Here is a 57671-nt window from a genome sequence, read left to right as displayed (position 1 = left end):
GGCCCATCTGGGTATAAACGGCGGAGGCGACTTCCCTCAACGTCATCGACAGGTTCGAGTTTCGGCTGCTGATAATGCCGTCGTGGATATCCAAGTCCTCAGCTTTTTGCTCCATCAGATAGGCTGCTGCGCGCAGCACCTTTCCTTTGACAACGCGAGCGGCAAGCGTTGCGGCGCCACCGCCGAGCACGGCCGAGCGGCTGGCATAGGTGCCGCTGGCCATTGGAACAAGAGCGCTGTCGCCGTGTTTGACTTCAATGTCCTCCAGTTTGCAGCCGAGTTCGTCCACGATGACCTGCGCCAGCGTCGTTTCCAGCCCTTGACCGTGAGAAGCAATGCCGAAGGCGGCGGTGATGGCGCCGGTCGCGTCGATCTCGATTTTCGATGTTTCGGTACCGGTATTGATCGGCATGCCAGGGGCAACAGAAATACGTGATCCGATGCCGGTGAGCTCCGCATAGCTCGCGAGCCCGATGCCGACCCAGCGGCCGGCCTTTCTTGCCTCGTCACGCTCGCAAACGAGCACTGGATAATCGACTTGCTTGCAGGCGCCTTCGAGGCACTCCTGAAAGGCCGACTTGTCCCAGATAATGCCGGAGGCCGTGCGGTAGGGAAATTCGTCATCCCTCACAAGATTCTTTCGGCGAAACTCGACCGGGTCCATGCCAAGCTTACGCGCCGCCATCTCGATCAGGCGCTCCATTGCGAAGGTGGACGAGGGCCGCCCGACACCGCGATAGGGGCCGGTGGGCGGTTTCGGGGTGAGTACGCCGCGAATGCGGCCGCGGTAATGTTCCATCCGGTAGGGGCCGGGCATGAAACTGACGACCTGCACTGTCTCGAGCGCTGCCGTCCATGGATAGATCGAATACGCGCCCACATCGCCGATCACATCGGCACGGAGACCGATCAGCGTACCGTCCTTCGTAACCGCCAGTTCCGCCTCGATCAGTTCATCGAAGGCCTGACTGGTGGCGGAAAGATCCTCAAGACGGTCGCTGATGTACTTGACGGGTCGCTTCAGCTTCCGCGCGAGTGCGCAGACGAGAATTTCCTCACCATAAAGCGATCCCTTGCCACCAAAGCTACCGCCCACATCCGGCGCGACGACGCGCATCCGGGTTCCAGGAAGGTCCAGGCAGCCAGAGAGCACGTCTCGGATGACGCCCGGTATGTTGGAGGAGGTGTAGAGCGTCAGAGATTGCTTACGGTTTTCCCATTCGGCGAGATACGATCGGTTTTCCATGGCGACCGCGGTCTTGCGGGTCATTCGGAACCGGCCTCTGACGGTCACTGCCGCGTCCTTGAAAGCCTCATCAACATCGCCGCGCTTGAATTCGCGGCGGATAATCGTATTCGTTCCAGCCTCATCATGCAGGAGCGGCGCGTCGTCTTTGACAGCGTCGACCTGACGGATGGCGAAAGGCAGGGGCTGATAGTCAATGGTGATGTGTTCCAGCGCGTCCTCAGCGGCATAGCGGCTTTCGGCCACGACGGCGACGACCGGCTCGCCGACATAGCGGACCTTGTCCCGTGCCAGCGGCCAGATCGGCGTGGCATAATAGCCCGGCATCCGCGAAGTCGGAATGGCAGGCTTTATTTCTCCCTCGAGATCGCTGGCATCATAGATCGCGACAACGCCGGGCACCGAGAATGCGTCGCCGATATCAATGTTGAGGATTTTCGCATGAGGCTGGTCGGAGCGGCGCAACGCGACATGGAGCATACCGGCAAGCGCCATGTCGTCGACATATTGCCCAACCCCGGTCAGAAAACGAGGATCCTCCGTGCGCTTGACGCGCTTGCCGACTAGTTTAGGGCGAAGCTCGACAGAATAGTCAGAAAGGGTCATTCATAGAACTCCAGGCCTTTTTTCAGGCCCTGCCACTGCAGGTCGTCGTGGCCTGAGATGATCGTGTCGCCGCTGTCGCGCAAGGCCTTGAGCCGCGCGAGCGAGGCCGCCGCCAGATCCATGTTCCAAGTGTTCTTCGGTGCGATGCCGGTGTCGATATTGGCCTGGAGGGGGGCGGCATCGGAAGCCAGAACGAAGTTGCCGTCCTTCTCCAGTTCGACGCGCGCCACGCTCATGCCCGGAGTATGGCCGGGCATTGGCATCACGACGATACGGCCATCGCCGAACACGTCATGGTCCTCAAAGAAAGTCTGGAAGCCCTGCGGCTGTTCCCATTCCGTTCGAAGATAGCCAAGATTTTCTGCACCTTCGGCCTTGGCTGCCGCGGCCTCAGCCTCATGGCAAAGGATGGTTGCTTTTCGAAAGTAGGAATTGCATCCGCAGTGGTCGGGATGAAGATGCGAACAGATCACGAGGTCGATGTCGTCGGGTTGGAGGCCAATGGTTTGGAGCTGCTGGACGACCGTCTGCTCCGGTTCGAAGATCGGTACCATGACCTTGCTTAGCCCGGCCCAACGCGCCTGCGGATCGATCGCAGCTTCTGGATTGCAGCCGCTATCGAAGAGCACATTCCCCCGGATATGGCGCATCAGCGCGGCATGAACGGGCAGTTCAATGGTTTCTTCTTTCGCGGCGCCGGAAACATAGATCGAGCGGCGCATCCGCAGCCGGCCGCCTTCGAGAAAATGCATCTTCATTTGAGAGGTCCTCTTTCATGTGCGAGTTCGCGGACGGCATTGACGATGTGCTCATAGCCCGTGCAGCGACAGATGTTTCCGGAGAGCGCTTCCCGGATCTCCTCGTCGCTTTCCAGCGGGTGGTGGCGCAAAAGATCGGTAATCGCCATGATGAAGCCCGGCGTGCAGAAGCCGCACTGCAGGCCGTGATGCTGACGAAATGCTTCCTGAATGCGCCCGAGCCGGTCAATGCTTCCCTGGCCCTCGATGGTCTCGATTGCCATGCCCTCTGCCTGCACGGCGAGCGTAAGGCAAGAGCGCGCGCTACGCCCGTCGAGGAGCACGGTGCATGCGCCGCATACACCGTGCTCGCAGCCGACATGGGTTCCTGTGAGGCCCAACTCGTGGCGCAGGAAGTCGCTGAGAAGCATTCGGGGTTCAACTGTGCGCGTGTATGAAAGGCCATTAACGCTAAAGGTGATCTGCTTTTCAGCCATGACGTGGTATCTCCCCATTGGCTCGTGCCCATGCTGCACGCAGCCCACGCTTGGCCAATACGCCAGACAGATGCTTGCGATAATCTGCGGATGCGTGGATATCGGAGTTGGGGGTCAGGATGTTTGCCAATCTCTCTACCACCTCATTGAGAACGGGTTCGGAAAGGTCGGTGCCCTCGACAATCTCTTCTATTTCGGGCAGGCGAAGCGGGGTTTCACCCACCCCCATCATGCCGATACGAACGCCGCGTACGTTACCATTTTCGAGGCGAAACGTTGTTGCGAAGCTGGCGAGCGCAAAGTCGCCATGGCGGCGGGCAAACTCTTCAAAGGCCCAGCCGGAATCCTCTGGCATGACGTCGATCTCCACCGCGGTGACCAGTTCATCCTCTTCAAGGGCATTCATCAATGACCCCGTAAAGAAATCCGCGGCGGGGATGCGGCGCTCTCCACGCACTGAAAAGGCGATGATCGTGCCGTCGAGGAAGCGGGTCATCAGCGGCATTTCGGCTGCGGGGTCCGCATGCGCGACGCTGCCGCAGAACGTGCCACGGTTGCGCACCGTCATGTGTGCGACGTGATGCATAGCGTCGTGAATGATCGGCAAGTGTCGAGCGACAAGCGCATCGGTGGCCGTCATGCGATGACGAACGGTCGCCCCGATCTTCAGCCGGCTGCCGTCGAACTCTATCTTATCCAATCCCGCGATGCGGTTGATATCAATAAGTATGGAGGGCTTCACCAGTCGGAAATTGATCATCGGCATCAGGCTCTGCCCACCGGCGATGATTTTGCCGTCACCAGCCGATGCGGCGAGTGTCGCTGCCGCTTCCTCGACCGTTACCGGTGCGCTGTAATCGAACTGTGCGGGCTTCACGGTTTCGCCCACGCCGCCGGCATAGCCGCCGCTCTGTCTAAAGGTCGAGCCATAAGTGTTCCTCCGGCATCATCTTCCCATAATGATGCTTATCGCAAATATGACTTGCATTATTAGACTTAAGAGGAGAATGTCAAGCACGCAGATCGCGCCGTGTGGAGCGTTTTCGTTCTGATGTTGAGGAGGATTATCCATGGAAATGTCTGGCCAACAGTTGATCCCGGCCACCAAGGAGGAGGTCTGGGCCGCGCTCAACGACCCTGATGTGCTAAAGGTCTGTATTCCTGGCTGCCAGGAGCTGACGAAATCATCGGATACGGAAATGACAGCCGTCGCGGTCATGAAGGTCGGGCCGGTCAAGGCGCGGTTCCAGGGGGCGGTAACACTGTCGGATCTGGATCCTCCGAATGGCTACAAGATTACTGGTGAAGGGCAAGGTGGCGTGGCTGGTTTTGCCAAGGGGATTGCCGTCGTCAAACTTTCTGCAAAAGACGGGGGGACAGCACTCGACTACACCGTAGACGCGCAGATTGGTGGAAAGCTTTCGCAGCTTGGAGGTCGATTGATTGATGTGACCGCGAAACAAATGGCTGGTCAGTTCTTCAAGCGATTTGCCGAGGAAATTCACGTGCGGCAGAATCCGCAGGAGGCCGTGGCAGCGTCGCCGCTAGGTGCCGGCCCCTCTCCCGCGCAGACCAAAGCCGGTCCGCCGCATCTGGATGCCCCTGCCATGGCCGTTCCCCGGCCTTCCGCCCAGGTCGCAGTGACAGCTCGCTCCAACGTCTCTCTCCCGGTGCTTGCGCTCGTGGTCTTTGCGTCAGTGCTTGTGGCTCTTTGGATCGTCTATGCCGGGCTATTGCCGAGCCTTTCGTCCGCAGCCGATATGCCCTCTCATGTCTCGCCCGATCTTGCCAGCATCGTCCAACTGGTCATGGCGGCAGCTATCGGTTACCTGTTCGGACGAATATCGAAATAAACTTTTCCCCATCCACATCAAAAAGGCCGAAGCGAACGCTTCGGCCTTTTATTTTCGCTTGCACAGAAAGACTTTTATTCGCTCCTGCCTCGCTCGAGGAGAAGCTTCAGTTCGCCGAACACGCCCCGTCTGAACATCATCACACAGACCACAAAGAACAGGCCGATGATGAAGGTGATGGGCAACCCACTGGTCGACAGGAAATGCTCGAGCCCGACAACAATGGTGGCGCCGACAATCGGTCCGATGAGCGTTCCCATGCCCCCAAGAAGGGTCATAAGAATGACTTCCCCGGACATATGCCATGTTACGTCGACCAGTGAGGCGAGTTGGAAGGAAATCGCCTTCAGTGACCCGGCAAAACCCGACAGAGCTGCTGAGAGTGTAAATGCGATCAGCTTGTAACGTTCGGGTTTCAGGCCGAGCGAGACAACACGCGTTTCGTTTTCGCGAATAGCGGACAGCATATGTCCAAAAGGCGAATTGACTGCGCGCCAGATGATGACGAGGCCAATGATCGTGCCTCCGAGCACGGTATAGTACATTGCTGTGATGTTCCTAAGATCGATCATGCCGAGCAGGTAACCGCGGGGCACGGCCTGAATACCGTCTTCGCCGCCTGTGAATGGCATCTGGACCGCCATGAAATAGACCATCTGGGCAAGTGCCAGCGTGATCATGGCGAAGTAGATGCCGTGACGGCGTATGGCGAGCGCTCCAAAGGCAAGCCCAAGCAAGGCTGCAAACAGTGTTCCCGCCAACACCGACAGTTCGAACGGCCATTGCCATACTTTTGCAGCCTGAGCCGCGATGTAGGCTCCGCCGCCGAAGAAGGCGGCGTGTCCGAAGGACAGCAGACCCGCATAGCCGAGCACAAGGTTGAAGGCTGCAGCGAACAACACGAAGCAGAGGATTTTAATTAGGAAGAGTGGATAGACCGCCAACGGCGCAATCAGCATGATACCCAAAACGGTGAGCATTAGGATGCGGCCGATCATCTGACCGCGACCAAAGGTGGTGGTCGCGTTGGAAAGGGTTGCGCTTTTCATGTCATGCCTCCCGTCTGAACAGGCCGGCTGGCCGAATGAGAATCACGAGCACCATCATGACGAAAACCGCGATCGATGAGGCTGGCGGATAGAATGTCTTGGTGAGGCCTTCGATGATGCCGAGACCAAGCGCAGTGACGATCGCACCGCCAATCGATCCCATGCCGCCGATCACAACGACCGCGAAGACCGTGATGATGATACTGGAGCCCATGCCTGGGCTCACCTGATAGAGAGGTGCTGCGAGCGCGCCGGCAAAGCCCGCGAGACCCACGCAGAAGGCATAGGTCAGTGTCAGAATGAGTGGCACATTGATACCGAAAGCCTGGACCAGCGACGGGTTTTCGGTGGCGGCCCGCAGATAGGCACCGAGCTTGGTCCGTTCGATCGCGATCCACGTGAGCAGGCAGATAGTGAGCGAGATAGCGATCACCCATGCGCGGTACATGGGCAAAAACATGAAACCGAGATTGATGCCGCCAGTCAGTGAGGCTGGAACCGGATAAGGTTTTCCGGCCGCGCCGAAGAGGTGTCGGAACAGCCCTTCCAGCATCAGTGCAATGCCAAATGTGAGGAGCAGACTGTAGAGATGGTCCATACGATAAAGCCGCCTCAGAAACAGCTTTTCAACCACGATCCCGGCGAATCCGACCAATATGGGAGCCGCGATGAGTGTTCCCCAATACCCAAGGCCAAGTCTCGAGAGCAAGTACCAGGCAACGAAACCGCCCAGCATGTAAAAGGCGCCATGCGCGAAATTAATGACGTTAAGCATGCCGAAGATGATCGCCAGCCCCAGGCTGAGCAGAGCGTAAAATGAGCCGTTGATCAGTCCGAGCAGCAATTGGCCGAGGAGAACGGGTATAGGCACCCCGAAAATATCTGTCATCTGATTTTGACCTGTTGAAGAGTGCGCATGGCAATCAAACCCCCAGATACCGGTTCAGCCGGTCCATGCTGGCGTCGAGCGCACCATTGGAGATTTCGTCGATAACCTTTCCCTGGTCGAGGACGAAGTGCCGGTCGGCGACGGTGGCTGCAAAACTCAGGTTCTGTTCGACGAGAATGATGGTCATACCGCGATCCTTGAGGATGCGCAGCGCCGCTCCGATCTCCTCGACGATGACGGGGGCAATGCCTTCGGTCGGCTCATCAAGCAGAATGAAATCGGCGCCGGTGCGCAGGATGCGTCCGATCGCCAGCATCTGCTGTTCGCCGCCGGAGAGCCGCGTGCCGGGCGTGGTGTCGCGGCCTCTGAGATTTGGGAAGAGGCCGTAGATTTCCTCCGCACTCATCCCGCCCGATTGCCAGGCTGGCGGAAACATCAGGTTTTCGATGACGTTCAGCCTCGAAAAAATGCCGCGCTCCTCTGGAACGTAGCCGATGCCGAGCCGGGCGACCTTATGCGCGGGTGTTCGCAACAGATCGACGCCTTTGTAGGTGCTGCTGCCGGCCCGCTTGCTAACGACGCCCATCAGGCTGCGCAGGGTAGTGGTCTTGCCGGCGCCGTTGCGACCGATCAGGGTGACGACCTCACCCTTCCTGACGTTGAATTCCACTCCGTGAAGGACGTGGCTTTCGCCATACCAGGCCTGAAGATTGCTGACGTTTAAAACGGTTTCAGCCATGGGCTCCTCCCATATAGGCCTTGCGAACCTCACTGTTCGTGGAGACGTCAGAATAGCTACCCTCTGCAATCACCTCCCCGCGGCGCAGCACCGTGATTGTGTCAGAAAGGTCCGCAACGACGCCAAGATTGTGCTCGACCATCAACACCGTGCGACCCGTGCCGACGCGGCGGATCAGCGCCGCCGTCCTGCCAATGTCTTCCGTGCCCATGCCGGCCATTGGCTCGTCGAGCAGCAGCACGTCCGGCTCAAGCGCCAGCGTCGTCGCCAGTTCCAGCGCACGCTTGCGTCCGTACGACAGCTCGCTGGCTTTTGTTCGGGCCTTTTCGGCGAGGCCGACGCTTTCAAGGAGCGCCATGGTCTCTGCGTCAAAGCGTTTCAGACACCGGTTGGACTTCCAGAAGGAGAAGGTTTCTCGCTCACGGGCCTGCAGCGCCACGCGTACGTTTTCAAGGGCGCTGAGGTGCGGAAATACCGACGAGATCTGAAAGGACCGGACGAGGCCAAGCCGAGCGATATCGGCAGGCGCCATCTGTGTAATGTCTCGGCCCTTGAAAAATATCTGGCCGGAACTTGGCGAAAGAAATTTGGTCAGAAGATTGAACAGCGTGCTCTTGCCGGCACCGTTTGGGCCGATCAGCGCGTGGATAGTCCCCCGCCGAATCTCGATGTCGACATTGTTGACGGCGATGAAGCCGCTGAACGAGCGCGTCAAACCACGCGCCTCGATTATGGGTGCGTTCTCCGGCACGAGTCCTCCCTACCGGCTTGATTTTCTCCTCCCGTGGCGACGGTTCGGAACCAGGCCACCACCTCGTCCAACGGAAGAGGCAGTTTCAGAAAAACACACAAAGTCTAATAATGCAAGCTTGCATGACGAGAGAAACTCTGCTTATCTTATCTGGTTATCGCAACAATGAACACCATAAAGTCGGTTCATAGTCCGACATAAGTATGATAACGCAAGTTTGATATAGGCGCTCAAGGAGGAGCTTCGGTGCCGCATCTGGGAGGATGGATTGATGAAGCATCTAGGAATTTTGCTGTCTTGCACGGCGGCTTTCGCCGCTATGGGTATAGGTGCCCAAGCACAGGATTCGGGGCCGATCCGGATCGGCGTCCTGACCGACATCAGCGGCCAGTTCTCGCATGAGGCGGGCGAGGGGGCGATTGCTGCGGTGAAAATGGCCGTTGAAGATTTCGGTGGCAAAGTACTCGATCGTCCGCTGGAAGTGGTCGTAGCCGATCACCAGAACAAACCTGAGGTCGCCGTCTCCACCGCCCGGGAATGGTACGATTCGCAAGGGGTGACGATGATCAACAACCTCATCAATTCTGGTATCGCCCTGGCTGTCACGCAGGTCGCGAAGGACGAGGACAAGATCGCAATCATCAACGGCTCCGGTACATCACGTTTGACGAACGACGGCTGTACGCCAAACAGCATCCATTACTCGTACGATACCTACGCACTGGCTAATGGCACCGCCAACGAACTGATCCGTGAAGGCAAGAAGAACTGGTACTTCCTGACTGCCGACTATGCCTTCGGGCATGCTCTGGAAGCGGATGCGAGCCAGCTAGTCAAGGCGAATGGGGGCACTGTTTCCGGCGCCGTTCGCTATCCAATAGAGACCTCCGATCACAGCGCCTTTATGCTGCAGGCGCAAGCTTCGCCCGCCGATGTTGTTGCGATGGCAGGGTCCGGAACGACCTTTGTCAACGCGGTTAAGTCGGCCGCCGAGTTCGGTCTCGCGTCCTCCGGGAAGACTGTTGCCGGGCTACTTGTCTGGGATACAGACGTCCATTCGCTCGGCCTTGAAACTGCGCAGGGTATGATCCTGACCAACGCCTTTTACTGGGATCGCGACGAAGAAACCCGTTCCTTCGCCAAGAAGTTTGAGGCGCGTGTCGGCCGTCCGCCACATATGGGCGATGCGGGCGATTACTCCTCGACCATGCATTACCTTCAAGCCGTGAAGGCCGCCGGAACCACCGACACGAAGCAGGTAATGGCGAAGATGAAGGAAACACCGGTCAATGACTTCTTCGCCAAGGACGGCAAGATCCGCGAGGACGGCCGCATGGTGCATGACATGTATGTCTACCAGGTGAAGACGCCGGCGGAATCGAAGAGCGAATGGGACCTTCTGAAGCTTGTCACCACCATTCCAGGCGACCAGGCTTTCCGTCCCCTCTCCGAAAGCCAGTGCCCTCTGGTTAAGAAGTGATCCAAACAAGTGCCCGGCTCTCCTGCGCCGGGCATACCTCAAGCACTGAACGCGGTTGCGATTGGCAGGAAGAGATGAGCAGGCATGACTGAGATTCAGGTCGAAAACACTGATGGCGTCGCCATCGTTACACTGAACAGACCCAACCAACGCAATGCCGTGACCTATGCGATGTGGTGCGAGCTTGCCGAAAGGTTTCGCCAGTTCGACTCGGATCCGGATGTCCGCGCCATTCTGCTGACCGGGGCCGACGCAGACTTCTCCGCCGGCGCCGATATCAGCGAGTTCGATGCGGTAAGGGACGACGCGGAGGAAAGCGCACGGTACGAGGTCGCGGTCGACGCTGCGGGCAATGCCATCTATGACGTTTCAAAGCCTACGATCGCGGTGTTGCGCGGATATTGCCTTGGTGGCGCAGCACATTTGGCCATGTCCTGCGATTTCCGCATCGCCGAAGAAAGCGCCGTGTTCGGCATCCCCGCCGCCAGGCTGTCGATTGTGTATGGCGTCTCCGCAACACGCAAGCTGTTCTCGCTCGTCGGTGTCACCGAGGCGAAACGCATTCTCTATTCGGCTAACCGCTTTACCGCCAGCCAGGCGCTAGGCAACGGCTTCATCGACGCACTGGTGGATGATGCGACGGCGGCAGCCTTGGAGCGCGCTAACGCGATGGTCACGAATGCGCCGCTGACGATCCAGGGCGCGAAGTTCATCCTCAACGGCTGTGCCCGGGGTGATCTCGACCGGACCGAAGCTGAAAGGCTCATCGATCACGCAAGTTCCAGCGACGACTACGCCGAGGGCCGCAAGGCCTTCGCCGAAAAACGATCGCCACGATTTAAGGGCCGCTGACGGTCAGGTTTCAACAAGCCCATCAATCCGCTGCGAAGGCAGCATCTCATCCCAAGGAGACATTCAATGGAAACCAATCTCAAGGGCAAGGTAGCGCTCGTCACGGGCGGTGGCCGCGATGTCGGCGGCGATATCGCGAAAGCACTTGCGACCGAAGGCGCTATCATCGCAGTGAACTACGCCCGGTCAAAAGATGAGGCCGAAGCGGTGGTGAAGTTGATCGAGGATAGCGGCGGTAAGGCGAAGGCGTATCAGGCGGACATCAGCGATAATGCACAGGTCAAGGCGATGGTCGCGGCGATCAAGTCGGACTTCGGAACGATTGATATCCTCGTCAATAATGCCGGTTACGTCAAATATCAGCGTTTCGTCGAGTCGACGCCGGACGAATGGAAAAAGCAGATTGACGTGTGCCTCTATGGCGCGATCAATTGCTGCCATGAGGTGGCGCCGATGATGATCGCCCAGAACTCCGGCAGGATCATCAATCTCGTCGGCGACAGCTCCCGCATCGGCGAAGCCAACCTTGCCCTGGCCGCGGCAGCGCGTGGGGGTACTATATCGCTTGGCAAGTCGCTTGCCCGCGAATTCGGTCGCAACAACATCACCGTCAACACTGTTTCGCTCGGCCTGATCGAGACCTCACATTCCGATCCTGACTTTCTCGAGAAGAACCGCGAGAAGATCATCAAGGCCTATCCATTGCGCCGGATCGGCAAGCCTGACGACGTGGCACCGATGGTGACTTTCCTTGCCTCTGCCGCCTCCTCTTGGGTGACCGGTCAGGTCATCAGTGTGAACGGCGGGTTTGCGATGGTCTAACCGGAGGAAGGGGAGGAACTGAAATGATACATTTCGAGCTCATTGCATCCGTCGGAGAGATTCTTCGGCGGAACGCTCGCCTGTACCCGGAGAAACTGGCATTCGAGGACAAGACGAGATCCGTCTCTTATGCCGAACTTGACCGTGAGACGGAAGGTCTGGCGGCACGACTGATCGCTCTTGGTCTACAGAAGGGTCAGGCGGTCGCAATCTATCTGCCGAACTCCGTCAATTGGGTCGTGGCATGCCTCGCCGCGGTCAGAGCTGGTGGCGTGGCGGTCCCGATCAGTATTGAATCGACGGTAGATGAAACAAGCTACCGCATCACAGATTCCGATTGCGTTGCCGTTATTACCCTACCGGACAAACACGCGGTGACCGAATCCTTGCTGCGGCGCCTGGATCGGACCACCGTCCTCGTCACAGCGAACGAGAATGCTGTCTTCGATCTGGCGGAGGCTGTCGACTTCGAAGACGATCAGGACGTCGACCGCGCCGCCTATATTGTCTACACCTCCGGAACGACAGGCCTGCCGAAGGGCGTGCTCCTCTCGACCCGGTCGATGCTGTGGGTCACGAGTGCATGCTGGGCTCCGATCGCGGGGATGAACAGGAACGATGTCGTCCTCAACACGCTACCGCTCTACCATTCCTATGCCCTGAATATCGCGGTGCTGTCGATCATTGCGACCGGTGCCAGTGAATATATCATGGAGAAATTTTCCACTAGTCAGGCAACCGAATTGTTGCGTTCAGGCCGCTTCACCTTCATGCCCGGCGTTCCGACAGTCTTTCATTATTTCCTGTCGACCTGCCAGGCGAGCGGTGAGAAGCTCCTTGACTCGGTTAGGCTTTGCGTGTCGGCCGGCGCGATCATGCCGGGACCCCTTAATCACGATTTCGAAGAGTTTTTCGGCGTGCCCCTGCTTGACGGCTATGGGATCACCGAAACATCAACAATGGTGACCATGAACTGGCCCGGCCGCTGGCGGGTCTCCGGGTCGTGCGGTTTGCCGCTTCCAGGGCTCACGGTACGAGTTGTAGATCCCAAAACTGGGCTCGATGTACCGGTCGGCATAGAGGGCGAGTTGATCTGTAAAGGTCCCAATCTGATGCAAGGTTATCACAACAAGCCGTTGGAAACGCAGAAGACTGTGGTGAACGGCTGGTATCATACGGGTGATCTTGCCAGGAGCGATGAGAACGGCTTTCTGACGATCACCGGTCGGCTCAAAGAACTCATCATCCGTGGCGGCCAGAATATTGCTCCCGCAGAGGTCGAGGAAACAATCCTCCTTCACGATGCGATCATGGATTGCGCGGTGATCGGAATGCCGCACACTATGCTCGGCGAGGTTCCCGTCGCATGCGTGGTACTGAGGTCCGCGGAACTTTTCGACCTGGAGACGTTGCTGCACCACTGCAAGGAGCGCCTGTCCGCCTACAAGGTCCCTGACAGAGTCTATGTCGTCAACGAAATTCCCCGCACCGGCTCCGGCAAGATCCTGAGGGTCAAACTCAGGGAAGTCCTGCCCGGCGCATGATGCAGCACCATAGGAGATGCCCATGAACCCGTTTGTTTTCAGCACGACCAGCCAGATCGTTTTTCGACCCGGCGCTTCGGCGGAAATCGGTGGTCTCGTCAAGCCGAAGCTGGGGAACAGGATCCTGTTCGTAACCGACCCGGGATTGCGTAAGCTCGGTCTTTGTGATCCGGCGCTGACGTCGCTTTCTGAGGCCGGCATCGAAACGACCGTCTTTGATAGCGTCGAGGCGGATCCGTCGATTGAGACAGTGCTTTCAGCCACCCAGGCTGTGAAATCTGCCGGCGTGACGGGCGTCATCGGCTTTGGGGGCGGCTCGTCACTCGACGTTGCCAAGGTCGCCGCGCTGCTTAGCGGATCCGGCGAAGACATCGATGGCGCTTGGGGCGTCGGCAATGCCAAAGGGCCGCGGCTGCCGCTTGTTCTCGTGCCGACGACCGCAGGGACAGGCTCGGAGGTCACCCCGGTGTCGATCTTAACCGTCCAGGGTGACGAAAAGCGGGGCGTGTCTTCACCGATTATCCTTCCTGACATTGCCATTCTTGATGCCGATCTGACCCTCGGTCTGCCCGCGCACATCACGGCAGCGACAGGGATCGATGCCATGGTGCATGCCATCGAGGCCTATGCGTCCAAGAACGCCAACAACAATCCGCTGTCGAAGATGCTTGCCCGTCAGGCGCTTCAACTGCTTGGTGCAAACATCGAGAAGGCGGTTTTTGACGGGAAGGACCGTGACGCCCGAGGCGCTATGCTGCTTGGCTCGATGCTGGCCGGTCAGGCATTCGCCAACTCGCCCGTGGCTGCTGTCCATGCGCTAGCCTACCCGATCGGTGGCACTTTCCATATCCCGCATGGGCTCTCCAACGCGCTTGTGCTGCAACACGTCCTGCGCTTCAACGCACTCGAGGCTGCATCTCTCTATGCGGAAATCGCAACGGACGCCTTTCCGGATCTTGCGTCGGAACAAAGCACCCAAAGCCGCTGCGCCGCTTTCATCGAGCGGCTAGCCGCTCTTTCCTCGAAGCTGGGATTGCAGCCTCGATTGCGCGATGTCGGTATCGGTGAGGAACATCTAGCTGGTATGGCGCGCGACGCGATGAAGCAGACGCGGCTTCTGGTCAACAATCCACGCGACCTCAGTGAAGCGGACGCGCTTTCGATCTACCAGGCGGCGTGGTGATGGCTGAACGCGCAGCGCCCGCAAACAGGTCTTCCTACAAGGTCTTTCGCACTACCGCCACGCGTTGGTCGGACAATGACAGCTACGGTCACATGAACAATGTCGTTCACTACAGTATGTTCGACACGGCCGTGAACAGCTTCCTGATCGAAAACGGCGCCTTGAACATCAAAGAGGACGCACAAGTCTTTCTCGTGGTCGAAACCGGCTGCCGGTATCATGCCGAGATGACGTTTCCAGATATGGTCACGGCCGGAATTCGCGTTTCGCGACTAGGTAGGTCATCGGTTCGCTACGAGATCGGATTGTTTCGAAACGACGAAGACACAGCGTCCGCGGAAGGCTTCTTCGTCCACGTCAATGTGGACCGCATCTCGCGCAGGCCGACCCCGTTCGGCGACGTGGTCCGGCTTCTGCTGGAACCGCTCGTTGTCTGAGCAAGAACAAATTTCACGAAAGGACCATTAAATTGGTAGCTCTCGAACTCAAGCATCCGTCCATTCAACGTGGCGAATGCTTTATTGCGGGCGAATGGCTGGACGCCGATCAGGGCCAGGCGATTGACGTCGGCAATGGCATTAGCAAAGGCATGATCTCGACCGAGGTCGCATCGTTCGGTGGCGTGAAGGAAAGCGGCAATGATCACGAGGGATCGAAGTACGGCATGGATGACTATCTCGAGATCAAATACATGTGCATGGGGATTTCGTGATGGTCAAGCTTGTCCTCATCGGCCCACCTGGAGCAGGGAAAGGAACGCAAGCTGAGCGTCTCGTGCGGGATTACGGGCTCATGCATATCTCCACCGGCGACCTGCTGCGCGAGGCAATCAATGCAGAGACGCCTCTCGGCCGCGAGGCCAAGGCAGCCGTCGATGGAGGGACACTCGTCCCGGATGAGGTCGTAATTGGCCTCGTTGAAGAACGGTTGTCCGATAAAAAACCGGCCCAGGGCTTTATCCTGGACGGTTTTCCGAGAACGGTCGCGCAAGCTGAGGCGCTGGAGCGACTGCTTCACAGCTTAGACAAGTCGCTCGATCACGTCATCATCTTCGATATTGCGATCGATTCTCTCGACGAGCGGATTGCCAAAAGAGCCGAACAGACGCGGGCCGTCGGCGCTCAAGAACGCTCTGACGACAATGCCGAGGTGTTGAAGAAAAGACTCGAAGAGTTTTCCCGAGCCACGGCGGCATTGTCGCCGTTCTACGAACATCGCCGGTTGCTTCGTCGTGTTGACGCTTCGGCCGGCATTGACGACGTCGCCGCCCAAATTGGCAGTTTGCTGGGGCGGGTGATCAAAGTCAGGTGCTGAACTTCGGACCTATGTCAAAGGGAGATCACGAATGACCCGGCATGATTTCGGTGAGAACGATGCGGTGTTGCCGACGGTTGAGCTCGTGACAGACGAACCGGGCAGGATCCTACGGTATGCGCACGAGTCTTTCCTCGCCGGAGTTCCCGTTGCCTTGGTCACGTTGGTTGAGGTTCGCGGTGGCGCGGCGCGTGCGGTTGGTTCACAGATGGCAGTGCGAGGAGACGGCCGCTACTGCGGCTTTGTCTCCGGTGGCTGCACTGAAACGGCCGTGGCAGCGGAAGCTATCGAGGCCCTGCGCAAGGGGCGTGATCGTTTTCTGCGGCTTGGAGAAGGTTCCCCATTCTTCGATATCGTGCTTCCGTGCGGGGGAGGGATCAACCTATCGATTCACATCCTCAAAAATGCAGATCCGGTGGGCCAGGTTTTGTCACGTCTGGCTTCCAGACGCCCCGCTAGTCTTCGGTATACGCCTGGATCGGAATCAATAGAGTTCGGTGGAGAGGGCAGTCGGGGGCAAATCGGCTGGTTCGACGGAACTTTCATTACGCAATACCAGCCGATTACCCGCGTCCTTCTTTGCGGCCGATCGGTCGAACTGGCGACCACCGCCGCTGTGGTGAGTGCGGCCGGGTATGAGGTCGAGCAGATCGACCCGACCGTTGACAGCAGTGTGTTCGCTTCGAAGATTGACAAGTTTTCCGCCGTCGCGTTGTTGTTCCATGACCTTGACCGGGAGTTGCCCCTGCTTCAAGGCGCCTTGCATTCCGACTCTTTTTATATCGGCGCTCTGGGAAGCAGGCGTACCCACGAGAAGCGAACGGTCTTGCTCCGCAAGCACGGTTTTGTAGATGCGGATATCGCCAGGATTAAAGCGCCAATCGGCATCTTCGATAAGGCCCGAGATGCTTCGTCGGTGGCGCTTTCTGTGGTCGCCGATATCGCAGCGGCTAGAACTCAGGTTCAACAGGTATCGGCGCAAGGATAAATATTCGAAGCCGTAGTTCCGACTATGCTTGGTTCCGACGTGTGTTGGAAACATCGCGGAATGTTGAAATTGACTTGGGCGGCGTCGTGAATACACGAGATTGATCAGATTACGCTTTTAGCGTTCCGCCTGCGGCGCGTATTGCCTCCGGAGTGTCTACGTCCAGCAATGCAGCTTCGCCGATCTCTACATAAACGATTGGGAGGTTGGACGTTTCTATGATCTGGCGAGCTCCAACATCGCCTTCGAGGTGCGTGATGCTCGCGAACAGTGATTTTGGAAGTATAACGGGATTTCCGGGTTTGCCATCTCCCATTGCACGCACCACCACTTCGCCGTCGGTCGAGCGGAAAGCTGCAAAAAGTCTATCCAGATGGGAGGTGGTCAATCCTGGCATATCGGCAAGTAGGACCAATACGGCATTCGCCCCTCGTGCATCGCAGTATGATATCCCGGTGGTAAGCGACGTCGCCATCCCATGGTCGTATTTCGTATTTTCGATGCACTCGACTCCCAGCCCATCTAGTGCGGCTTCAACTTCAAGCCGACGATGACCGGTTACCACGACCACATTATCGGCCGTCGAACCGAGCGCAACCCAAGCCGAGCGGCGCACGAGAGCAACGCCCTCGAATTCTGCCAGTAATTTGGATGCTCTTACCGAGCTCGTTCGGCTCGAACGTCCTGCCGCAAGCAGAATAACGAAAATTCGGAACGCAAAAGGACTTCCTTTGGGTGGTTGAACACTGCCTGTGTCGGGCATTTTATCCTCCCAGATGTTTTGTGCCTCGGCCGTGGGCTTTGTTGCGTTGCCGGAAATCTGTCGAGGCAACTTTAGGGTGATTTCCTCGCCAAATCCAGAAGACATGGCTGCGCGTCGTCGGCAGCAAGGCTAGCATTTCGGTTTCTATCGCGAAGTGACGCCAGATCGCGGATTCAAGGTAATCTCGCTGCAGGATGGATGTGGCTCTGCAATGTGGTTTTGAAGATACAGTGACTACCGACAGATGACATCAGCCAGCGTTGCGTAAACGAGTGTTGGCATTTGTTGAAGAGTGAGCGACGGGTTTGACAAGCACTAAGCGGACTCCGGCTGATCCTCACCTGCCGTTCAACGGACAGACGCTCGACCATTTCGTCGAGCGTCACGTCCTTCATTCCAACATGAAACGCGAGCTGAACGGTAGGCTGGCCGCTCCGATGGCTTTTGGAGCAACCCCGGTCTTACCTGGCAAAGCTTGGATGAAGGGGAGTTTACTCTCGACTTCGGAACACAGTCGCGCGGTTACGGATAAAGGGACAAATGATGCAAGAACGATCGTTTGGACCTCGATGAATTGGGAAAGCGCTGTGATTGAACCAACAAGTTTATTCACGCATTCATCGAACCATTCGGTGCCGATTTGCCCGAGATTTGTCCAATCAGCACTTGAGTTCCAGACTAGTTCGGCCGCTTCCTTCGAGACGAGTGACCTCTCGAGGGCAGACACTCCAACGTCGTGACTGACCGGTGAATTGCCATTATAAATCTGGTGATTAAGAATGAGGCGACTGTGTAGACGTGCGCCGAGGTAAAAATAGAGAAAGTCCTGCAGAGTCCGGGCCGGGCCGAAAAGGCTCTCCCCTGCGGCGGCGGCGGCGATGTCATTTTGCACGAACACTGGAAGCCCGAGGTCTATTTCGAGGCGTTTATGTAGTTCTTCATTGCTTGCCATTCGGCCCTCGTTGGGTGCCGGAATTCCCACGCCGATACCGGCGATTCTGGTGCGCTCGTGCCTGGATAGACTGGCGACTGCGGCAGCCACCTCCCGTGTCACCCCGTCCACGTCATCAAATTCACCGGGTGTTCGATGCGGAACAGATCTGGCAAATTTCACATTCCCAACGAAATCTACCAGAACGATATGAGCATTGCGGTGTCCGACGCTCACGCCAACAGAGAAGGCGCCCTCTGGATTGAGCATCAGCGGCGTGGTCGGCGGGCCGACCCGACCTCGTTGCGCTTGGCCACGCACGACAAGGCCTTCCTGCTCAAGGGAACGAACAATCACTGAGATCGTCTGAGCCGACAAACCAGTCTTCTCACCGATCTCAAGTCGGGTGGTGGCGTCGTTCTGCAGGAGTAGCGAAAGAACCAGTCGCTCATTGTAGCTACGCACGCTGATTGCGTTGAGACCGCTCGCTCGGTCAGCAATGCGCAACGGATTCGGAGGGGCAAACCGCATGTCTGGCAAATGATGGTCCTTTAGAGCTTCTTGTCGGAACGAGGTTCTGGCCAGCCGATGGCCAGAACCTCCTGGGCGAGGGTCTCTCCCAGAATGCGATGCGCTTTGGCGTCGATGTGAAACCCGTCTTCGGACGCGCAGGTGCATACCGTCCCGGCATCGAAGAAGTGGGCTTCAAGTGAGTCAGCCATGATCTCGAACTCGAGGGCCAATTTGTGAGATTTCGCCTGCGCGCCCGAGAAGATCGCTTCCCACTCCTTAATGTCGTCTAGCATGGGAGGAGGAGCTACTATCAGGATCTCCGGATCATGCCCCCGAGGGCCAGGAGACAGTTCGCGTATGTCATGCACAAGGCATCCGATGGCCATCGCCACTTCGGAAGGGGGCATGTTGAACCGGGCCTTTAGATCGTTAGTCCCGAGCATTAAAATGACAAGGTCAATAGGGGCATGGCTCTGCAGACAAGGAAGAAGATAAGTTCTGCCGTTCTTGTGAGCGCCTTCGATCGGGTCGCTGTGGACTGTTGTACGGCCGCAGAGACCTTCCTCTATTACGTGCCAACCATCGCCGAGATGCGCCTTCATGACTCCGGGCCAGCGCTCCAGAACCTTATACCGGTCCATCGGAGAGCCACCTGGAACCTGTCCGTACGTATTCGAGTCTCCAAAACATAGAATGGTGCGCATCGTCCGGCTCCTCCTAATCCGCTGGATCTCTTCTGCACGTTGGCGTTCCAATTATCAATATCAGATGAGATTATTCATTCAACATGAATAACTATTGACAACTGTCGATTCAGGATGTTTCTTTCGCTCCACGGAGGAATTATTCAGAGTGCATGAACAATTATCACGGACCGGCGACGCCATTCCGTGAGAGGTGACGTGTGCTCCGAATTTCGACAGATCATTGGTTATGGAGGAGCTTATGAGCATGCTGAAGAAACTTGCAATATCGCTGTTGGTCGCGACAACGCTTGGAGCCATGCCGCTTCATGCCCAAGAGGTGAATCTGCTTGAAGGCGTCACGACGCCAACAGAGAACAATCCCAGCGTTGAGGCGAATAAGTTTAAGAAGGATGCGCCTTGGGTTATCGGGATGAGCAGCTTCGGTGTGAACGCCAATACCTGGACCGTGCAGGTCGCGCACGAAGCTGATGCCGCTGCTGCCAGAGACAAGCGCATTAGCAAGTTCATTCTGCTTGACGCGGGATTCGACCAGAAGAAACAGGTTGCCGACATTGAAGACCTTATAGCGCAGAAGGTCGATGCGATCATTGTTCAACCTGTAACCTCCACTTCTGCCAATGCGAGTATTGAGAAAGCCGTTAAGGCAGGAATTCCAGTCGTTCTGCACACCGGTCGTATCGATAGCGATGCATACACCACCGAGATCCAGGGCGGAGCCGAGCACTTCGGCAAGGTCATGGGTGACTTCCTCGTGAAGGAACTGAATGGTAAAGGCAATATCTGGGTGCTCCGCGGTCTCGCTGGTCACCCGGAAGATACCAACCGGTATAACGGTTTGCTTCAGTCCCTCAAGGGCACCGACGTGAAGATTGCTGCGGAGGAGAACGGGGACTGGCAGTATGACAAGGCGAAAAAAGTCTGCGAGACCCTGTATCTCAGCGATCCCAACGTAGACGGTATCTGGTCGTCCGGCGCCGACATGACGCGCGCATGCGTCGACGTCTTCAAGCAATTTGGCGCGCCAATCCCGCCGATCACGGGCGAAGGGAACAACGGTTTCTTTGGCCAGTGGATCAAGGACGGCTTCAGATCGATCTCGTCAGTTTATAGTCCAGCACAGGGCGCTGCAGGTATCCGCGCTGCCGTTGCTTTGCTTGAAGGCAAGGAACTGAAGAAGCATTACGCTTACAATCCGGACGGCTGGGACATTGACACCGTAGAGAAATATTACCGCGATGACCTCTCGGCAAACGTCTGGTGGCCATCCGAACTTTCCGAAGAGCAACTCAAGGAATTTTACGGAAAGAAGTGACACTTATCGCCGGGGTATGGCCCGGCGACCTCACACTCGGATTGAGAATATGCAAAACCTCATTGAAATGTCTCGAATATCGAAGGCTTTCGGCGGTAACCAAGCTCTTCGGGAAGTGTCACTCACCCTCGCGCCAGGGAGCGTCCACGCACTCATGGGCGAGAATGGTGCTGGAAAGAGCACGCTCATGAAGATTCTCGCAGGCGTCTATCAGCCGGATAGCGGTGATATCTTCAAAAACGGTCACCGTATCGCTTTCTCGAACCCGCGCGCCGCGCTGGACTTTGGCATCTCTACCGTTTTTCAGGAACTGTCTCTGCTTCCGAACATGTCGATTGCTGAGAACATGTTTTTGGGGCGGGAGCCAAGGACAAGGTTTGGCGGCATCGATCATAATCGAATGCGCGAGGAGACGCGCAAAGCCCTTCACCGCCTTAGTCTCGATCTTGACCCTAAAATGCTCGTTTCCGAGCTTTCGATTGCTCAACGGCAGTTTGTTGAGATTGCTCACGGTATCGACGCCGATGCGGATATCTTCATTCTCGACGAGCCGACTGCAGCGCTCAACGCGGCCGACGTGGAGGTTTTGAACAAGCACATCCGTGAGCTCTGCAGTCTGGGCAAGGCTATTGTCTACATCTCGCATCGCATGGACGAGATTTTCAACGTATGTGATACCGTCACTGTGCTCAAAGACGGCCGTCTCGTGGGTACACGCCCGCTTTCCGAGATGACGCCCACGTCGCTCATTGCAATGATGGTAGGTAGGGAACTGAGCGATCTCTTTCCACAAAGGGCGAAGATCGTGGGCGCCGCCGCCATCGAATTGATCAATTTCAAGATTGCCGCGAGATCGCGGCCGTTTTCGCTAACCGTTCGCAAGGGCGAGATTGTAGCTCTCGCGGGTCTTGAGGGGCAAGGACAACAGAAAGTTCTTCGGTCGTTGATCGGCGAATATCAGCCGTTCAGCGGAAACGCTGTAATATGCGGCCAGAACGTTCGCCTGCCAATGCGTGCCAAGCAAGGCATCCGTGCGATGCAGAGGATCGGAGTTGGCTTCGTTCCAGAGGATCGGAAGGACGAGGGTCTCTTTCTCGGCCTTCCAATTGAACACAATTTGACGATGACGCTGCACGCCGGCCGCAATGCTTACTCCCTGGCGCGTTCTTATAAGGATGTCATCGCGACGACAATACGCACGATGAATATCAAGGTGGCTGATCCGGGTGCTGTTACGGGCGCTCTATCGGGTGGAAATCAGCAGAAGGTCCTTCTGGGGCGTTACCTGGCGGCCAAGATGAACGTCTTGTTGATAGAGGAGCCGACACGCGGCGTCGACATCGGGGCAAAGGCAGAGATCTATGGATTGTTGCGGGAGTTCGCCGAACTTGGAGGTGCTGTGCTTGTCCTGTCCCGCGAGACCCTCGAACTGATCGGCCTCTGTGATCGCATATGTGTCATTCACGGCAACACAGTAGTGGCAGAAATGGCAGCAACGGATGCCACTGAGCACAATATTCTCGACGCAGCCCTGAGCGCGTGAGCAGAAGGTAGATTGGAATGAGCCTTTCAGGCAACTCAACCTTGTTCAGATATCTGGGCAATCGCGGCCATCGGCAGGGACTTTGGCTTTTCCCGGCAATTCTTGCTATCGCCATCGCTTGCTGGCTGATATTCACAACAAGCCAGTTCGCAACGACCGCGAACGCGTCGAACCTTATCGCGCAGGCAATGCCGCTGCTTATAACAGCAGTTGGACAAACCTTCGTTATCCTTATCGGCGGACTCGACCTTTCAGTTGGTTCCGTGATTAGTTTCACTACTGCAGTTCTTGCGCTTGGGGCACCGGTATGGATTTCCATACCGGGAGTGCTGATGCTCGCTGCGCTCATCGGGTTGATTAACGGCCTTTGTGTAACCCGTTTCAACGTTCACCCGATCATCGCGACACTGTCCATGCAATATATCGTTCTTGGAATGACGCGTGTCCTGCGTCCAGTATCCGGCGGCGTCATCCCCGATTTCGTTCGTTGGTTGGTAGAAGGATCAATAATTGGCATTCCAATGCCAATTATTTGGGGTTTCGTTACGCTCCTCGTCGCATGGAAACTCCTTTACAGCACGAGATTTGGGATCCACCTCTTTGCGATAGGCGGCGGCGTAGCCGCAGGCATGAATGATGCGGCCAGGAATTTCGGCATTCCCGCGCGGCGCAACATTGTGCTTGCCTACGTGGCAAGCTCGGCCTTTGCCTGCGCCGCAGGTATCTTTCTCGCGGGGCGTATCGTGTCTGGCGATCCTAACGTGGGTCTCCTATTCGAACTCGATGCAATCACTGCCGTGGCAATCGGTGGCACACAATTGTCCGGCGGTGTGGGCAGCCTGCATGGCACCGTCGTTGGCGTAACGGTACTCGCAATGCTTTCGAATGGCATGAATCTTCTCAACGTCACACCTTTTATTCAGACCGCAGTCAAGGGATGCCTGCTGATGTTCGTCGTTTCCCTCCTGTCCCGCAAGAGGATTGGACTCTGATGTCGGCTCTCGTCAAAAAATCGATGCTGCGGACGATTTCGAAGGTCCCGCCCGCTTACTTTCTATTCGTTATTTTGATCGCAATCCTCTGGGTCGCGAGACCACAGATGCTGAACTTCAACGTCATGGGCGTGTTCGTCCGGCAGGTCGTACCGCTAGGTATCCTCGTCCTCGGGCAACTCCTGGTGATGCGCGTCAAGTCTATTGACCTGTCCGGCGGCGGTGTGATCCTGCTGATCAATTACTGCATATCGTCGGACATGTTTCCAGGCGCGTCGCTGACCTTCTTCTTGTTTCTCGCACTTAGCCTGGGACTGATCATCGGGCTGTTCAACGGGTTCATGATTGCTATCCGGCGTGTCTCGGCTGTCATTGTCACACTGGCATTGAGCATCGTCCTCGTCGGACTGGTTCAGTTTTTGTCGAGCGGTAGGCCCCCTGGTGACGTACCGCCCGCTTTTGACGAACTCTTCAACACAAAGGTTCTATCCATTCCTACACCAGTAATCTTCTGGATAGTGATAACGGCAGTGCTTTCCGTAACGCTCGCTCGGACCGTCTTCGGGAAATTTATTTCGTCTGTAGGTGAGAGCGTTGAAGCGGCGCACTTTTCAGGGATTCCCGTAGAGCGGACGGTCATCGCCGCTCACGCTATCGCGGGAATGATCACGGGGATCGCTGCCCTAGTTCAAACCGCTTCAATAGCAGTCGGAAGCGTACGGGTTGGCTTGGACCTGCCGATCCTCTCCGTAGCCGCGACCATCCTTGGCGGCGTCGTCTTTGGTCGGGGTGAGGGCGGCGTGTGGGGTCCATTCTTTGGCGTGCTATGCTTCGCTTTCCTGTTCGTGGTCATGACCATGTTTGGCGTCGGCGAGCCAGGCAAACTAGTCGCGCAAGGCCTCATCATTCTGCTGGCTGCGGTCTTCTACGGCCTTAAGTCGAGCGGCAGTAAATCGCAATAGGAGGTAGATATGGAAGAAAAACGATCGATTCTGTGCTTTGGAGATTCCCTGACATGGGGTTGGATCCCGGTGCAGGAGGCTTCACCGACGCTGCGGTACCCATTTGAGCAGCGGTGGACAGGCGCGATGGCTAGAGAGCTCGGGGGGGAGTATCACATCATCGAGGAAGGGCTCAGCGCCCGGACAACGTCGGTTGACGATCCTAACGATCCAAGGCTGAACGGCAGCACTTATCTGCCATCGGCTCTTGCAAGTCACTTTCCGCTCGACCTCGTGATCATCCTGCTGGGTACGAATGACACGAAGTCTTACTTTCGTCGCACCGCCTACGAAATTGCGAATGGGATGGGCAAGCTAGCCGGGCAAGTACTGACATCAGCCGGAGGCGTAGGAACGACATATCCTGCTCCGAAGCTTCTTATAGTTGCGCCTCCTCCGCTCGCCCCTATGCAAGATCCGTGGTTTGAGGGGATGTTTGCTGGCGGCTACGAAAAGTCTGTGGAGCTTTCCAAGCAATATCGTGCGCTCGCATCTTTCCTGAAGGTCGACTTTCTAGACGCTGGAGAATTTGTGTCGACTGACGGTGTGGATGGTATCCATTTCACTGCTGATACCAACGTTAAGCTTGGAAGCGCGATCGCCAAAAAGGTCGTGGAGATCTTTAACCGGAAACCCCAACCGTCTGCAGCCTAAAGGCTGGGACTGTCTGGAGCCAGTGAACCTTCTCGCGCTGGCTTATCTTAGTGCTCAGGACATTTCATGCCGCGATACATTATAGCAATCGACCAAGGGACTACCTCGTCGAGAGCAATCCTATTCGACGAAAACAGACGTGCAGTCGGATCAGCACACAGGGAGATCCGGCAACACTTTCCGCGGCCGGGCGAGGTTGAACACGACGCTGAGGAAATCCTTTCATCGGTCATTGAGACAACGAGGGAGGTTATTGGTAAAGTCGCTGGTTCACCCTTCGACGTCGCCGCTATTGGCATTACAAATCAACGTGAGACCTGCGTCGTCTGGGAGAAGGCGTCTGGAAAGCCTATTCACCATGCTATCGTTTGGCAGGATCGCAGGACCGCATCGGAGTGCGAACGATTAATCCGTGAGGGTCACGGTGCGTCGGTAGAGGCCAGAACTGGACTTTTGCTCGATCCTTATTTCTCGGCGACGAAGATCGCATGGGTACTTGATAATGTGCCTGGCGCGAGAGCTGCGGCGGAGCGCGGCGAGATTCTTTTCGGTACGATCGACAGCTGGCTTATATGGAAACTGACTGGTGGTAGTGTGCATGCAACCGATGCAACGAACGCATCCAGAACCTCACTTTATAACATCGCAGAGAACTGTTGGGATGAAGACCTACTCAAGCTCTTTCGAGTTCCTCGCGCGGTTCTCCCTGAGGTGCGGGACTCAGCCGGTTTCTTCGGCAATACAATTCCTGCAGCCTTCGGATCGTCGATTGCAATTGCAGGCGTCGCCGGAGATCAGCAAGCTGCTACAATTGGACAGGCATGCCTGCGACCTGGGATGATCAAGGCAACCTTTGGAACCGGCTGCTTCGTCGTTCTCAATACTGGCGAAACAATTGTGCGTTCGAGTAACCGCATGCTGTCGACGATCGCTTACCGGATTGCTGGCAGAACCACCTACGCGCTCGAGGGTTCTATCTTCGTGGCGGGCGCGGCAGTGCAGTGGTTGAGAGACTCTTTGAAAATGATTGGTAAAGCGCACGAGGCCGGAGAACTCGCCGCGATTGCCAATGACGACGAAGAGGTTTACTTGGTGCCCGCGTTCGTGGGTCTGGGTGCCCCGTATTGGAACCCGGACGCTCGTGGGGCGATTTTCGGCCTCACACGCGCCAGTGGAGTAGCGGAGATCGCGCGAGCTACGCTGGAGTCGGTATGCTTCCAAAGCCGTGACCTACTTACCGCTATGGCAAACGATTTCCACGGGCTTTCGGAACTTCCCAAGCTTCGGGTCGATGGTGGGATGTCTTCTAGCGATTGGGCCATGCAAGCCTTGGCAAACTGCCTCGGTAAGCCTGTTGAACGGCCTTCAATGAAAGAGACAACTGCCTTTGGTGCAGCTCTTCTCGCGGGGTCAGGCTCCGGTATATGGCCGAATCTCGAGGCCAGCGCGGCCCCCTGGCAGCCAGATACTGTTTTCGGGCCGGCGTTACAGGGTGACCGACACGAGCAGAGATATCGGCGATGGAAATCTGCCGTCGAAAGCACGCTCTCTTTCGCTGCCAGCAGCGGAGTTCAGCATTAATACCGTCCAAGCTGTACCATCCCATTTACTGCTAGATCGCTACTCATGTGTGCAACGAACTACGATGCCTTCAGTCCTTCAATCGCAACCTCATGGAAAATGGATGCTCCTCTCTTTAGGATGTCATCGTTAAAATCACACTTCGATGTGTGGAGATTGCTTGACAATGTGCCGTAGTAACGGCAGCTGGAATTAGTCTCTCAAATCGGCAGCGTTGCTCGTCCTGCTTGAAGGTTCCATAATTTATGTTATCGGATTTTCGCTAAACTATTGATTTAATTATCTAATATATGCAATACCTACACCCCATCCCTGATCTTAAATTGTGAGCAGCAGTCAATTACGGGTGAACGATGTTATCAATGCACTTGTCAGCCCGCAGCGTCAGAACGTCATCGACGATTTGGACATACCCATGTTTGTGTCCGAGAGTAGCATACCCTGTCTGCCTACCGGAACGCTTGCTATTGTTATCGCGACAATTGGAGACGATGGAAGCCCGTCGGGCGTCTTGCTGCATTGTTTTGACTGAGGTGCTTGGTTTTGGTGGTCCGGGCAGGCTGTTAAAATCCAGCGGCAGTTTTGACCTGCCCATTATGGCACAGGGCTGATATTTCGGCAAATTCTGTCGGTGTTTTTCCATTGTGAGCCATGTGAGGCCGACTATCATTATAGTCGCGCCTCCAGGCCTCAGCGAGCTGTCGGGCCTCCATGACAGAGTTGAACCAGTTCACATTCAAAAACTCATCACGCAATGTTCCATTGAAGGATTCAACATGGGCATTGTCAGTTGGTGTTCCAGGCCGCGAGAAGTCCAGTCTGACCTTGTGCGTGTAGGCCCATAGATCAACGATCTGCCCGGTAAATTCGGCGCCGTTATCACAAAACACCGCCCGTGGTGCCCCACGCAGATAGATAAGACGGTTCAGCACTGCTGCCACATGTTCACCTCGAAGTCTGGGCCCGACTTCGATCGCCAGTGCTTCTCTGGTGTACACATCGATCACCGTGAGCAGACGCAGTTTCGAACCACTTGCCAATTGATCATGGACAAAATCCATACTCCACGCTTCGTTGGGCCGGGTTGGCTGATAGCGTGCCTGCCGATGCATTGCCATCTTGCCGCGACGGGGCCTTTTGGTCCGTAAACACAGCCCTTCTTCGCGATACAGCCGATAAACGACATTTTTGCCAACCTGCCAGCCTTCGCGTTTTAGCAGGATATGGACACGCCGATAACCAAATCGAAGACGTGTCAGGACAATCTCATGTATGCGCTGACGCAGTGCCGTGCGTGGATCCAGTCTGAGAACCTTGCGTTGTGTGGAACGATGCCGCTGCGTCAAACGACAGGCCCGGCGCTGGCTGTAACCGTGGACGCCGGTCACATAGTCTACAACCTGTTTCATGAGCGCCGGTCGGGAAATTTTTTTGAAAGAACGTCCTGTAAAACAGCCTTGTCGAGGCTGAGTTCAGCCACCAGTTTCTTCAGCCGGGCGTTCTCCTCCACGACCTGCCTCAACTCCCGAACCTGATCGGACTCAAGGCCGGCATATTGCTTCTTCCATCGATAATAGGTCATCTCGGATATGCCGAGCTGACGGAGCAGATCTGCGACAGGCAATCCAAGCTCTACCTGCTTCAACGCCGCCACGATCTGCTCCGTCGAATACCGTCTCTTCTTCATGGCAAATTCTCCTTCTCAAATCGGGAAAATCCGCCGGAAAATAACATTAAATCCGGACCATTTTAACAGGGGCACGTCATAGAGGCGTTATGCTCGCCAAGGATGTCTGCTCTGGCCTCTTGCCTGTTTGTCGGAAATGCGCGCCCATGCCGGTCATTATCGGAGCATTCTCACGCTTTCCAAAGCGGTCGTTCCGCTTATCCTGCTTTCGACGGCCGCGATGGGGTGGAAGCCAGACAGGTTTCGGGCGGCGGCAGAGGAAAACTGCCTATCGGGAAGCTGATTTAGTTGCTCGATACAGCCCTGTCTCCGTGTGGCATGGGGATTAATCGGCGCGATAACTTCGCGACTGCAGTCTGCTAACAATATGATGCGATACGGAGTTGTCGGGTCGCCGCTTAGTTATGTTGCAAGATCAAAGACTCTCGCTGGATGCATTGGCCACCGCCAAAGGGCGGCGGCCATGCTTTTTGGCTTTGTCAGAATTTCACGCTGAGATTTGCCTTGAAACCGTTCTGTGTCGTGCCATTTCCGAACTGACCCTGATAGGCAAGGCCAAGGGTTGCACTAGAAGTAATGTCCATATCGAGACCCGCTTCAATAAGCGCAGCATCCTTAGAAATGGGAACACCTGCAATAGTGAACGCATCGCCACCGGCAAAGGCGTGAATGCTCTCCGGCGTGGTGCCGCCAAAAGCATGTCGCCAGCCCAGCGTGCCATTTGCATGAGCCAGCATCCCGCCAAGCTCAAAAGTCGATGACAGATGCACCCCTAGCGTCGCGAAGGTCGTATCCGCGATTTCGCCTTCAACATGGAACGCCGCCGCCCCGCCATGTTCCGTGAAGCTATCCGTATGAAGGCGGACATAGGCCAGATTAGCGAAAGGTTCGAACGAAACATGGGGCCCATCGATCCTGTAGCCTGCCTCGCCAAAGACTTGGAGGGTTCCGGCGGTATAATCGCCATCCAGGCTGTCGACAAAGCCCGGAATAGCTACCGAGCGGCTTGTCTCGATATCATGCCACGTATAGGCAATACCGCCAGTAAGGCGCAGCGCATCCCACTTGCCGCTGCCATAAAGGCCTAGATGATAATTATCACTGTTACCGGATGAAGCGCGGTCGTGGATATCGAAAGTTGTCCGACTATATCCGGCAAGAAGACCGAGACGGACATTCTGCGCGATCTCACCGTCGATGCCAGTGAGAAATCCGCCGGTTGCGGTATCCATAGAAGCCGCATTGCCGTCGTCGTCGAAGGAACCCCATGATCCGAAGGCATAACCCCAGCCGACCAGGCCAATGCTGTCGGCAGACGTTGCCTGCACACCATCCGGCCCATAGCCGACGACCGGCATACCGGCACCCGTCGCATCACCAAAGGCGGAACGAACGCGGGTATTGACCGCATCGCGGACAAAATGGCTGTCATCGATCAGGGCCGACTTAATGCTGGCATGGATCTCACCGGACAGAGAATCAAAGTCCGCCCGCGCCGTCGCTTCATCCGAAGTGCCTGCAATGACATTATAGAGCAGGCTGTCTTCGCCGAGGCTTTCCAGTCCGGCGGCAGTGGCTTTTTGGTTCGGGGTCTGTCCGACGGTCGGGAAGGATACATCGTTACGTACAACGTCGAGAACGATGTTGTTGGCATCATAGGTGAGAGCCAGATCGACGAAGGGAGCATTCTGATCGAGTATGGCATAGGTACCGCTCACGCCACCATCAGCGGACAGAATAGTGTATTGAGTTCCCGGCCTATAACCACCGGGTGCCTTTGCCGCAAAGACCGTGCCACCAGAGATGGTGGCGGTGCCGGTTACGGCGATCCGGTCCGATGATCCACCGGGCGTGATCTCGGCCAGATACGTGGAACCTGCGACCTGCACATAATTGCCGTTGACGGTGAGTGTGCCGATGGAATTGCCCGGTGCAATCGTCGCCCCCGAACCGATGGTCAAGACGGAGCCTGCCCCTGAACCGATGGTGCCATGACCACCGAGTGTGCCGCCAGAGCCGACATTGACAGAGCCGCCGAGCACGGCATCGGCATGAGCAGCATCCGAACCGACGATAAGGCTACCGGCAACGAACTCCGTCATTCCCGCAAAGTTCGAGCCGTTCCCGTCATAGGCAAGGATACCCGCTCCAGCCTTGGTAAAATGACCATCGCCGGACAAAGCACCCGTGAATGCATAATCGTCGCTGCGATTGAAGGCGAAAGTACCCGCCGAAGCGATCTTTATGTCGCCCGTAATGCTGCCGCTCGCGCCGCCATCGCCGATCTGCAAAGTACCGGTGGTAACAGTCGTGCCGCCCGTGTAGCTGTTATCGCCCGTCAGAGTCAGCATGCCCGTGCCGGTCTTGACGAGACTAGCGCCGGTACCGCCTTCATCTCCTCCGTCCTTAATAGCACCGCTGACTGTCGTGGAAAGACCATTGCCCCCAACAGTCAGTTCATTGCTGCCCAGCGCAAAGATACCATCGCCAGACAGGGAGCCAGCGCTGACCTTGTGATCGCCAGCGGGGCCTGAAGTGGCGGAAAAGTCGAAGGCACTATTAGCGTCTTCGTTGATCAGGCTGGCATTGCCAGCCGTGCTGTTATCATAAAACCGCGTCTTGCCACTCCGGTTGGCAATCGTCGCATTGCCTGCCGTGCTGTCGTCGTAGAAATACAGACGGCTATTCGTTCCGGTAACGTCGAACGACAGCGAGCTGGCATCGGCCGAATCTGTGAAGACTATACTCGCGGAACTTCCGCTGTTTGCCGCGATCACCACAGGTCCGCTGCCCAATGCACCTGTCGTCGCCGTCGAAATTGTACCCTCGCTAACCGTCGTTCCTCCCGTATAGCCGTTGACGCCGGACAGGTTCAAAATACCCGCGCCAAGCTTGATCAGTCCTCCCGGACCGGTCAGGGACTGACTGACCGTGAAAGTATTGTCGGCCGCAGCAATGTCGAAGCCACCACCCACATTGCCCCACATGATCTGGCGGGCGGTCGAATGATAGTTATTGCCGGTGACCTGCAGCACGCCGCCTTCAAAATCCAGCGCTCCGGAGGCAGCACCCAGATTGGCGTCAGAAGACACCGAAAGCTCCCCGCCGCTGAGGATCGTGCCACCCGTGTAAAGATTAGCGCCGGTTAGCACCAGCCTGCCACCGTCGGTCTTGTTGAAAGCGCTGTTCCCGTTCAGAACATTGTCGATGATCGCGGTAGCGCCGTTATCGACACGCAGCACCGGCGTGCCGCCGTTCTGTCCGACCAGATCGATCGCGTCGCCGGTAAGATGGTAACCGTCACTCGCGAACTGCATACCAGTGACGCCAACGGTGCCAAAACTGTCATCTACCGTGACTGTTCCCGCCACACCGGCGAAGATCGCAAATCCCGGCTGCGGCGACATTGGACCGACATACTGCCCGGTCGTATCGGACCAACTACGGGAAAATAGAGACCAGACGCCACTGCCGCCGCCCATCTGGCCAGGGCCAGCCAAACCATTGGCATTCCATAGGTTGAGCGTCAGACCTTGCGTGTCGATTAGATTGATCTGCTTGTCGACGGTCAGTATCTGCAGTGACGTGCCGGGTGGAGGTGTAAAACCGCCCCCGGCGATGTCCAGTGCCCCCCCCCAAGTGAACAGATTATAAAGACCAGGCCCCATGCTGCCGAGATTATTGACGTTGAGCGTGGAACGGCCAATCGACAGGTTGCCTGTCACAACAACATGGTCGCTCTGGCCCGGCGTAGCGAAGTTCAAACCGGGCGCGCCGAACTCGAAATCCAGCGCCGTGCCTTGGGCCATCGTAAGATTGCCATCGACTGTCAGCGTCCCCATCGAGGCCCCCGGCGCCAGCGTTCCGCCGGCCAGTACCGTGGTATTGCCGACTGAACCATGCCCGCCAAGAGTTGCGCCATCGGCAACAGTGATGTTGCCCGCCAGCTTGGCGCCGCTTCCCGCGGTGCTGCCGACCACGAGTTCGCCAGCCTCAACGCGCGTCTGACCCTGAAAGGCCGAACCATCGCCGTCGAACACCAGGCTGCCGCTTCCGCGCTGCACGAGAGCGCCATCGCCGCCCAGAGCGCCGGCAAAGCTCACTGCATCGCTGCGGTCGAATGCCAACGTACCATGATCGACGACGTCAGCCTGAAGCGTGCCGACTGCTCCGCCGTTACCCACCGTCAGCGTCGTGCCGCCGGGCAGGTTCGCGACCGCATCCGCCGTTATCGATCCCGTAATGGATGCGCTCGCCACGTTAAGATTAAGCGTATCCACATGGACGATGCCCGCGAATGTCAGCGCCGTGCTGTTCGCGATACTCAAAGCGCGCGCGGACACGTCCTCGACCGTATCGATCGCGTTACCGGCTTGGTTAAGGAGAACGTCGTTGCTTCCTGCATCGACGCTTATGGTATTGGCAGTGATCCCCCCCGCCGTCTGGCTGACATTTCCGGTGGCGTGCAGCGTGAGGCCATTGGTCGCCATGACCGCGCCGTCAACGATGAGCGCGCCTGTCCCGTCCAGATCGATGGATTGCGCGGACAAGTTGCCGGACGCGAATATACCCTTGAGTGTGATCGTGCCGAGCGTCGAGAGGCCGCTCGTGGGCAAGGTTAGTACGCCGCCGCTTGTCAGCGTAATGTCACCGCCAGGGGCGGCCGACAGCGAAGAGACATTCAGGTCGCCCGATGTGGCAACGGTGACATTGGCGGCCTGGATATGCAGAGCGCCGCCAAAGGTGTTGCCCACATTGGTGAGCGTGAGATCGCCATTGGTCTGGAAGATGCTGGCGCCGGAGATCGAGAAGGCACCGGACTGTGTGATGCCGGTTGACACATCGAGATCGAGCAACCCGGCACTTACGCCACCGATTGAAAGCGTGTTCGAGTTCACAGTCACCGAGCTCAACGCCTGAACTCCACCGAGCGTATTACCAAAGTAGACATTGCCCGTCGACGCATCCACTTCGAGCGCATGGGTGCCATTGATCGATTGGTCGAATGTGATGGAACCGCCGATGCTCGAGAATGTCGTGTCGGCGCCGACCTGTACGGGGCCAGCATAACGTTGCAGACCACTGGTGCGGATGGCGCCTCCGGAGGTAACCACGCCGCCCGAATTGCCGAAATCCAGCGAGCCCGTGAGGTCAACGCCATGCAGCGTCAACATCTCGGCACCGGAACTCGAGACATCTCCTGTACCCGCGATGCTCGACCCCATGTCGAGCGACGCAGAAGTCAGATCAATGATGAGTAGCGCGCCGCTGCCATCCAGCTTTGCGCCGTCGATGGTGGTTGTGCCAGATGGCGCGATCGTCGCGGATGCGCCGGCACCTACCTCGACGACGCCAATTACCGTCGATCCGGATTGCAAGTTAAGCGTGTTGTTCGTCCCGTTGAACAGCACCGAAGATGCCCGGCCGTTTGTGTCCGTGCCGCCGGAAAGCGTGCCGTAGTTGGTGATGTTGGCTGTGCCCTGCGTGATGATGCCGACGCCCGCTGCGCCGCCGCCAGTGCCGTTACCACCTCGGATCGTGCCATGGTTGTCTACGTTAAGACCGATACCCATGGCCCGGATGCCGGCGCCTGAATCACCGTCTTCGCCCTCAACGAAGCCGCCATAACCACCCGCGCCACCTGTGCCGCCGACAACAATGCCACCGGCGTCGATGCTAACTGCGGCATTCCCGCCAAGCACCAGCACACCGTCACCGCCACCGCCACCGCCACCTCCCCAGGTGGTGTTCCCACCAAGAAATTCACCGCCATTGCCGCCTGCGCCGCCTGTGATGGGTGACCCGCCGGTTACCGTCAGATGCTGGTTGCCACCTCCCCCCAGGATCAGGCCTGCGCCACCTCCACCGCCACCGCTTCCTCCACTGCCATCTTCTGGCGCACCGCCTTTGCCGCCCGCACCGCCCGTGTAACTGTTGCCGTCGGTAGTGGAAAAATTGAGGGCTGAGGTAAGTGCGCCTGCTCCGCCACCGCCGCCGCCGCCGGGGATATGGCCGTGCGGCGAGCCATCTGCACCCGCTCCTCCGGTCACAGCAGTGCCGATCAGCGTGCCCAGATCACCGCCGGCACCGCCGGCACCGCCGATGCTGCCGTCTATATCAAAACCAGTGGCGCCATCGCCGCCTTTGCCGTCGATTGCCGGCAGACCATCGACAGGTATGCGCCCTTGCGAAATGTCCTGCGCCCCTCCGCCCTGCCCGTTGCCTTCGCCGCCAGCCGATGCACGATCAGGACCTCCGGCACCGCCCTTCGCGCCGCAGGCGGTGCCTGGCACGGGGGAACAAACCACCTGGGCCGTAGCAGGCGAGGCGATGCCGACGAATAGTCCGATTGCCACCAAAGAGCGACGCAGTGGACTTAAATGCGAGGCGAAGAATACGTTGCCCGCCGTTCTCCCATCGGCCGAAAGGGAATATGTCGCAGCAACTCCCGTCGGATGACCCAGCATTGGATCGAACGATGTTTTCTCGACGGTCGATATGTCTCCGGCACTTATCGCGGTCGTTTGCCGCAACAGCATCGCTCTATGTCGACCAATTGGATGATGAATAGTAGACACCAGTAACAGCCCCCTCTGCCGTCGAAGCCGCCACCTCGAACCGGCGTTCCGTTTCATCGACAGTTTGTCCGGCAAGGATCGCCTACTCAAGCTGTCGTGACGTTGCGGAAGAAAGTAAATGCGTCTACCAACGATTGCAAGTTACCGGAGAACCAAATTGGCCAGGCGACGCCGGTGAAATCTTTGTTCGTCTGCCAACATTGACGCTCCGGAAGGAAGACATCTCTAGAGACTTCCAGATAACCAGAAACCGGGTCGCGACGATCCTTGTTACCCAAGGTTTTTGGGATAGAGGCAGCGAATTTGAATCAATCTGCGCGCGGCTTGCTCACTCAAGAGCAATCATGATTGTAAAGATTAGGCGGCCCAGCACTCTAAAAATGCTGAGGGATGGGGTGCAGCCTGACGACTGGGAGCGAGGAATTCTTCGGGTACGCGGAGAAGATGGAAGCGTCATAGTATTTGCGGGTGACGCTTTCACCGTTCCTCGCTACACACCTGCTTATGCCGGCTATCGCCGACGTCGCGTGTATACATCCAGACATCGAGATGGCGATCTGACCTGCTGAGAGGCCGACGCCGCAATCCGCATTGTCGCCAGCCGCAATCCGCTCAATCTTTACGGACTGAAGGGACCGAAACTGTTCAACGACGTCTATATTTCTCGCGATCAGCTAGACCCGGAAACGTCCGTCCTCTGAAAGAGGAACGGCAGGTTTCAAGCAAAGACGTAGCCCCATAAACTGCAACAATTGATGTCGATAGCAGTCATGGAGAGTTCCGCGCTCTATGGCAGCTATATCTTGGCTGACTTCCAAGACCGGATGGTCCGCAGTCGGCCTCATTCTCGTCGTTAGAATTCGATGACTTTCACTGGCAATCAAGGCAGCCGACGACTTTTGTGCTCTAATATCCCGTTGCTGCGCCAGCGACGGCTCGACTGTCGATTGCGCCATAATAGCGATTATCGCCGCCTTTTTCGATGGCCGCCATATCCTTACCACCGACAAGAATGCCAGCTGCCTCACCCCAGACCGGCCAGTCAGCGTCTTCTCCAACCGTATAGCCCATACCCGTCAGTAGCCGGATTGTATCCGGCGAAAGCGCGTTCGCTTCCATATAGACCCGGTCGGGCAGCCACTGGTGGTGGATGCGCGGGGCGTCAATCGCCTCCTGAATGTCCATACCGTGATCGATGACATTCATGATTGCCTCGAGCGTGATCGTGATAATGCGCGAACCGCCGGGACTGCCGATAACCATGAACGGCTTGCCATCCTTCGATACGATGGTTGGGCTCATCGAGGACAGCGGCGACTTGCGCGGTTCGATCGCATTGGCTTCGCCTTGTATGAGGCCATAAAGATTGGCCACGCCCGGCTTGATGGTGAAGTCGTCCATCTCGTTGTTGAGAAGAATGCCGGTGCCCTCGGCCACCTTGGCCGTGCCGAACGATCCATTCAGCGTATAGGTCACGGCGACAGCATTGCCGTCCTTGTCCACGATGGAATAGTGCGTGGTTTCGTTGGACTCCTTGAACTCGGCTGGTTTCAGCGCTTCGCTGACACCGGCGCGATAAGGGTCGATACGACTGCGGATTTCTGCGGCATAGGCCTTGCTGGTGAGCTTCTCGATTGGATTATCGACGAAATCAGGGTCGCCCAACGCCGTGTTGCGATCCACATAGGCATGCCGCATCGCTTCCACCATCAAACGCGTGGTTTCCGCCGAGCCATAGCCGAGATAAGAAATCGGATAGCCCTCCAGCACATTCAGGATTTCGCAGATGATCAGCCCGCCCGAAGAGGGCGGTGGCGATGAGACGATGTGGTAGCCGCGATAGCTGCACTTGACCGGTTCCAGCTCTCGAACCTTGTATTGCTCGAAATCGGCCTTGGCGAGAATGCCGCCATTTTCCTTGCTCGACTTGACGATCAGATCGGCGATATCGCCCTGATAGAAGGCTGCTGGACCTTTTTCCGAAATGGCCGAAAGCGACTTTGCCAAATCCGGCTGGACAAGCTTTTCACCCAGGGGAAGCGGTTTTCCGTCTTTCAAGAAGATTCTCGCCGCTGCCGGGTCTTTCGCCAGTCTTTCATTACCGTCGGCAAAGGAGAGAATATCGCCCAGTTCAAGTGTGAAGCCGTTTTTGGCGAGTTTCAGTGCCGGGTCGATCAACTCCTCGCGCTTGCGGGTGCCATATTTTTCGCGTGCTTCCTCGAGGCCAGCTACCGTACCTGGTACACCGATGGCCAGATAGGTTTCAGTGCTGGCGCCATCGACCGGCTTGCCATCCTTGTCCAGATACATGGTCTTGGTGGCGGCGAGCGGCGCGCGCTCTCGAAAATCGAGAAAGGTGCTCTTGCCGTCCTTGAAGCGGATCGTCATGAAGCCACCCCCGCCGAGATTACCGGCCGTTGGATAGACAACCGCCAGCGCGTAGCCGACTGCAACCGCCGCATCGACGGCGTTGCCGCCGTTCTTCAGCACATCGATACCGACCTGCGAGGCAAGATGCTGGGCTGTAACCACCATGCCATTCTGGCCTTCTGCCGGCGCTGGTGATGCCGCGTAAGCCGGAGGCAGATGGCACGCAACGGCAATGACAGCGGCAAGGGAAAGCGATTTCAGTGTGTTATGCTGCATGTCTTTCCTCCCAAGAGTTCTCCCGGATGGGATTCCGGTAATAACGTCCGCAATATCGATTGCAAAAGCAAGCAGGAGAAAATTATTCTGATTGATGTTGTGAACAGGGCGTGGGCGATACTAACTGGCCAACTTTGCGGAATGACGTGGTGATTATTGCTTCAGACTTTATTGCAATGTCTGCAATTCTCGGGGGCTGCTTCGGACTGAGGAGTGCTTTCAGCACATTGCGCAACTCTATCGATAGCTTTGAAAGACCAAAGGCTCAGGTCGCGGGTTCATATCCCTTCAAGGCGTTTAGGGAACTCGATTGTTGTGGTTGAGAAGTTTGGCCCAGATTCTTGACTGACAAGCCGCACATCGGCTAACCGCGGAGTCAGCATAGAACACTTCGTTGTAGACTAATGGCTAAAAATTTAACCCAGAGAATGCACCGAGCGACACGTAAATATTTCTCGACTTAAAGGCTGGCAAAAAATCGGTCGGGTTCGAGTAATCCTTCTGATGCGTTGAAATAATCGGACCATCGCTATTTAATATTCATTCGATTATGAAATTTTAAAAATATAAATGAAATATAATGTTAAGAATAAATATGCTAAAATTTATTGCAGACAAGAAGCATAATTGTTTCTACGTTGAATAGGATCCGATCCTCAAGAGCAGATTTTGCCATTAAATCGCGCTCAAAAATTATTGAGCCTGTAAACCGGTTCGTCAGATAGTAATAGCTAACCGCGGCAATCGTAATATTCAGTTGTACAGGGTCGATGCCTTCACGAAAAACACCGTCCCTTACTCCTCGCTCCAATAGTTCCGCGACCATACTGACAAGTTTGCGACTGGAAGCCCGAACGATTTCGGATTTCTTGAGATGCTTGGCTCTATGCAGATTTTCGCTGTTTACGAGCGTGAGGAATTCGGGGTTCTTGAGATAATACTCCCACGTAAAGCGCACGAGCCTTTCGAGCGCGGCTTTTGGATCCAGGTCCTTGAGATTTAGTTTTTGCTCCGCAGCGCGAATTTCGAGATAAACGTTCTCCAACACAATGCGGAAGAGATCTTCCTTGCTTCCGTAGTAGTGATAAATCATCCGCTTGTTGGATTTGGCCTTTTCAGCAATATCGTCCACGCGGGCGCCGCCCAAACCGTTCTTTGCAAATTCTTTTTTTGCAGCTTCCAGAATGCGCAGCTTTGTAGCCTCGGCATCGCGGATACGTGGTTTTGGGCCTGATTTTTCTTGCTGCTCGCTTGTCACGCTCAAGGCCTGTCCTCCGCTGGGTTAGTGTGTGCGATCTACTCATACACGTACGAATCGCGTGTCGTCAAAATCGAACCGATAACACGACACGCGCAAGTTCATTGTAAACCACTTGACGAGAAGTGCAATAATGCAGTAACCAGTTAGTGCGTTATTGGAGTGACGCCTATCACGGATAGCGGACGAGTGAACTCGCCAATGTCGAGTCCGCCGCAGCCCGGGATACGCTTTCAGACGGGATTCGGGAGGAATATATGTCAAGCTTCATAAAAGGCTTTATTGAGCGTGAGACGCTTAACCGTCGCAATTTTCTTTTCGCCGCCGCGGCCGGACTGGGGGCTGTCGCCATGCCGGAAGTTTTTGGACGTGGTGCGGCGCTGGCGGCATTGAGCGATCCGGCGGTGGCCTGGAGCTATCGCGACCGCGCATCAGCATATTGGAATTCGGTCGTTTCGGGCGGCGAAGCCTTCGTGGAATCGCTTGGAAGGCCAAAAACGGCGCTAGTCAGTTTGATCAATGAGGGCTCGACTGAAAAGTCGCTGGCAGACATCAAGGCGTTTCTCGCCAAGAGCAATGGTAATTGCGCGATAGCCTGCGATCCCAATGATAGCCCCAATGCGCGTCCCGTGGTTGAAGCAGTCCAGGCCGCTGGCGGTTTTATTTCCACGATATGGAACAAAACCGACGATCTGCATCCCTGGGACTTCGGCGATAACTACGTCTCCCATATGACGTGGTCCGATGAGAAACCGGCCGAGGAAACCGCGCGCATCCTTTTCGAAGCCATGGGCGGCGAGGGCGGCGTTGTGCATCTTGGGGGTATCGCGGCCAATAATCCGGCTGTTGAACGCCTTAACGGCTTAAAAAATGCCCTGAAAGATTTCCCGAACATCGAATTGCTCGATGCACAGCCTGCCGACTGGGATACCCAGAAGGGTGCGGCATTGATGTCTTCCTTTCTTACGCGATACGGAGACAAGATCAAGGGTGTGCATTGCGCAGCTGACAATATCGCTTACGGCGTTATTGAAGCCCTGCGCGCTGAAGGCATCGAGAATATGCCGATCGTGGCCTATGACGGCAATCCAGAAGCCGTGCAAATGGTGATGGAAGGCCAGCTTCTCGCTACGGTATTTACCAACCCCCATTGGGGCGGCGGCATCAGCGCTGCGCTCGCCTATCATGCCGCGATTGGAACCTTCAAGCCTTCGGAGGAGCCAAAGGAACATCGCGAGTTCTACGGACCGACGATCCTCATCACCCAAAAAGATGCGGCCGATTTCAAGGCCAAGTATCTGGATGCGGTTCCCGCATATGACTGGAAAGATTTCTGGGGTCCTACGAACGGTCAGATCAAATACTGATCTTTGCCGATTGGCGGCGGCCGGAGTGCCGTCGCCATTTTTCCCAGTTCAGACTTCATAAGAAGAGGGTAGTCCGACGTGGCACGTCATCTATCGCGCGAAACCTTGATCAAGTGGGCACCGCTTTTGGTGCTGATAGCTCTTATCATTCTTTTCACTGCGCTCAATCCCACATTTTTCTCGGTCAGGAATTTCGCACGCATTGCCATTGCATCGGCTCCGGCACTCATGGTGGCTGTGGGGGTGACTTTCATAATCATAATGGGGTCGATCGATCTCTCCATGGAAGGGTCGATTTCACTGACAGCGGTCTCGTTTGCCTTTGTCTTCGCTGTTTTCGGCGGATCCTCGACAGGTCTCGGATGGATTGCCCTTCCGATAATATTGATGCTTGGCGGTTTCATAGGCCTATTGAACGGACTTGTGCATGTTAAGCTAAAGATACCGTCTTTTATGGCAAGCCTTGCCATGGGGTTCGTTGGAACAGGGGCCGCGATCCTGCTCACAGGCGGGGATATCGTCAGAGTTAGCGATAGCGCTTTTCGAAGCTTGCTCACCGTTCGCTGGCTGGGATTTCCATTGATGGTTTACGTTGCGGCTTTTTTCTTCCTCGTGGCCTGGTTCATTCAGACGCATACCACGCTGGGGCGCAATTTTTATGCGGTCGGTGGCGGTGAAGATCTTGCTCACGCATCGGGTCTTAACGTCAAGCGCGTCCGTATTGTGGGCTTTGCGCTTGCTGGTATTTTCTATGCCATCGCCGCCATACTGGTCGTGGCGCGTATAGGCCAGGCGGAATCGGTAACAGGTACAAACTTCATGTTCGTGTCCATCACTTCCGTTGTGGTCGGTGGTGTGGCTCTCTGGGGCGGAATCGGGGGCGTGTGGAATGCGCTCGTGGGCGTGTTGATCGTCAATGTGATAGACAACGGACTGGTCGTTATTGGCCTTCCCGATTTCATTCAGGACGGCGTGCTCGGTCTCCTTGTTATTGTGGCGGTTGTGCTGTCGACCGACCGCAAGATGGTCTCCTTCGTCAAGTGAGGTGTGCACTATGTATGAGCTCAAATCCCTCGACAAGAAATTCCCAGGCGTTCATGCCCTCAAGGGTATCAATTTTCACATCAAGCGTGGCGAGATCGTCGGATTGGTCGGCGAAAACGGCGCCGGTAAATCTACTTTGATGAAAGTCATTTATGGTGCCTATCAACCGGACGGAGGACAGGTGCTCATCAATGGAACCCCCGTTCGCTTTGCCAATCCGCGCCAAGCGATGGAAAAGGGTATCGGGATGGTGTTCCAGGAGCAGTCGCTGATCCCGAACCTCACTGTGATGGAAAATATCTTCCTTGGTTACGAACGCCAATTTGTGCGTCTTGGCGTCGTTAACTGGAAGGCGATGGCAAAAGCGGCGAGCCAACAACTTGCCAAGGTAAAGCTTGATATCGATCCGACACTTGTCACGTCGAAACTGTCATTCGTTCAGCGTCAGTTGGTGGAATTGGCTAAGGTACTGACTCTGGAAGAACGTGTCGCTGGCGATCTTGTCATTTTGCTCGACGAACCCACCTCGGTTTTGTCAAAGGAAGAGGTCCGGCTGCTTTTCAAACTGGTACGAGAACTGACAACGCGTGCGTCCTTTATATTCGTCTCTCACCGTATGGATGAGGTGATGGAACTTTCTGATCGTATCTACGTCATGAAAGATGGCCAGGTCGTGGATGTTGTTGATCGCGGTGGCGCGAGCGCCGAAGAAATCCAGCATAAGATGGTGGGGCGCAACGTCGACAAACAATATTATCGGGAACATCTCCAGAAGCCTTTTGACGCTGCAAATGTGCTTGTCGAGATGGAGAATGTCGGCCTGCCTGGCCGGGTCCGCGATATCTCGTTCAAGCTTCATGCCGGCGAGGTGCTGTGTCTGGTCGGCACGGAAGGGTCGGGCCGCGAGGCAATCCTTCGGACAATCTATGGCATGTTGACGCCGTCAATAGGATGCTTGCGGATCAAAGGGCAGGAGGCGAATGCTTATTCTCCGCGCCAGTCAGTTGCCAATGGCGTTGGCTATGTGCCGCGCGAGCGCAAGATTGAAGGCATTGTGTCCGGCATGAATGTCTATGAGAACATGACCCTTTCACAAATGAAGAACCATTCAAGCGGTGGCGTTCTGCGGGTCGCGGAGGAACGGGCCCTTGCCCGTGGCTGGATCGAGAAGCTGTCGATCAAAGCTCATTCCGAGTTTGCTGATTGTGGCAATCTCTCAGGCGGTAATCAACAAAAGGTTGTGCTGGCCAAATGGCGTTCCGGCGGTTCTGACATCATGCTTCTCGATCATCCCACCCGAGGTCTCGACATCGGCGCCAAGGAAGACGTCTACGACATGATCCGTGAGATGAGCGCGGCAGGAGTTGGAATCGTTTTGGTTGCTGATACGCTGGAAGAAGCGATTGGATTGTCGCACACCATTGTCGTTCTCAAGGATGGGCGTATCCAGAAATGCTTTTCGGCCGACCCGGCTTCCAAGCCGACGCCGTTTGATCTGCTGCATTATATGATCTGAGGATAAGATGGATATTCAGCGCCTTAAACCACATTTGCCCTGGATTACCCTGGTTGTGCTTGTCGCGATCGTGGGTTTCGCTGATCCAGGCTTTTTGCGGCCGTCGAACCTTCTGGGTATAGCGGGCGATATTGTGCCGCTTTTCATCATGGCGCTCGGCCTTACCTTTGCGATCTACATTGGCGGCATCGATCTCTCGGCTCAATCGATGGCAAATATGGTAACGGTCATCGCATCTGTTTACCTTGCATCCCTGGGGCCGTGGGTGGCCGTGCTTTGTATTTTGTCGGGCTTTCTTCTTGGCGCGCTTTCGGGTTTCGTAACGACAAGGCTTTATGTGCCGTCTTTCATTTCGACGCTCGCTGTTGGTGGCATTGCGTTTTCAATCGCACAATGGCTCTCCGGTCAACGGGCGCTCAACATGGACGCCATTCAGCGTAACGAAACTTTCGGCTGGATGATCGGCCGTAGTTTTGGTGTGCCGCATGAATTGCTCATCGCGGCGGCATTGGTGGCGATCTGTCTATTTATTGAACGCCGCACCACACTTGGCCGTGCGCTTAAGGCGGTCGGAGCCGGAGAGCTAGCCGCCGCGGCTTCAGGTCTTAATGTCAAGCGTTTCAAGGTTCTGGCTTTCGCTATATCAGGCGCCTTGGCCGCGGTCGCGGGCCTCCTTTTTGCGGTCAAGCTCTCCGGTGGCGCACCGACCATCGCCAACGGCTTTTTGCTTCCCGCAATTGTCGCTGTGCTGGTTGGAGGTACGCCGCTTACGGGTGGTGTTGGTGGGGTGATCAACACTGTTGTCGGCACCCTGATCGTCGCGGTTATCCGCGCATCGATGCTCTATTTCGAAATCGACGCGACCAAGCAGCAAATGCTGTTCGGGATCGTGCTTATCGCGGCAATCGCCCTGACGATCGATCGCGCCAAACTGCGCACGGTAAAGTAAAAAAGGAATAGTTCATGAAAATGAAAGCAGCTTTCCTTTCAGCTCCACGGCGTTTTGAGGTTCGTGAGATCGATGTGCCTCGCATAGGGCCGGAGGACGTGCTTGTACGCGTGGCGCGAACCGGAATTTGCGGAACCGATATTCATATTTTTAACGGTCATTATGCCTTCGATAGTTTGCCGCTGGTTCCAGGTCACGAATTTTGTGGAACGGTTGCCGAGTGCGGTGCCAATGTAAAGCATCTTTCGGTTGGATCGCGCGTCGTCGTTGATATCAATATAGGCTGTGGAACCTGTTTCTGGTGCCGTCGCAACGAGGTGCTTAACTGTGCGGAAGTCACCCAGCTTGGCATTGGTCGCAATGGGGCTTTCGCGGAATATGTTTCGGTTCCTGCGCGACTGGCCATCCCCGTATCTACCAATATAGCCGATGACATCCTTGCGTTGACCGAGCCGGTTGCCTGTGTGGTGCGCGCGGCACGCAAGGCGGGCGTGAGTTTTGGCCAGTCAGTGGTCGTGCTCGGCGCCGGCCCAATCGGAAATCTTCATGTGCAGATGATGCGGCTGGTCGGTGCAGCTCCGATTATCGTCGTTGATCTTTCACCGGAGCGCTGTCAAATGGCCCTTGCCGCAGGCGCGGATTTCGCCATAAGCGATCCTGCTGAAGTTCGCCAGACGGTTTTGCAAATGACGGGCGGACGCGGTGCCGACTTTGTGATTGAAAGCGTCGGCAGTCGTAAACTCTACGAGCAAGCTTTTGATCTGATCAGACGGGGCGGGCACGTCGCGTTCTTCGGCATTACCGCACCGGACGAAGCGATACCGGTCAATATTCTTCGAACAGTACTTGAGGAGAACGGTCTGAAAGGCTCTGTCGCCGGCATGGGCGCAGATATGCACGATGCGCTGACCTTGCTGTCGCATGGGCGCTTTCAGACGGAAAATTTCACGAATGCAAGCTATAGCCTGGAGGATATCCAGGAGGCTTTCGAAACCATTGGTCAGCGACCGCAACATCTCAAGACGCAGATCGCTATTGCGGCGCAATAAAATCGAAGTGGAGGTATCCGATGGATCACAATAACGCATTCCTTTCACCCCCGCGCGAAGCACGTAATTTCGGTTTCTTTATCGATGGGCAGTGGAAGGAGGGTACTGATTACTTCGAGCGACTTTCGCCGGGTCACGGGACGCCGGTCACACGAACTGTTCGTTGTACCACCGAGCATCTTGATGAAGCCGTGGGAGCGGCAAGGCGGGCCTTTGAGGATCGCCGCTGGTCAGGCTTGTCAGGAGCAGCTCGAGGCGGCGTGCTTCTGAGGGCAGCGGAGATTCTGCGTCGCCGACGCGATGAGATTGCCTATTGGGAGACGCTGGAAAACGGCAAGCCGATCTCGCAGGCGCGTGGAGAAATCGACAATTGCATTGCCTGTTTTGAAGTCGGTGCCGGAGCGGCGCGGCTTCTACATGGCGATAGCTTCAATTCGCTCGGTGACGATCTTTTCGGCATGGTGCTGCGCGAGCCCATCGGTGTTGTCGGCCTGATCACGCCTTGGAATTTTCCGTTCCTGATTTTGTGTGAGCGCGTGCCGTTTATTCTGGCCTCCGGCTGCACTGCGGTCGTCAAGCCATCGGAAGTGACGTCCGCGAGCACATTGCTGTTGGCCGAAGTGCTGGCTGAAGCCGGTCTGCCCGCAGGTGTCTTTAATGTGATTACCGGCTCCGGACGTATTATTGGCCAGGCTATGGCTGAACATCCGGACGTGGACATGCTCTCCTTCACCGGTTCAACCGCGGTGGGACGTTCCTGTGTTCACGCCGCCGCCGACTCCAATTTCAAGAAACTCGGTCTGGAACTGGGCGGCAAGAACCCAATCATTGTATTTGCCGATGCAGATCTGGAAGACGCGGCGGATGCCGCGGCATTTGGTATAAGCTTCAATACCGGGCAGTGCTGTGTTTCCTCGTCGCGCCTGATCGTCGAGCGTTCGATCGCTGCGGAGTTTGAAAAGTTGCTCGTGGAGAAAATGGCCAAAATCCGCGTCGGCGACCCGCTGGATCAAAATACCCAGGTTGGCGCAATAACGACTGAAGCGCAGAACGCCACGATTTTGGAATACATAGCCAAAGGTGGGGCGGAGGGTGCCAAGCTTCTTTGTGGTGGAACTCCGCTTGACCTTGGCTGCGGACAATATATTGCACCAACGCTTTTCTCGGGCGTTTCTCGAGAAATGGCGATTGTACGGGATGAGATTTTCGGCCCCGTGCTCTGTTCTATGCATTTTGATACATTCGAAGATGCGATCCAAATGGCAAATGATACGGTCTACGGGCTTGCTGCAAGTGTCTGGACCAAGAATATCGACAAGGCGCTTATGGTAACGCGGCGCGTGCGTGCCGGACGGTTCTGGGTGAATACGATCATGGCAGGTGGCCCGGAAATGCCACTTGGTGGCTTCAAGCAGTCTGGTTGGGGTCGCGAGGCCGGGATATATGGCGTAGAGGAATACACGCAAATCAAGTCCGTTCACTTTGAAATAGGCAAACGCTCGCATTGGGTAGCATGATGACGACAGGTTATGATTATGTGATAGTCGGGGGAGGGAGTGCCGGCTGCGTCCTTGCCGCACGTCTTTCGGAAAATCCTTCTGCACGTGTCTGTCTTATTGAAGCGGGCGGACGGGACAGTCATCCATTCATCCATATGCCGGTTGGCTTTGCTAAAATGACCACGGGTCCTCTGACCTGGGGGCTCAAGACTACGCCTCAACGACATGCGAACAATCGCGAGATTCCATATGCTCAGGCCAAAGTACTTGGCGGCGGTTCTTCCATCAATGCCGAGATTTTTACACGCGGTCATCCGAGCGATTATGACCGTTGGGAAAAAGAAGGCGCTGAGGGTTGGAGTTTCAAGGATATACAGAAGTATTTCCTTCGTTCCGAGGGTAACGCGATCCTTTCGGGTGGTTGGCATGGGACCGATGGGCCGCTCGGAGTCTCAAATATTCCTGATCCCCAACGCATGACGCGTGCATTTGTGCAGAGCTGCCAGGAATACGGTATTCCCTATAATCCGGACTTCAACGGGCCAACCCAGGATGGGGCTGGCGTTTATCAGACGACGATCCGTAATAACCGCCGCTGTTCGGCAGCCGTTGGCTATCTGCGGCCGGCCCTGAAACGCCCAAACCTGACCCTGGTCACCGGCGCATTGGTCCTGCGGATCGTTTTTGAAGGCCGGCGTGCTATCGGTGTCGATTATGCGATCAACGATAAGCGAATGACAGCGCGTGCCGATCGCGAAGTGCTTGTGACGTCCGGTGCGATTGGCACGCCAAAACTGATGATGCTATCAGGCATCGGGCCAGCGGCTGCCCTGCGCAGCCATGGCATTGATGTGATAGAGGACCTCGCGGGCGTAGGGGAGAATCTGCAGGATCATTTTGGCGTTGATATCGTCGCTGAACTTCAGAATCATGACAGCCTTGATAAATACAACAAGCTCCACTGGATGTTGTGGGCCGGTATTCAGTATTCCCTTTTCAATTCAGGTCCTATCACCTCGAATGTTGTTGAAGGTGGTGCATTCTGGTACGGCGACAAGGAGAGCGTCAGTCCCGACCTGCAGTTCCATTTCCTTGCCGGCGCAGGAGCGGAAGCTGGAGTTCCAAGCGTATCGAAAGGGGCTTCCGGCATAACGCTCAACTCATATACGCTTCGACCGAAGTCACGTGGAACGGTTGCCTTGCGCTCTGCCGATCCGCGCGATCTGCCGGTCATCGATCCCAATTATCTCGCTGATCCGGAAGATTTGAAAATTTCCGCCGAGGGTGTGAAGATCAGCCAGGAGATATTCAATCAGCCGTCCCTGCAAAAATACATCAAGGCGCTGCGCTTTCCCGATAAGAATGTAAGGACGCAGGCGGACTATATCGCTTATGCCCGGCAATATGGTCGCACGTCCTATCACCCCACTTGCACCTGTAAGATGGGAACGGATGCAATGTCTGTCGTCGATCCGCAACTGCGTGTGCATGGTGTTGACGGCATTCGTATCTGCGACAGTTCCATCATGCCAAGTCTGGTCGGCTCCAATACCAACGCCGCGACCATAATGATTGCAGAAAAAGCGGTCGACATGATCCGCGGCAACGCCTGATTGATTCGATAGTTTCATAGGAAGGCGGCCAATGGCCGCCTTTTTTTGTCAGTCCCATTCGGGCGTCCAAGGCAGTTGGCCTGACTTGACGACACGATAATCGAGGGCGTTGAGGGCATCGATCCTGTTCATATCGATCGACGACAAAGTAAAATCCATAATGCTGAAATTGGCCGTTATATTCTCCGGCCGTGTCGACATCGTATTCAGCGGTATGCCTTTTTGCAATATCCAGCGTAACGCGATCTGCGCTGGCGATTTATCATAGCTATCGCCAATCTCGGAAAAGAGATTATGCTTGAACACTTCACCGCGGGCGATTGATGCATAGGAGGAAAGCGGAATGCCTGTCTGCTCGGCCGCCGCCAGAAGTTTTCTCTGGTCCAGCAAAGGATGAAATTCGACCTGGTTGGTAACGAGTGGCACTTCAATGGTCGCTTTGGCCTCATGCATCATACGTGCGGTATAATTTGATACACCGACGAAGCGGGCAAGGCCCTGCAACTGTGCTGATTGCAGCAGGCGCAGTGAAGAAGCAATCTCGCCGCCTGTGTCGGGCCAGTGCAAAAGCAGAACATCGACACGATCAAGCCTGAGGGCTTTTAGACTGGCTTCGACCGAGGGGATGAACTTATCCTCCGAATAATTTTCGGGATGTACCTTTGTTGTAATACACAGTTCGTCACGAGCAATGCCACACGTCGCCAATGCGTGCCCCGTGTCCATCTCGTTGCCGTACATTTGTGCCGTATCGAAAGCTCTGTAGCCTGCGGCAAATGCTGCTTCCATAGCATTTCGCAATTCCGCTCCCTTAAGCGGATAGGTACCAAAACCGCGCTGAAAGCTCTTTTGAAAATAGATGTTCATGTGTCCTCCCTGATTGGTGTTGAGGCGGCGCGGCGAGAACCGGCTTGCGTGCCCACACCGCTTGTGATTAATGTATAACTAGTTAGTTACTTAATGCAAAGGCATGTGGAGGTTTTGATGCGGAAGGTGAAGTCAGCGGAGGACGCGGTAAAGCTCATAAAGGATGGTGCAGTCATAGCCGTCAACTCATCTTCCGGCCTTTGTTGCCCTGATGCCGTTTTGAAGGCTTTGGGTGAGCGGTTCGACAATGAGGGGCACCCGCGCGGCCTGACTTCAGTTCATCCGATTGCGGCCGGCGATTTCTTTGGCACGCGCGGCGTCGATCATATCGCGAAGCCCGAAATGCTTGTCCAGATTATCGGTGGCTCATACCCATCCGGGCCCAGCAATGCCGAGCCTCCGCTTATCTGGCAGATGATTGTGCAAGAGAAGCTGGCCGCATGGAATGTGCCTTCAGGTATCGTCTTTGATATGTTGCGTGAGGGCGCGGCCAAACGGCCCGGTGTGCTGACAAAGGTCGGGATGGATACTTTTGTGGATCCCGATCAGGAAGGCTGCGCGATGAATGCCAGCGCACGCGCGAAACCATTGGTCAAGCGGGTATCTTTTGAAGGAGAAGACTGGCTGCATTTTCCGGCCATTCGTCCCGATGTAGCAATCATTCGCGCGACGACCGCAGATGAGAAGGGCAATCTCACCTTCGAGCATGAAGGCGCGACACTTGGAGCCATGGAAATGGCGCTGGCCGCCCGAAATTCCGGAGGCATCGTAATCGCACAGGTGAAGCGCGTCGCAGCAAGCGGTACAGTCCGCCCGCATGACGTCCGGGTGCCCGGTATACTGGTCGACATGATCGTAGAGGTGCCCGATCAGTTGCAAACCACGGCAACGCAGTACGATCCGGCGATCTCGGGCGAGCTTTTCCGTCCGCTTGATAGTTTCGATATACCAAAGCTCGACGTGGGCAAGGTCATCGCGCGCCGCGTTGCACAGGAACTGGAAGCTGATTGGGCGGTCAATATTGGTTTCGGCATTTCAGCCAATGTACCGCGAATCCTGATTGAAGAAGGACATCACGGAAAAATCACCTGGGTTATCGAGCAAGGGGCTGTAGGTGGTGTGCCGTTGCTTGATTTCAAATTCGGTTGTGCTTCCAATGCTGAGGCGTTTGTCGCTTCCCCGCACCAGTTTAGCTATTTTCAGGCAGGAGCTTTTGATTGTTCGCTCCTGTCATTTCTGGAAGTCGATGCTGACGGATCGGTCAATGTCAGCCGATTGGCGGCAACGCCACATCGCACCGCAGGCGCGGGCGGTTTTGTTGACATCACCACTCGGGCAAAGAAAATCGTTTTTTCAGGCAACTTCAATGCTGGCGCAAAGATGCGCGTCGAAGACGGCCGCCTCGTGATCGACAGGGAAGGCAAAATTGCGAAGTTTGTTCGTAAGGTGGATCAGGTCAGCTTTTCCGGCAAGCGTGGCCGCATGCAGAAACAGGACGTTACCTATGTCACCGAGCGTTGCGTGATCCGTCTGGAACAGGACGGGCTCGTTGTGACGGAAGTTGCGCCCGGCATTGATCTTCAGCGCGATATTCTCGATCAGGCTGCAACACCATTGCGTGTTTCCAAAGCGTTGAAGACGATGGACGAAGCGCTGTTTCGCCCTGGCCTGATGGAGCTTGCACTATGAGTGATGCACGTATCGAGCTTCTTTTAGAAGGCCATATTGCGCGCCTGACAATTCGGCGCGCGGAAAAACTCAACGCAATCGATGCAGGCATGGCGGATGCCCTGCTTGACGCCTGCCGAAAGATCGAGCGGTCCGATGCCGGTGTGGCCATTCTCACCGGGGAGGGGCAAAAATCCTTCTGTGCGGGCGGCGACATAGATGCCTGGAGCCAACTCGATGCGGATAATTTTTCACGCCGCTGGTTGCGTGATGGACATGATGTTTTCGATGCGCTGGCGCGTCTGAGCGTGCCGGTCATCGCTGTGTTGAACGGGCATGCTTTGGGCGGCGGACTTGAACTCGCGGCCTGCGCCGATATGCGCATCGCGGAAGCACATGTGAAAATAGGCCTGCCGGAAACCGGGCTCGGGGTGATACCCGGCTGGTCAGGAACCCAGCGTGTGTCGCGGCGCTTCGGCCCTGGACTGGTTCGCCGCATGGCGCTCTTTGGTGAAGTGTTTTCTGCCGATGAGGCGCGTTCTCTTGGTCTGGTGGATCAGGTCGTCGCGACGGGAAATGGTTTGATGGCTGCTGAGGCGTTTGCCTCTCGCTTGCTGCAGCGGTCGCCGCGCGCAACGGAACTCGTCAAGATGCTTATCAATGTCGCTGAAGGGGAGGAAAGCGAGCGTATTGTGGAGGCTCTGGCCGGAGCGGTTGCCGTCGCCTCGGATGATTTGGAAGAAGGTCTTGCAGCCTATCGGCAGAAGCGCCGCGCCAGTTTCAAGAAATTCCTCCGGTGAGATGAGGCATATGATATCCGACGATAAACGTTTTCTGACGGAACTTTTTCATAGCGCGGTTGCTGCTGCCGATCCACAAAAAGCACTTAGTGCTCACCTCCCCATACCTCCACGCGGGCGGACGGTCGTGATCGGCGCCGGTAAGGGTGTAGCCCAGCTTGCTTCAGCATTTGAAAGATTATGGGATGCGCCGGTCGAGGGCGTCGTGGTGACGCGGTATGGCTATGCGATGGCCTGTCGTCATATCAAGATACTGGAGGCCGCGCATCCAGTGCCGGATGCCGCAGGGCTGGCAGCATCCAGGGCGCTTTTCGAAGCGGTTCGGGGTCTTACCAAGGATGACCTCGTTGTTGCTTTGATTTGCGGCGGCGGATCAGCGCTGCTCCCAGCCCCGCCGGGGCCTCTGACGCTGGAGGAAGAGGCCGCGATGAACAAGGCGCTTCTTGCAAGCGGCGCTCCTATATCTGTGATGAATGCGATCCGCAAGCAGGTTTCGGCAATCAAAGGCGGGCGTCTGGCCGCGGCTTGCTATCCTGCGCGTCTGGTGACGCTGGTTGTATCTGACATTCCCGGCGATGATCCGGCACAAGTCGCCAGTGGGCCAACCATACCTGACGCCATGGATCGTCAAAGCGCGCGCAAACTGGCCAAGGTTTGGAATATTGGTCTTCCCAAGCGCATTGAAGCGTGGCTTGCAGGAGATCAAGGGCTGGCGCCAAAGCCAGAAGACGCTATGTTTGCGGGTAATGAGGTGCGGGTCATCGCTTCTGCGCATCTTTCTCTGGAAGCAGCGGCCGGGCGGGCGGAGGCCATGGGAGTTCCGGCGGTCATTCTGTCGGACGCGATGGAGGGTGAAGCACGCGATGTGGCTCGTGTTCACGCGGCAATGGCGCGTGAAATTGCAGCGCGTAATCGCCCTTTCACCCGCCCCGTTGTCATGCTTTCGGGGGGCGAAACAACTGTGACCATTAAGGGCACTGGTCGCGGCGGGCGCAATACGGAGTTCCTTCTGTCACTTGCACTTGCAGCCGAAGGTGTTCCTTTCGCCGCACTAGCGGCCGATACCGACGGTATTGATGGTTCAGAGGATAATGCCGGAGCCTTTGCTGATGGACACAGTATGCAACGTTTGCGAGAAATGGGGATGGACCCTTTTTCGCTCCTTGCTCGTAACGATGCGTGGAATGCATTCAACCAGTTGGGAGATTTGTTTATCCCCGGTCCGACGGGAACGAATGTCAACGATTTCCGTGCAATCCTGATTCGATAGACACAGCCAGCCCGCGCTTTATGCATCGCGCGGGCTGAAATTTCTTCTTATGTCGGCACGGGCGCGTCTTCTCGTAACAAGCCTTTTTGCTTGAGGTCGTACCAGAACTCTGTTGGAATCGGATGGGCGAACCAGGCGAGATTTTGCTCCAACTGTTCAAGCGTGCGCGTGCCCGCCATGAATGATGGCACGGCTGGATGGGCAACGACAAATTGAAGCGCTGCGGCGGCCAGCGGCACATTGTGCTCCAGGCAAACAGCTTCGATCTTTGCCACTTTTTCCATGATTTCACGTGGTGCAGGGGCGTAGTTGTATTTAGCGCCTTCGCGTGCGCCCGTGGCAAGGATGCCGGAATTAAAGCCACCACCAACGACAACGGCAGCACCGCGTTCCTCACACAATGGCAGGAAAGTATCGAGCGCTTCCTGTTCCAGCAGTGTATAGCGGCCGGCCAGCAGGAAGCAGTCGAAATCATTGCGCTTGAGCGCTTCGTGGCACACTTCCCATTCATTGACGCCAACGCCGATGGCCTTCACGAGTTTTTCGGAGCGAAGCCGCTCCAATGCCCGCCAGGCGCCATCCATTGCCTGCTTGAATACTTCGACCTGTTCGCTGCCGCGCGTGTACACATCAATATCGTGGATGAAGCACATATCCATTCGCTCCAGCCCCAAGCGTTGCAAACTGTCTTCGAACGCACGCATCGTACCGTCATAAGTATAATCGAAATGCATGGTAAACGGAGCGGCATTCGTCCATGGCGCGAAGTCGATTGTGTTGCGCGGCGCGGGGCGTAAAAGCCGTCCAACTTTCGAAGCCAGCACGAAATCGTCGCGTTTCTTCCAGCGCAGGTTGTGACCGGTACGCAGTTCTGCCAAACCATGGCCATACATTGGCGCGGTATCGAAAAAGCGCACGCCGGCATCCCAGGCCCGGGAAAACATTGCTTCCGATGTCGCTTCATCGATCTCGCGGAAAATATTGCCAAGTGGTGCGGTGCCAAAACCGAATGCGGTGACTTCCAGGTCTGTTCGGCCAAATTTCCGTTTCTCGTCAGGCTGCATGAATCTCCTCCATAAGTAACCGAATGGTGCATAATAATCACGAGGCAATTCGGGGCGCAAGCCGCTTCCTTCCGATAGTGTCTTTTCCATCTTGACCTTGCAAGGAAGACAAATGTATGTAACTAGATAGTTACTTCATTGGAGGAGATGCCGATGTTTCTCACGCAGACACAACATCAGGTACGCGATATGGCGCGGGCCTTTGCCGACGAAATGATTCGTCCCGTGGCGGAAATGCTGGACAGGGAGGAGAGCTTCCCTGCGGACCTCTATATCGAGATGGGAAAGCTCGGCCTTTTTGGCATCGGCGTGCCGGAAGAACTCGGTGGGCCAGGTTTCGATACGCTGACCTATGCGGTCGTTATGGAAGAACTGAGCAGAGGCTATGCGCCGGTTGCCGATCAGTGCGGCCTTATCGAGCTTATTTCCACCTTGTTGGTGCGGCATGGTACCGACCGCCAGAAAGCCATGTTGCCGGATATTCTTTCGACGCGTGCGAAGGTGGCCTATTGCATAACCGAGCCCGAAGCCGGCACGGACGTTTCAGGCATTCGCACGACAGCGGTACGTGACGGCTCTGGCTGGCGGCTCAATGGCGGCAAGATCTGGATCCACAATGCACCTGTCGCAGATTACGGATTTGTGCTGGCGAGAACAGACAAGGAAGCCGGCAACCGGGGAATGTCCATCTTCATTGTGGATCTTCACGCTGAAGGCGTCGAAAGAGGTCCCAAGGAACACAAGATGGGCCAACGTGCGAGCCAAGTTGGCGCCTTGACATTTACCGACGTGCGCTTGCCCGCCGATGCCGTTCTTGGCATTGAGGGTCGCGGGTTTCATATGATGATGTCCGTGCTCGACAAAGGCCGTGTCGGCATTGCATCGCTTGCCGTGGGTATTGCTCAGGCCGGTCTCGAAGCCGCACTTGATTATGCAGGGACGCGCAAGCAATTCGGCAAACAGATTGCTGAATTCCAGGGTGTGCAATGGCTGCTGGCTGATATGGCAAAAGATATCGAAGCTGCACGGCTCCTGGTTCAATCGGCGGCATCAAAGATCGACAGCGGCGTTGATGCGACCAAAGCCTGTTCGATTGCCAAATGCTTTGCCGGTGATATGGCTGTTCAGCGCACCGCTGACGCTGTTCAGGTTTTCGGAGGTTCAGGTTATATTCGCGGTTTTGAAGTCGAGCGGCTTTATCGCGACGCCAAAATCACGCAAATCTATGAAGGTACGAACCAGATACAGCGCATGATCATCGCGCGAGAGCTCCTGAAAAAAGGAGCCAGGGCGTGAACGCACACAGAAACCATCGGGTTGCGCTGGTGACCGGATCATCGCGCGGCATTGGGCTTGCCGCGGCGCTGGCTTTGGCCAAAGAAGGCTTCGCTGTTGCAATCAACGGCCCCTCTGACGATGTAGAACTGGCCGCAGCAGTGGAAAAAGTTGCGTCTTTCGGTGTTCAGGTGGTCGCTGCCCCGTTCGACGTCACGAACATTGGCGGATATGAAACTGCGTTTGATCAGATTGAAGCGAAACTGGGGTCGCTTACCACGCTTGTCAATAATGCGGGCGTCGGCGTTTTGAAACGCGGCGACATGCTGGACGTCTCAGAAGAAAGTTGGGACCGCTGCTTTGCCGTTAACACAAAAGCTGTGTTTTTTTTGAGCCAGACCTTTGCGCGACGCCTTCTTAAACGGCAGCGGTCGGCAAGCTTCCAATCGATTATCAATGTTACGTCTTCAAACGCGGTGGCTGTAGCTGTCCAACGCTCTGAATACTGTGCTTCAAAAGCCGCCGCCGCTATGATTTCCAAGGCGCTGGCAGTGCGCCTAGGACAAGACGAAATAGCCGTCTACGACGTGCAGCCCGGCTTAATTGCAACAGAGATGACAGCTCCGGTCATTGAATCCTATCGAGCGCGCGCCGAGCAGGGCCTCACCTTGTTTCCGCGCGTCGGAGACCCGCAGGAGATCGGCACCCTCATAGCTTCCTTAGCTTCTGGGCGGCTTCCTTATACAACTGGCATGGCGATTCCTGCTGACGCGGGCATGCTCGTACCACGCTATTGAGGTTACACCATGAAGATTGCACTTCCCGACGCAAGCGGTCGGCTCGCGGACTATCATATGAGTGGCAAGACGATTCCGTCTGCGAAACTTGGGTCGACTCCGGCGCGTATTGTCTATTCCGCTGCTCATGTCGTGGCCGATCCATTCACGGCTAGCGACCCTTCCGGACATGCGGCGATCGACTGGGGCAAGACGATGGAATTCCGCCATTACCTTGCTGGCTTGGGTCTTGGAATTGCGGAAGCTATGGACACGGCGCAGCGGGGCATGGGGCTCGACTGGCCGGGAGCACTTGAACTCATACGCCGCACACGGGAGGAGCTTCCCGACGCGCTGATCGCTAATGGTTGTGGGACGGATCATCTCGATCCATCAAAAGTTACAAGTCTGGATGAGGTGCGGCGGGCATATCTGAAGCAGGTTGAAGCCGTCCAGAAGATTGGCGGGCGCATTATCCTCATGGCATCTCGCGCTTTGACGCGTGTCGCAAGTGGACCGGATGACTATATCAAAATTTATTCCGAAGTGCTTTCGGCATGTGACAATCCGGTAATACTGCATTGGCTTGGCGATATGTTCGACCCGCAGCTTGCGGGCTATTGGGGGGCTTCATCCTTCGAGCCGGCAATGCAAACGGCTCTCACCATCATCGAGAACAATAGCCAGAAGATAGATGGCATCAAAATATCGATGCTGGATAAGCAAAAGGAAATTCAAATGCGCCGCCTGTTACCGGCTGGCGTGAAAATGTTTACGGGAGACGATTTCAACTATCCCGAACTGATCGAAGGCGACAGTGAAGGATTCTCGCATGCCCTCCTGGGTATATTCGATCCCCTTGCACCTGCGGCAGCCTATGCTGTCGAACAACTGACGAATGAAGACAAGGCGGGCTTCCGTGCGACATTGGACCCAACGGTGCCGCTTGCAAGGCTGATTTTCCGTGCGCCAACCCAATACTATAAAACAGGCGTAGTTTTCATTGCTTGGTTGAACGGCTTTCAAGATCACTTTGTGATGTTGAACGGCGCACAGGCTATGCGTCCACTTCCTTATTTTGTCGAACTTTTCCGGCTTGCTGACCAATGTGGTCTGTTGCGCCATCCCGAGCGCGCAGCAGACCGCATGAAAAAGCTGCTGGCGCTTTATGGAGCCTGATGATGCGTGATTTCTCGCAGGATCATTCAGCACTTGCGCTCAACACTGCCAGTCTTGGCCACAATCTCGACGGCCATGGCGCCGGCTGGTCCCCCGAGCGGCTTATTGATGCCTGTGCGGCGCGCGGTTTCGGTGCGATCGTATTCTGGCGGCGTGAAATCGGCAGGCGAGCGGTGGAGATCGGTGAACGAACGCGGGCGGCTGGCCTTTCGGTTGCCGGGCTGTGCCGTACGCCATTTCTTGTTGGGGCTGATGCGGTCAATCGGGATGTTGTGATTGATGGTGCAAAGGCGTCAATCGATATGGCCGCGGAACTCGGCGCGGCTGTGTTGACCATTGTCGTCGGTGGAGTACACCCGGCTTCGAAAGGTCCGGCGGAAAGTCTGAAGATTATTGCGGACCGCCTTGGTGACATCGTGCTTTATGCAGCCGAACGCAATGTTCGGTTGGCGCTCGAGCCTCTTAATCCCGTATATGCCGGTAATCGTTCCTGCTTGACCACCCTTCGCGATGCCGTTGACATTTGCGAGGCGCTTGCCGAGCCCAATCTTGGTATTGCAGTCGATGTCTATCATGTCTGGTGGGATACTGACCTTCCGGCTCAGTTGAAGCGAGCTGGCAAGGAGCGCATCTTGGGATACCACCTTTGTGACTGGCTCGCGGATACCAGCGATGTGCTGCTTGATCGCGGCATGATGGGGGATGGCGTCGCCGATCTGAGGTTCATTCGAGAAAACATTGAAAATGCCGGTTACGACGGACCTTGCGAAGTCGAAGTCTTCTCGGTCGATAATTGGTGGAAGCGGGATCCGGGCGAAGTCCTCGATGTTATGGTTGAGCGGTTCCGCACAGTTTGCTGAAGCTCTATTGGAGAAACTGATGAAAGTCCTTGTCGCAGTAAAACGTGTCGTCGATTACAACGTGAAGATCCGTGTCAAGGGCGACGGATCTGGCGTTGAGCTTTCGAATGTGAAGATGTCGATGAACCCGTTCGACGAGATTGCGGTTGAAGAGGCGAT

The 57671-nt window shown here is 56.2% G+C and carries 46 protein-coding genes and 2 pseudogenes (1 of these 48 running past the window's edge); 31 read left to right on the top strand and 17 right to left on the bottom strand.

What is annotated here, in order from left to right; genetic code table 11:
- The 4 genes in view from FHW03_RS23470 to FHW03_RS23455 are tightly spaced (each overlapping or abutting the next) and all read right to left on the bottom strand, a layout consistent with a single transcriptional unit that may run on beyond the window.
- A protein-coding gene (locus FHW03_RS23470) for a xanthine dehydrogenase family protein molybdopterin-binding subunit (RefSeq protein ID WP_182522849.1) crosses the window boundary here: on the bottom strand, positions 1-1852 show its 5' portion. Its footprint begins 548 nt before the window's first position; the window shows 1852 of its 2400 coding nt (coding positions 1-1852); the start codon lies at positions 1850-1852; its stop codon lies off the left edge, out of view.
- The gene (locus FHW03_RS23465; protein ID WP_182522848.1) at positions 1849-2610 is read right to left on the bottom strand and encodes an N-acyl homoserine lactonase family protein; all 762 of its coding nucleotides are present in this window, start codon (positions 2608-2610) and stop codon (positions 1849-1851) included. Before FHW03_RS23465 ends, FHW03_RS23470 begins: the two co-directional genes overlap by 4 nt.
- Positions 2607-3086, bottom strand: coding sequence for a (2Fe-2S)-binding protein (locus FHW03_RS23460; protein WP_182522847.1), 480 nt, complete (start codon positions 3084-3086; stop codon positions 2607-2609). Before FHW03_RS23460 ends, FHW03_RS23465 begins: the two co-directional genes overlap by 4 nt.
- Positions 3079-3963 carry a xanthine dehydrogenase family protein subunit M gene (locus tag FHW03_RS23455; protein ID WP_182522846.1) on the bottom strand — a complete coding sequence of 295 codons (885 nt, stop codon included), beginning with the start codon at positions 3961-3963 and terminating at the stop codon, positions 3079-3081. The genes FHW03_RS23460 and FHW03_RS23455 overlap by 8 nt, the downstream gene beginning before the upstream one ends.
- 193 nt (positions 3964-4156) lie before the next feature.
- Between FHW03_RS23455 and FHW03_RS23450 the strand changes: the two genes are divergently transcribed.
- The gene (locus FHW03_RS23450; protein ID WP_182522845.1) at positions 4157-4939 is read left to right on the top strand and encodes a carbon monoxide dehydrogenase subunit G; all 783 of its coding nucleotides are present in this window, start codon (positions 4157-4159) and stop codon (positions 4937-4939) included.
- 74 nt (positions 4940-5013) lie between these two features.
- On the opposite strand, the gene FHW03_RS23445 is transcribed toward FHW03_RS23450, so the two are convergent.
- Genes FHW03_RS23445 through FHW03_RS23430 form a run of 4 tightly spaced genes read right to left on the bottom strand, consistent with a single transcriptional unit; the run spans position 5014 to position 8367 of the window.
- Positions 5014-5988: a branched-chain amino acid ABC transporter permease gene (locus FHW03_RS23445; protein ID WP_377515572.1), complete on the bottom strand. Its 975-nt coding sequence runs from the start codon at positions 5986-5988 to the stop codon at positions 5014-5016.
- 1 nt (position 5989) lies between these two features.
- Positions 5990-6877: a branched-chain amino acid ABC transporter permease gene (locus FHW03_RS23440; RefSeq protein ID WP_182522844.1), complete on the bottom strand. Its 888-nt coding sequence runs from the start codon at positions 6875-6877 to the stop codon at positions 5990-5992.
- A 34-nt stretch (positions 6878-6911) separates the two neighbouring features.
- The gene (locus FHW03_RS23435) at positions 6912-7616 is read right to left on the bottom strand and encodes an ABC transporter ATP-binding protein (protein WP_182522843.1); all 705 of its coding nucleotides are present in this window, start codon (positions 7614-7616) and stop codon (positions 6912-6914) included.
- Positions 7609-8367, bottom strand: coding sequence for an ABC transporter ATP-binding protein (locus FHW03_RS23430; RefSeq protein WP_182522842.1), 759 nt, complete (start codon positions 8365-8367; stop codon positions 7609-7611). Before FHW03_RS23430 ends, FHW03_RS23435 begins: the two co-directional genes overlap by 8 nt.
- A 271-nt stretch (positions 8368-8638) precedes the next feature.
- Between FHW03_RS23430 and FHW03_RS23425 the strand changes: the two genes are divergently transcribed.
- The 9 genes and pseudogenes from FHW03_RS23425 (at position 8639) to FHW03_RS23385 (ending at position 16550) form a co-directional block, all read left to right on the top strand.
- A complete protein-coding gene (locus FHW03_RS23425; RefSeq protein ID WP_182522841.1) occupies positions 8639-9847 on the top strand; it encodes an ABC transporter substrate-binding protein in 1209 nt (402 codons plus the stop codon).
- Between the two features lie 84 nt (positions 9848-9931).
- A complete protein-coding gene (locus FHW03_RS23420; protein WP_182522840.1) occupies positions 9932-10699 on the top strand; it encodes an enoyl-CoA hydratase-related protein in 768 nt (255 codons plus the stop codon).
- A 66-nt stretch (positions 10700-10765) separates the two neighbouring features.
- Entirely contained in the window at positions 10766-11521 is a 756-nt protein-coding gene (locus FHW03_RS23415) for a 3-oxoacyl-ACP reductase family protein (RefSeq protein ID WP_182522839.1), read from the top strand.
- A 23-nt stretch (positions 11522-11544) separates the two neighbouring features.
- Complete coding sequence (locus FHW03_RS23410; RefSeq protein WP_182522838.1) at positions 11545-13065, top strand: class I adenylate-forming enzyme family protein; 1521 nt, start codon at positions 11545-11547, stop codon at positions 13063-13065.
- Between the two features lie 22 nt (positions 13066-13087).
- The gene (locus FHW03_RS23405) at positions 13088-14248 is read left to right on the top strand and encodes an iron-containing alcohol dehydrogenase (protein WP_182522837.1); all 1161 of its coding nucleotides are present in this window, start codon (positions 13088-13090) and stop codon (positions 14246-14248) included.
- On the top strand, positions 14248-14685 hold the full coding sequence (locus FHW03_RS23400; RefSeq protein WP_182522836.1) for a thioesterase family protein: 438 nt from the start codon (positions 14248-14250) through the stop codon (positions 14683-14685). The genes FHW03_RS23405 and FHW03_RS23400 overlap by 1 nt, the downstream gene beginning before the upstream one ends.
- Positions 14686-14816: 131 nt before the next feature.
- Positions 14817-14960, top strand: a pseudogene (locus FHW03_RS23395) (aldehyde dehydrogenase family protein); the annotation flags it as partial.
- On the top strand, positions 14960-15562 hold the full coding sequence (locus FHW03_RS23390) for an adenylate kinase (RefSeq protein ID WP_182522835.1): 603 nt from the start codon (positions 14960-14962) through the stop codon (positions 15560-15562). The pseudogene FHW03_RS23395 and the gene FHW03_RS23390, both read left to right, overlap by 1 nt.
- Positions 15563-15593: 31 nt before the next feature.
- A complete protein-coding gene (locus FHW03_RS23385) occupies positions 15594-16550 on the top strand; it encodes an XdhC family protein (RefSeq protein ID WP_182522834.1) in 957 nt (318 codons plus the stop codon).
- 109 nt (positions 16551-16659) lie between these two features.
- Here the strand turns inward: FHW03_RS23385 and FHW03_RS23380 are convergent, their stop codons facing one another.
- The 3 genes from FHW03_RS23380 to FHW03_RS23370 form a co-directional block, all read right to left on the bottom strand.
- The gene (locus FHW03_RS23380; RefSeq protein ID WP_377515565.1) at positions 16660-17418 is read right to left on the bottom strand and encodes an NTP transferase domain-containing protein; all 759 of its coding nucleotides are present in this window, start codon (positions 17416-17418) and stop codon (positions 16660-16662) included.
- A 286-nt stretch (positions 17419-17704) separates the two neighbouring features.
- Entirely contained in the window at positions 17705-18775 is a 1071-nt protein-coding gene (locus tag FHW03_RS23375; RefSeq protein ID WP_182522878.1) for an ROK family transcriptional regulator, read from the bottom strand.
- A 20-nt stretch (positions 18776-18795) separates the two neighbouring features.
- Positions 18796-19461 carry an SGNH/GDSL hydrolase family protein gene (locus FHW03_RS23370; protein ID WP_182522833.1) on the bottom strand — a complete coding sequence of 222 codons (666 nt, stop codon included), beginning with the start codon at positions 19459-19461 and terminating at the stop codon, positions 18796-18798.
- A 247-nt stretch (positions 19462-19708) separates the two neighbouring features.
- Between FHW03_RS23370 and FHW03_RS23365 the strand changes: the two genes are divergently transcribed.
- The 6 genes from FHW03_RS23365 to glpK all read left to right on the top strand — a co-directional run bounded on the left by FHW03_RS23365 (position 19709) and on the right by glpK (position 26547).
- A complete protein-coding gene (locus tag FHW03_RS23365) occupies positions 19709-20776 on the top strand; it encodes an ABC transporter substrate-binding protein (RefSeq protein ID WP_377515588.1) in 1068 nt (355 codons plus the stop codon).
- A gap of 49 nt (positions 20777-20825) precedes the next feature.
- Entirely contained in the window at positions 20826-22319 is a 1494-nt protein-coding gene (locus FHW03_RS23360) for a sugar ABC transporter ATP-binding protein (RefSeq protein WP_182522831.1), read from the top strand.
- Between the two features lie 17 nt (positions 22320-22336).
- Entirely contained in the window at positions 22337-23311 is a 975-nt protein-coding gene (locus FHW03_RS23355) for an ABC transporter permease (protein WP_182522830.1), read from the top strand.
- Positions 23311-24273 carry an ABC transporter permease gene (locus FHW03_RS23350; protein WP_182522829.1) on the top strand — a complete coding sequence of 321 codons (963 nt, stop codon included), beginning with the start codon at positions 23311-23313 and terminating at the stop codon, positions 24271-24273. Before FHW03_RS23355 ends, FHW03_RS23350 begins: the two co-directional genes overlap by 1 nt.
- A 9-nt stretch (positions 24274-24282) precedes the next feature.
- A complete protein-coding gene (locus FHW03_RS23345; protein ID WP_182522828.1) occupies positions 24283-24966 on the top strand; it encodes an SGNH/GDSL hydrolase family protein in 684 nt (227 codons plus the stop codon).
- A 66-nt stretch (positions 24967-25032) separates the two neighbouring features.
- Positions 25033-26547 carry a glycerol kinase GlpK gene (gene glpK / locus FHW03_RS23340; RefSeq protein ID WP_182522827.1) on the top strand — a complete coding sequence of 505 codons (1515 nt, stop codon included), beginning with the start codon at positions 25033-25035 and terminating at the stop codon, positions 26545-26547.
- 563 nt (positions 26548-27110) lie between these two features.
- Here the strand turns inward: glpK and FHW03_RS23335 are convergent.
- The 4 genes from FHW03_RS23335 to FHW03_RS23320 all read right to left on the bottom strand — a co-directional run bounded on the left by FHW03_RS23335 (position 27111) and on the right by FHW03_RS23320 (position 38722).
- Positions 27111-28234, bottom strand: a protein-coding gene (locus tag FHW03_RS23335) for an IS3 family transposase (RefSeq protein ID WP_182522826.1) whose coding sequence is annotated in 2 segments (ribosomal slippage) — positions 27111-27973 and positions 27973-28234 — 1125 coding nt in all. Because the reading frame shifts where the segments join, the coding sequence is not laid out codon by codon here.
- Positions 28235-28713: 479 nt separating this feature from the next.
- Positions 28714-34527 (bottom strand): autotransporter domain-containing protein, encoded by a 5814-nt coding sequence (locus FHW03_RS23330; protein ID WP_182522825.1) that lies wholly within the window; start codon positions 34525-34527, stop codon positions 28714-28716.
- Between the two features lie 1191 nt (positions 34528-35718).
- On the bottom strand, positions 35719-37458 hold the full coding sequence (gene ggt / locus FHW03_RS23325; RefSeq protein WP_182522824.1) for a gamma-glutamyltransferase: 1740 nt from the start codon (positions 37456-37458) through the stop codon (positions 35719-35721).
- A 598-nt stretch (positions 37459-38056) separates the two neighbouring features.
- Positions 38057-38722 (bottom strand): TetR/AcrR family transcriptional regulator, encoded by a 666-nt coding sequence (locus FHW03_RS23320; protein WP_182522823.1) that lies wholly within the window; start codon positions 38720-38722, stop codon positions 38057-38059.
- A 251-nt stretch (positions 38723-38973) separates the two neighbouring features.
- Here FHW03_RS23320 and FHW03_RS23315 point away from each other — a divergent pair, with 251 nt between their 5' ends.
- The 7 genes from FHW03_RS23315 (at position 38974) to FHW03_RS23285 (ending at position 47753) form a co-directional block, all read left to right on the top strand.
- The gene (locus FHW03_RS23315) at positions 38974-40083 is read left to right on the top strand and encodes a sugar ABC transporter substrate-binding protein (protein WP_182522822.1); all 1110 of its coding nucleotides are present in this window, start codon (positions 38974-38976) and stop codon (positions 40081-40083) included.
- Positions 40084-40311: 228 nt separating this feature from the next.
- Complete coding sequence (locus FHW03_RS23310; RefSeq protein WP_377515586.1) at positions 40312-41127, top strand: ABC transporter permease; 816 nt, start codon at positions 40312-40314, stop codon at positions 41125-41127.
- 10 nt (positions 41128-41137) lie between these two features.
- Entirely contained in the window at positions 41138-42643 is a 1506-nt protein-coding gene (locus tag FHW03_RS23305) for a sugar ABC transporter ATP-binding protein (RefSeq protein WP_182522820.1), read from the top strand.
- Between the two features lie 7 nt (positions 42644-42650).
- Positions 42651-43592 carry an ABC transporter permease gene (locus FHW03_RS23300; RefSeq protein ID WP_182522819.1) on the top strand — a complete coding sequence of 314 codons (942 nt, stop codon included), beginning with the start codon at positions 42651-42653 and terminating at the stop codon, positions 43590-43592.
- A gap of 14 nt (positions 43593-43606) precedes the next feature.
- On the top strand, positions 43607-44641 hold the full coding sequence (locus FHW03_RS23295; protein ID WP_235911195.1) for a zinc-binding dehydrogenase: 1035 nt from the start codon (positions 43607-43609) through the stop codon (positions 44639-44641).
- A gap of 20 nt (positions 44642-44661) precedes the next feature.
- The gene (locus tag FHW03_RS23290) at positions 44662-46158 is read left to right on the top strand and encodes an aldehyde dehydrogenase family protein (protein ID WP_182522818.1); all 1497 of its coding nucleotides are present in this window, start codon (positions 44662-44664) and stop codon (positions 46156-46158) included.
- On the top strand, positions 46158-47753 hold the full coding sequence (locus FHW03_RS23285; protein WP_182522877.1) for a GMC family oxidoreductase N-terminal domain-containing protein: 1596 nt from the start codon (positions 46158-46160) through the stop codon (positions 47751-47753). Before FHW03_RS23290 ends, FHW03_RS23285 begins: the two co-directional genes overlap by 1 nt.
- A 48-nt stretch (positions 47754-47801) precedes the next feature.
- Here the strand turns inward: FHW03_RS23285 and FHW03_RS23280 are convergent, their stop codons facing one another.
- Positions 47802-48620: an aldo/keto reductase gene (locus FHW03_RS23280; RefSeq protein ID WP_182522817.1), complete on the bottom strand. Its 819-nt coding sequence runs from the start codon at positions 48618-48620 to the stop codon at positions 47802-47804.
- Positions 48621-48737: 117 nt separating this feature from the next.
- Between FHW03_RS23280 and FHW03_RS23275 the strand changes: the two genes are divergently transcribed.
- Genes FHW03_RS23275 through FHW03_RS23265 form a run of 3 tightly spaced genes read left to right on the top strand, consistent with a single transcriptional unit; the run spans position 48738 to position 52358 of the window.
- Complete coding sequence (locus tag FHW03_RS23275; RefSeq protein WP_182522816.1) at positions 48738-50309, top strand: acyl CoA:acetate/3-ketoacid CoA transferase; 1572 nt, start codon at positions 48738-48740, stop codon at positions 50307-50309.
- Entirely contained in the window at positions 50306-51088 is a 783-nt protein-coding gene (locus FHW03_RS23270; protein WP_113485902.1) for an enoyl-CoA hydratase/isomerase family protein, read from the top strand. The genes FHW03_RS23275 and FHW03_RS23270 overlap by 4 nt, the downstream gene beginning before the upstream one ends.
- Before the next feature lie 10 nt (positions 51089-51098).
- The gene (locus FHW03_RS23265) at positions 51099-52358 is read left to right on the top strand and encodes a glycerate kinase (RefSeq protein ID WP_182522815.1); all 1260 of its coding nucleotides are present in this window, start codon (positions 51099-51101) and stop codon (positions 52356-52358) included.
- A gap of 47 nt (positions 52359-52405) precedes the next feature.
- Here FHW03_RS23265 and FHW03_RS23260 read toward each other — a convergent pair whose 3' ends face one another.
- Entirely contained in the window at positions 52406-53422 is a 1017-nt protein-coding gene (locus FHW03_RS23260) for an aldo/keto reductase (protein ID WP_182522814.1), read from the bottom strand.
- A 153-nt stretch (positions 53423-53575) separates the two neighbouring features.
- On the opposite strand from FHW03_RS23260, the gene FHW03_RS23255 reads away from it, so the two are divergent.
- From FHW03_RS23255 to FHW03_RS23235, 5 genes and pseudogenes are all read left to right on the top strand, one after another.
- On the top strand, positions 53576-54718 hold the full coding sequence (locus FHW03_RS23255; protein WP_182522813.1) for an acyl-CoA dehydrogenase family protein: 1143 nt from the start codon (positions 53576-53578) through the stop codon (positions 54716-54718).
- On the top strand, positions 54715-55494 hold the full coding sequence (locus tag FHW03_RS23250; protein WP_182522812.1) for a 3-ketoacyl-ACP reductase: 780 nt from the start codon (positions 54715-54717) through the stop codon (positions 55492-55494). The genes FHW03_RS23255 and FHW03_RS23250 overlap by 4 nt, the downstream gene beginning before the upstream one ends.
- Positions 55495-55503: 9 nt before the next feature.
- Positions 55504-56652 carry a dihydrodipicolinate synthase family protein gene (locus FHW03_RS23245; protein WP_182522811.1) on the top strand — a complete coding sequence of 383 codons (1149 nt, stop codon included), beginning with the start codon at positions 55504-55506 and terminating at the stop codon, positions 56650-56652.
- Positions 56653-56654: 2 nt separating this feature from the next.
- Positions 56655-57512 (top strand): sugar phosphate isomerase/epimerase family protein, encoded by an 858-nt coding sequence (locus FHW03_RS23240; RefSeq protein ID WP_182522876.1) that lies wholly within the window; start codon positions 56655-56657, stop codon positions 57510-57512.
- Positions 57513-57531: 19 nt separating this feature from the next.
- Positions 57532-57671, top strand: a pseudogene (locus FHW03_RS23235) (electron transfer flavoprotein subunit beta/FixA family protein); the annotation flags it as partial.

The sequence above is a fragment of the Ochrobactrum sp. RH2CCR150 genome, from assembly GCA_014138095.1.
In the GTDB taxonomy this organism is placed as follows: domain Bacteria; phylum Pseudomonadota; class Alphaproteobacteria; order Rhizobiales; family Rhizobiaceae; genus Brucella; species Brucella gambitense.
Note: the sequence above shows the minus strand (reverse complement) of the source record. Positions and strands in the feature narration are given on the sequence as shown.

Coding starts and splice junctions, on each gene's coding strand:
- FHW03_RS23445 (WP_377515572.1), bottom strand. CDS start 5,988: ATGAAAAGCGCAACCCTTTCCAACGCGACCACCACCTTTGGTCGCGGT.
- FHW03_RS23435 (WP_182522843.1), bottom strand. CDS start 7,616: ATGGCTGAAACCGTTTTAAACGTCAGCAATCTTCAGGCCTGGTATGGC.
- FHW03_RS23425 (WP_182522841.1), top strand. CDS start 8,639: ATGAAGCATCTAGGAATTTTGCTGTCTTGCACGGCGGCTTTCGCCGCT.
- FHW03_RS23355 (WP_182522830.1), top strand. CDS start 22,337: ATGAGCCTTTCAGGCAACTCAACCTTGTTCAGATATCTGGGCAATCGC.
- FHW03_RS23310 (WP_377515586.1), top strand. CDS start 40,312: ATGGTGGCTGTGGGGGTGACTTTCATAATCATAATGGGGTCGATCGAT.
- ggt (WP_182522824.1), bottom strand. CDS start 37,458: ATGCAGCATAACACACTGAAATCGCTTTCCCTTGCCGCTGTCATTGCC.
- FHW03_RS23400 (WP_182522836.1), top strand. CDS start 14,248: ATGGCTGAACGCGCAGCGCCCGCAAACAGGTCTTCCTACAAGGTCTTT.
- FHW03_RS23385 (WP_182522834.1), top strand. CDS start 15,594: ATGACCCGGCATGATTTCGGTGAGAACGATGCGGTGTTGCCGACGGTT.
- FHW03_RS23410 (WP_182522838.1), top strand. CDS start 11,545: ATGATACATTTCGAGCTCATTGCATCCGTCGGAGAGATTCTTCGGCGG.
- FHW03_RS23255 (WP_182522813.1), top strand. CDS start 53,576: ATGTTTCTCACGCAGACACAACATCAGGTACGCGATATGGCGCGGGCC.
- FHW03_RS23280 (WP_182522817.1), bottom strand. CDS start 48,620: ATGAACATCTATTTTCAAAAGAGCTTTCAGCGCGGTTTTGGTACCTAT.
- FHW03_RS23345 (WP_182522828.1), top strand. CDS start 24,283: ATGGAAGAAAAACGATCGATTCTGTGCTTTGGAGATTCCCTGACATGG.
- FHW03_RS23420 (WP_182522840.1), top strand. CDS start 9,932: ATGACTGAGATTCAGGTCGAAAACACTGATGGCGTCGCCATCGTTACA.
- FHW03_RS23375 (WP_182522878.1), bottom strand. CDS start 18,775: ATGCGGTTTGCCCCTCCGAATCCGTTGCGCATTGCTGACCGAGCGAGC.
- FHW03_RS23370 (WP_182522833.1), bottom strand. CDS start 19,461: ATGCGCACCATTCTATGTTTTGGAGACTCGAATACGTACGGACAGGTT.
- FHW03_RS23275 (WP_182522816.1), top strand. CDS start 48,738: ATGCGGAAGGTGAAGTCAGCGGAGGACGCGGTAAAGCTCATAAAGGAT.
- FHW03_RS23260 (WP_182522814.1), bottom strand. CDS start 53,422: ATGCAGCCTGACGAGAAACGGAAATTTGGCCGAACAGACCTGGAAGTC.
- FHW03_RS23300 (WP_182522819.1), top strand. CDS start 42,651: ATGGATATTCAGCGCCTTAAACCACATTTGCCCTGGATTACCCTGGTT.
- FHW03_RS23460 (WP_182522847.1), bottom strand. CDS start 3,086: ATGGCTGAAAAGCAGATCACCTTTAGCGTTAATGGCCTTTCATACACG.
- FHW03_RS23245 (WP_182522811.1), top strand. CDS start 55,504: ATGAAGATTGCACTTCCCGACGCAAGCGGTCGGCTCGCGGACTATCAT.
- FHW03_RS23380 (WP_377515565.1), bottom strand. CDS start 17,418: ATGTCTTCTGGATTTGGCGAGGAAATCACCCTAAAGTTGCCTCGACAG.
- FHW03_RS23240 (WP_182522876.1), top strand. CDS start 56,655: ATGCGTGATTTCTCGCAGGATCATTCAGCACTTGCGCTCAACACTGCC.
- FHW03_RS23390 (WP_182522835.1), top strand. CDS start 14,960: ATGGTCAAGCTTGTCCTCATCGGCCCACCTGGAGCAGGGAAAGGAACG.
- glpK (WP_182522827.1), top strand. CDS start 25,033: ATGCCGCGATACATTATAGCAATCGACCAAGGGACTACCTCGTCGAGA.
- FHW03_RS23315 (WP_182522822.1), top strand. CDS start 38,974: ATGTCAAGCTTCATAAAAGGCTTTATTGAGCGTGAGACGCTTAACCGT.
- FHW03_RS23270 (WP_113485902.1), top strand. CDS start 50,306: ATGAGTGATGCACGTATCGAGCTTCTTTTAGAAGGCCATATTGCGCGC.
- FHW03_RS23450 (WP_182522845.1), top strand. CDS start 4,157: ATGGAAATGTCTGGCCAACAGTTGATCCCGGCCACCAAGGAGGAGGTC.
- FHW03_RS23285 (WP_182522877.1), top strand. CDS start 46,158: ATGACGACAGGTTATGATTATGTGATAGTCGGGGGAGGGAGTGCCGGC.
- FHW03_RS23350 (WP_182522829.1), top strand. CDS start 23,311: ATGTCGGCTCTCGTCAAAAAATCGATGCTGCGGACGATTTCGAAGGTC.
- FHW03_RS23290 (WP_182522818.1), top strand. CDS start 44,662: ATGGATCACAATAACGCATTCCTTTCACCCCCGCGCGAAGCACGTAAT.
- FHW03_RS23305 (WP_182522820.1), top strand. CDS start 41,138: ATGTATGAGCTCAAATCCCTCGACAAGAAATTCCCAGGCGTTCATGCC.
- FHW03_RS23365 (WP_377515588.1), top strand. CDS start 19,709: ATGCTGAAGAAACTTGCAATATCGCTGTTGGTCGCGACAACGCTTGGA.
- FHW03_RS23465 (WP_182522848.1), bottom strand. CDS start 2,610: ATGAAGATGCATTTTCTCGAAGGCGGCCGGCTGCGGATGCGCCGCTCG.
- FHW03_RS23415 (WP_182522839.1), top strand. CDS start 10,766: ATGGAAACCAATCTCAAGGGCAAGGTAGCGCTCGTCACGGGCGGTGGC.
- FHW03_RS23265 (WP_182522815.1), top strand. CDS start 51,099: ATGATATCCGACGATAAACGTTTTCTGACGGAACTTTTTCATAGCGCG.
- FHW03_RS23360 (WP_182522831.1), top strand. CDS start 20,826: ATGCAAAACCTCATTGAAATGTCTCGAATATCGAAGGCTTTCGGCGGT.
- FHW03_RS23405 (WP_182522837.1), top strand. CDS start 13,088: ATGAACCCGTTTGTTTTCAGCACGACCAGCCAGATCGTTTTTCGACCC.
- FHW03_RS23440 (WP_182522844.1), bottom strand. CDS start 6,877: ATGACAGATATTTTCGGGGTGCCTATACCCGTTCTCCTCGGCCAATTG.
- FHW03_RS23295 (WP_235911195.1), top strand. CDS start 43,607: ATGAAAATGAAAGCAGCTTTCCTTTCAGCTCCACGGCGTTTTGAGGTT.